This is a genomic window from Flavobacterium sp. W1B (assembly GCF_047344965.1).
In the GTDB taxonomy this organism is placed as follows: Bacteria; Bacteroidota; Bacteroidia; order Flavobacteriales; family Flavobacteriaceae; genus Flavobacterium.
The window spans coordinates 2,595,217-2,652,887 of sequence record NZ_CP178845.1; the positions used below are offsets into that span (position 1 = coordinate 2,595,217).

At 34.8% G+C, this 57,671-nt stretch carries 54 protein-coding genes (2 of these 54 only partly in view); 19 read left to right on the plus strand and 35 right to left on the minus strand.

The window, feature by feature from the left end; all coding sequences use genetic code 11:
- The 3 genes in view from ACMDB5_RS11210 to ACMDB5_RS11220 are tightly spaced (at most 11 nt apart) and all read left to right on the plus strand, a layout consistent with a single transcriptional unit that may run on beyond the window.
- On the plus strand, nucleotides 1-863 hold the 3' portion of the coding sequence (locus ACMDB5_RS11210) for a beta-ketoacyl-[acyl-carrier-protein] synthase family protein (protein ID WP_413998344.1). Its footprint begins 412 nt before the window's first position; 863 of the gene's 1,275 nt are visible here — the last part of the coding sequence; its start codon lies off the left edge, out of view; its stop codon occupies nucleotides 861-863.
- 11 nt (nucleotides 864-874) lie between these two features.
- Nucleotides 875-1,135 carry an acyl carrier protein gene (locus tag ACMDB5_RS11215; protein WP_413998345.1) on the plus strand — a complete coding sequence of 87 codons (261 nt, stop codon included), beginning with the start codon at nucleotides 875-877 and terminating at the stop codon, nucleotides 1,133-1,135.
- A complete protein-coding gene (locus tag ACMDB5_RS11220; protein ID WP_413998346.1) occupies nucleotides 1,125-1,610 on the plus strand; it encodes a 4'-phosphopantetheinyl transferase superfamily protein in 486 nt (161 codons plus the stop codon). Before ACMDB5_RS11215 ends, ACMDB5_RS11220 begins: the two co-directional genes overlap by 11 nt.
- Nucleotides 1,611-1,613: 3 nt before the next feature.
- Here the strand turns inward: ACMDB5_RS11220 and ACMDB5_RS11225 are convergent, their stop codons facing one another.
- Both ACMDB5_RS11225 and ACMDB5_RS11230 read right to left on the minus strand, forming a co-directional pair.
- Nucleotides 1,614-2,210, minus strand: a complete 597-nt coding sequence (locus ACMDB5_RS11225) for a PolC-type DNA polymerase III (RefSeq protein ID WP_413998347.1) — start codon at nucleotides 2,208-2,210, stop codon at nucleotides 1,614-1,616.
- Nucleotides 2,211-2,212: 2 nt separating this feature from the next.
- Nucleotides 2,213-4,129, minus strand: coding sequence for a DUF294 nucleotidyltransferase-like domain-containing protein (locus ACMDB5_RS11230; RefSeq protein ID WP_413998348.1), 1,917 nt, complete (start codon nucleotides 4,127-4,129; stop codon nucleotides 2,213-2,215).
- A 332-nt stretch (nucleotides 4,130-4,461) separates the two neighbouring features.
- Here ACMDB5_RS11230 and ACMDB5_RS11235 point away from each other — a divergent pair, with 332 nt between their 5' ends.
- Nucleotides 4,462-5,673: a multidrug effflux MFS transporter gene (locus ACMDB5_RS11235; RefSeq protein ID WP_413998349.1), complete on the plus strand. Its 1,212-nt coding sequence runs from the start codon at nucleotides 4,462-4,464 to the stop codon at nucleotides 5,671-5,673.
- A gap of 81 nt (nucleotides 5,674-5,754) precedes the next feature.
- Here ACMDB5_RS11235 and ACMDB5_RS11240 read toward each other — a convergent pair whose 3' ends face one another.
- On the minus strand, nucleotides 5,755-7,041 hold the full coding sequence (locus tag ACMDB5_RS11240) for an NAD(P)/FAD-dependent oxidoreductase (protein WP_413998350.1): 1,287 nt from the start codon (nucleotides 7,039-7,041) through the stop codon (nucleotides 5,755-5,757).
- A gap of 204 nt (nucleotides 7,042-7,245) precedes the next feature.
- Here ACMDB5_RS11240 and ACMDB5_RS11245 point away from each other — a divergent pair, with 204 nt between their 5' ends.
- Nucleotides 7,246-8,097 carry an EamA family transporter gene (locus ACMDB5_RS11245; RefSeq protein WP_413998351.1) on the plus strand — a complete coding sequence of 284 codons (852 nt, stop codon included), beginning with the start codon at nucleotides 7,246-7,248 and terminating at the stop codon, nucleotides 8,095-8,097.
- A gap of 31 nt (nucleotides 8,098-8,128) precedes the next feature.
- On the opposite strand, the gene ACMDB5_RS11250 is transcribed toward ACMDB5_RS11245, so the two are convergent.
- From ACMDB5_RS11250 to ACMDB5_RS11300, 11 genes are all read right to left on the minus strand, one after another.
- A complete protein-coding gene (locus ACMDB5_RS11250) occupies nucleotides 8,129-8,698 on the minus strand; it encodes a DUF4256 domain-containing protein (RefSeq protein ID WP_413998352.1) in 570 nt (189 codons plus the stop codon).
- A gap of 96 nt (nucleotides 8,699-8,794) precedes the next feature.
- Nucleotides 8,795-9,211 carry an arsenate reductase ArsC gene (locus tag ACMDB5_RS11255; protein ID WP_413998353.1) on the minus strand — a complete coding sequence of 139 codons (417 nt, stop codon included), beginning with the start codon at nucleotides 9,209-9,211 and terminating at the stop codon, nucleotides 8,795-8,797.
- 2 nt (nucleotides 9,212-9,213) lie between these two features.
- A complete protein-coding gene (gene arsB / locus ACMDB5_RS11260; RefSeq protein WP_413998354.1) occupies nucleotides 9,214-10,245 on the minus strand; it encodes an ACR3 family arsenite efflux transporter in 1,032 nt (343 codons plus the stop codon).
- An 8-nt stretch (nucleotides 10,246-10,253) separates the two neighbouring features.
- The gene (locus ACMDB5_RS11265; protein ID WP_413998355.1) at nucleotides 10,254-10,718 is read right to left on the minus strand and encodes a DUF6428 family protein; all 465 of its coding nucleotides are present in this window, start codon (nucleotides 10,716-10,718) and stop codon (nucleotides 10,254-10,256) included.
- A 57-nt stretch (nucleotides 10,719-10,775) separates the two neighbouring features.
- Nucleotides 10,776-11,102, minus strand: a complete 327-nt coding sequence (locus tag ACMDB5_RS11270) for an ArsR/SmtB family transcription factor (protein WP_413998356.1) — start codon at nucleotides 11,100-11,102, stop codon at nucleotides 10,776-10,778.
- A gap of 131 nt (nucleotides 11,103-11,233) precedes the next feature.
- Complete coding sequence (locus ACMDB5_RS11275) at nucleotides 11,234-11,581, minus strand: heavy-metal-associated domain-containing protein (protein WP_413998357.1); 348 nt, start codon at nucleotides 11,579-11,581, stop codon at nucleotides 11,234-11,236.
- 180 nt (nucleotides 11,582-11,761) lie between these two features.
- Nucleotides 11,762-12,316 (minus strand): porin family protein, encoded by a 555-nt coding sequence (locus ACMDB5_RS11280; protein WP_413998358.1) that lies wholly within the window; start codon nucleotides 12,314-12,316, stop codon nucleotides 11,762-11,764.
- A 337-nt stretch (nucleotides 12,317-12,653) separates the two neighbouring features.
- A complete protein-coding gene (locus ACMDB5_RS11285; RefSeq protein WP_413998359.1) occupies nucleotides 12,654-13,253 on the minus strand; it encodes a hypothetical protein in 600 nt (199 codons plus the stop codon).
- A gap of 191 nt (nucleotides 13,254-13,444) precedes the next feature.
- Nucleotides 13,445-14,782, minus strand: a complete 1,338-nt coding sequence (locus ACMDB5_RS11290) for a DEAD/DEAH box helicase (RefSeq protein WP_413998360.1) — start codon at nucleotides 14,780-14,782, stop codon at nucleotides 13,445-13,447.
- Nucleotides 14,783-14,919: 137 nt separating this feature from the next.
- A complete protein-coding gene (locus ACMDB5_RS11295; protein WP_413998361.1) occupies nucleotides 14,920-16,464 on the minus strand; it encodes a DEAD/DEAH box helicase in 1,545 nt (514 codons plus the stop codon).
- A 102-nt stretch (nucleotides 16,465-16,566) separates the two neighbouring features.
- Complete coding sequence (locus ACMDB5_RS11300) at nucleotides 16,567-17,094, minus strand: DUF6155 family protein (RefSeq protein WP_413998362.1); 528 nt, start codon at nucleotides 17,092-17,094, stop codon at nucleotides 16,567-16,569.
- Between the two features lie 459 nt (nucleotides 17,095-17,553).
- Between ACMDB5_RS11300 and ACMDB5_RS11305 the strand changes: the two genes are divergently transcribed.
- The 12 genes from ACMDB5_RS11305 (at nucleotide 17,554) to ACMDB5_RS11360 (ending at nucleotide 29,668) form a co-directional block, all read left to right on the plus strand.
- A complete protein-coding gene (locus ACMDB5_RS11305) occupies nucleotides 17,554-18,114 on the plus strand; it encodes a gluconate 2-dehydrogenase subunit 3 family protein (protein WP_413998363.1) in 561 nt (186 codons plus the stop codon).
- A gap of 54 nt (nucleotides 18,115-18,168) precedes the next feature.
- Nucleotides 18,169-19,872: a GMC oxidoreductase gene (locus tag ACMDB5_RS11310; protein ID WP_413998364.1), complete on the plus strand. Its 1,704-nt coding sequence runs from the start codon at nucleotides 18,169-18,171 to the stop codon at nucleotides 19,870-19,872.
- A gap of 13 nt (nucleotides 19,873-19,885) precedes the next feature.
- A complete protein-coding gene (locus ACMDB5_RS11315; protein ID WP_413998365.1) occupies nucleotides 19,886-21,040 on the plus strand; it encodes a Gfo/Idh/MocA family protein in 1,155 nt (384 codons plus the stop codon).
- A gap of 7 nt (nucleotides 21,041-21,047) precedes the next feature.
- Complete coding sequence (locus tag ACMDB5_RS11320) at nucleotides 21,048-22,100, plus strand: sugar phosphate isomerase/epimerase family protein (protein ID WP_413998366.1); 1,053 nt, start codon at nucleotides 21,048-21,050, stop codon at nucleotides 22,098-22,100.
- A 12-nt stretch (nucleotides 22,101-22,112) separates the two neighbouring features.
- Nucleotides 22,113-22,478 (plus strand): c-type cytochrome, encoded by a 366-nt coding sequence (locus ACMDB5_RS11325; protein WP_413998367.1) that lies wholly within the window; start codon nucleotides 22,113-22,115, stop codon nucleotides 22,476-22,478.
- Nucleotides 22,479-22,531: 53 nt separating this feature from the next.
- Complete coding sequence (locus ACMDB5_RS11330) at nucleotides 22,532-23,989, plus strand: Gfo/Idh/MocA family protein (protein WP_413998368.1); 1,458 nt, start codon at nucleotides 22,532-22,534, stop codon at nucleotides 23,987-23,989.
- 40 nt (nucleotides 23,990-24,029) lie between these two features.
- Complete coding sequence (locus ACMDB5_RS11335; RefSeq protein ID WP_413998369.1) at nucleotides 24,030-24,752, plus strand: DUF1080 domain-containing protein; 723 nt, start codon at nucleotides 24,030-24,032, stop codon at nucleotides 24,750-24,752.
- A 122-nt stretch (nucleotides 24,753-24,874) separates the two neighbouring features.
- Nucleotides 24,875-26,110, plus strand: coding sequence for a nucleoside permease (locus ACMDB5_RS11340; RefSeq protein ID WP_413998370.1), 1,236 nt, complete (start codon nucleotides 24,875-24,877; stop codon nucleotides 26,108-26,110).
- Between the two features lie 11 nt (nucleotides 26,111-26,121).
- Nucleotides 26,122-27,006, plus strand: coding sequence for a hydroxypyruvate isomerase family protein (locus tag ACMDB5_RS11345; protein ID WP_413998371.1), 885 nt, complete (start codon nucleotides 26,122-26,124; stop codon nucleotides 27,004-27,006).
- 19 nt (nucleotides 27,007-27,025) lie between these two features.
- The gene (locus ACMDB5_RS11350; protein WP_413998372.1) at nucleotides 27,026-27,901 is read left to right on the plus strand and encodes a sugar phosphate isomerase/epimerase family protein; all 876 of its coding nucleotides are present in this window, start codon (nucleotides 27,026-27,028) and stop codon (nucleotides 27,899-27,901) included.
- 233 nt (nucleotides 27,902-28,134) lie between these two features.
- Nucleotides 28,135-28,419, plus strand: coding sequence for a DUF3817 domain-containing protein (locus tag ACMDB5_RS11355; RefSeq protein WP_413998373.1), 285 nt, complete (start codon nucleotides 28,135-28,137; stop codon nucleotides 28,417-28,419).
- On the plus strand, nucleotides 28,412-29,668 hold the full coding sequence (locus tag ACMDB5_RS11360) for a mechanosensitive ion channel family protein (RefSeq protein WP_413998374.1): 1,257 nt from the start codon (nucleotides 28,412-28,414) through the stop codon (nucleotides 29,666-29,668). Before ACMDB5_RS11355 ends, ACMDB5_RS11360 begins: the two co-directional genes overlap by 8 nt.
- A gap of 107 nt (nucleotides 29,669-29,775) precedes the next feature.
- Here the strand turns inward: ACMDB5_RS11360 and ACMDB5_RS11365 are convergent, their stop codons facing one another.
- Nucleotides 29,776-30,159 (minus strand): acyl-CoA thioesterase, encoded by a 384-nt coding sequence (locus tag ACMDB5_RS11365; protein ID WP_413998375.1) that lies wholly within the window; start codon nucleotides 30,157-30,159, stop codon nucleotides 29,776-29,778.
- Nucleotides 30,160-30,225: 66 nt separating this feature from the next.
- Between ACMDB5_RS11365 and ACMDB5_RS11370 the strand changes: the two genes are divergently transcribed.
- Nucleotides 30,226-30,633 carry a glyoxalase gene (locus ACMDB5_RS11370; protein WP_413998376.1) on the plus strand — a complete coding sequence of 136 codons (408 nt, stop codon included), beginning with the start codon at nucleotides 30,226-30,228 and terminating at the stop codon, nucleotides 30,631-30,633.
- A gap of 5 nt (nucleotides 30,634-30,638) precedes the next feature.
- On the opposite strand, the gene ACMDB5_RS11375 is transcribed toward ACMDB5_RS11370, so the two are convergent.
- From ACMDB5_RS11375 to ACMDB5_RS11450, 16 genes are all read right to left on the minus strand, one after another.
- Nucleotides 30,639-31,328: a DUF4240 domain-containing protein gene (locus ACMDB5_RS11375; RefSeq protein WP_413998377.1), complete on the minus strand. Its 690-nt coding sequence runs from the start codon at nucleotides 31,326-31,328 to the stop codon at nucleotides 30,639-30,641.
- 59 nt (nucleotides 31,329-31,387) lie between these two features.
- Nucleotides 31,388-33,043, minus strand: a complete 1,656-nt coding sequence (locus ACMDB5_RS11380) for a M1 family metallopeptidase (RefSeq protein ID WP_413998378.1) — start codon at nucleotides 33,041-33,043, stop codon at nucleotides 31,388-31,390.
- Nucleotides 33,044-33,126: 83 nt separating this feature from the next.
- Nucleotides 33,127-34,557 (minus strand): leucyl aminopeptidase family protein, encoded by a 1,431-nt coding sequence (locus tag ACMDB5_RS11385; RefSeq protein ID WP_413998379.1) that lies wholly within the window; start codon nucleotides 34,555-34,557, stop codon nucleotides 33,127-33,129.
- A 180-nt stretch (nucleotides 34,558-34,737) separates the two neighbouring features.
- Nucleotides 34,738-35,337, minus strand: coding sequence for a bifunctional phosphoribosyl-AMP cyclohydrolase/phosphoribosyl-ATP diphosphatase HisIE (hisIE, locus tag ACMDB5_RS11390; RefSeq protein WP_413998380.1), 600 nt, complete (start codon nucleotides 35,335-35,337; stop codon nucleotides 34,738-34,740).
- Between the two features lie 50 nt (nucleotides 35,338-35,387).
- Nucleotides 35,388-36,143 carry an imidazole glycerol phosphate synthase subunit HisF gene (gene hisF, locus ACMDB5_RS11395; protein WP_413998381.1) on the minus strand — a complete coding sequence of 252 codons (756 nt, stop codon included), beginning with the start codon at nucleotides 36,141-36,143 and terminating at the stop codon, nucleotides 35,388-35,390.
- Between the two features lie 46 nt (nucleotides 36,144-36,189).
- Nucleotides 36,190-36,933, minus strand: a complete 744-nt coding sequence (hisA, locus tag ACMDB5_RS11400; protein WP_413998382.1) for a 1-(5-phosphoribosyl)-5-[(5-phosphoribosylamino)methylideneamino]imidazole-4-carboxamide isomerase — start codon at nucleotides 36,931-36,933, stop codon at nucleotides 36,190-36,192.
- A 13-nt stretch (nucleotides 36,934-36,946) separates the two neighbouring features.
- Nucleotides 36,947-37,528, minus strand: a complete 582-nt coding sequence (gene hisH / locus ACMDB5_RS11405) for an imidazole glycerol phosphate synthase subunit HisH (protein ID WP_413998383.1) — start codon at nucleotides 37,526-37,528, stop codon at nucleotides 36,947-36,949.
- A 31-nt stretch (nucleotides 37,529-37,559) separates the two neighbouring features.
- Complete coding sequence (gene hisB / locus ACMDB5_RS11410; RefSeq protein ID WP_413998384.1) at nucleotides 37,560-38,696, minus strand: bifunctional histidinol-phosphatase/imidazoleglycerol-phosphate dehydratase HisB; 1,137 nt, start codon at nucleotides 38,694-38,696, stop codon at nucleotides 37,560-37,562.
- Between the two features lie 32 nt (nucleotides 38,697-38,728).
- Nucleotides 38,729-39,784: a histidinol-phosphate transaminase gene (gene hisC, locus ACMDB5_RS11415; protein WP_413998385.1), complete on the minus strand. Its 1,056-nt coding sequence runs from the start codon at nucleotides 39,782-39,784 to the stop codon at nucleotides 38,729-38,731.
- Nucleotides 39,774-41,066 (minus strand): histidinol dehydrogenase, encoded by a 1,293-nt coding sequence (gene hisD / locus ACMDB5_RS11420; protein WP_413998386.1) that lies wholly within the window; start codon nucleotides 41,064-41,066, stop codon nucleotides 39,774-39,776. The genes hisC and hisD overlap by 11 nt, the downstream gene beginning before the upstream one ends.
- Nucleotides 41,067-41,175: 109 nt before the next feature.
- Nucleotides 41,176-42,033: an ATP phosphoribosyltransferase gene (gene hisG / locus ACMDB5_RS11425; RefSeq protein ID WP_413998387.1), complete on the minus strand. Its 858-nt coding sequence runs from the start codon at nucleotides 42,031-42,033 to the stop codon at nucleotides 41,176-41,178.
- A 302-nt stretch (nucleotides 42,034-42,335) separates the two neighbouring features.
- A complete protein-coding gene (locus tag ACMDB5_RS11430) occupies nucleotides 42,336-42,830 on the minus strand; it encodes a DUF2231 domain-containing protein (RefSeq protein WP_413998388.1) in 495 nt (164 codons plus the stop codon).
- A 55-nt stretch (nucleotides 42,831-42,885) separates the two neighbouring features.
- Nucleotides 42,886-44,004, minus strand: coding sequence for an efflux RND transporter periplasmic adaptor subunit (locus tag ACMDB5_RS11435; protein WP_413998389.1), 1,119 nt, complete (start codon nucleotides 44,002-44,004; stop codon nucleotides 42,886-42,888).
- A gap of 10 nt (nucleotides 44,005-44,014) precedes the next feature.
- The gene (locus tag ACMDB5_RS11440) at nucleotides 44,015-48,349 is read right to left on the minus strand and encodes a CusA/CzcA family heavy metal efflux RND transporter (RefSeq protein WP_413998390.1); all 4,335 of its coding nucleotides are present in this window, start codon (nucleotides 48,347-48,349) and stop codon (nucleotides 44,015-44,017) included.
- A 77-nt stretch (nucleotides 48,350-48,426) separates the two neighbouring features.
- Nucleotides 48,427-49,806, minus strand: coding sequence for a sensor histidine kinase (locus ACMDB5_RS11445; RefSeq protein ID WP_413998391.1), 1,380 nt, complete (start codon nucleotides 49,804-49,806; stop codon nucleotides 48,427-48,429).
- Between the two features lie 6 nt (nucleotides 49,807-49,812).
- The gene (locus ACMDB5_RS11450; RefSeq protein ID WP_413998392.1) at nucleotides 49,813-50,475 is read right to left on the minus strand and encodes a response regulator transcription factor; all 663 of its coding nucleotides are present in this window, start codon (nucleotides 50,473-50,475) and stop codon (nucleotides 49,813-49,815) included.
- Nucleotides 50,476-50,747: 272 nt separating this feature from the next.
- On the opposite strand from ACMDB5_RS11450, the gene ACMDB5_RS11455 reads away from it, so the two are divergent.
- A complete protein-coding gene (locus ACMDB5_RS11455) occupies nucleotides 50,748-52,847 on the plus strand; it encodes an LTA synthase family protein (RefSeq protein WP_413998393.1) in 2,100 nt (699 codons plus the stop codon).
- Nucleotides 52,848-52,909: 62 nt separating this feature from the next.
- Here the strand turns inward: ACMDB5_RS11455 and ACMDB5_RS11460 are convergent, their stop codons facing one another.
- The 4 genes from ACMDB5_RS11460 to ACMDB5_RS11475 form a co-directional block, all read right to left on the minus strand.
- On the minus strand, nucleotides 52,910-53,911 hold the full coding sequence (locus ACMDB5_RS11460) for a zinc dependent phospholipase C family protein (protein WP_413998394.1): 1,002 nt from the start codon (nucleotides 53,909-53,911) through the stop codon (nucleotides 52,910-52,912).
- A gap of 139 nt (nucleotides 53,912-54,050) precedes the next feature.
- Entirely contained in the window at nucleotides 54,051-54,956 is a 906-nt protein-coding gene (locus tag ACMDB5_RS11465) for a YeiH family protein (protein ID WP_414000382.1), read from the minus strand.
- A 147-nt stretch (nucleotides 54,957-55,103) separates the two neighbouring features.
- A complete protein-coding gene (locus tag ACMDB5_RS11470) occupies nucleotides 55,104-56,000 on the minus strand; it encodes a LysR substrate-binding domain-containing protein (protein ID WP_413998395.1) in 897 nt (298 codons plus the stop codon).
- A 32-nt stretch (nucleotides 56,001-56,032) separates the two neighbouring features.
- Nucleotides 56,033-57,671 carry the 3' portion of a hypothetical protein gene (locus ACMDB5_RS11475; protein WP_413998396.1) on the minus strand. The gene runs 389 nt beyond the window's last position, so only the last 1,639 of its 2,028 coding nucleotides appear in the window; its start codon lies off the right edge, out of view; the stop codon is at nucleotides 56,033-56,035.

The window sequence follows — 57,671 nt, forward strand, 5'->3', positions numbered from 1 at the left end:
CCGTAGCTCAAACGATGAATAGCGGTGTCAGCGCCTATTTGGGAGGGAAATTAGGATTAGGAAATCAGGTTTCCTCTAATTCATCTGCTTGTACTACAGGAACAGAAAGTATTTTAATGGCTTTTGACAGAATAAAATCAGGGCAGACAAAACGGGTTTTGGCAGGAAGTACCAGCGATTCTGGACCTTATATTTGGGCAGGATTTGATGCCATGCGGGTATGTACTTTCAAACACAATGAAACAGCAGAAAAAGGTTCAAGACCTATGAGCGCAACCGCTTCCGGTTTTGTCCCGGGAAGCGGGGCTGGCGCATTGGTTTTGGAAGATTTAGAAACGGCCTTAGCAAGAGGAGCACGTATTTATGCAGAAGTTTTAGGCGGAAATATCAATTCTGGTGGGCAAAGAGGTTTAGGAACGATGACGGCTCCCAATCCAATTGCAGTACAAAAATGCATAAAAGATGCTGTGACAAATGCAGGAATTCATGTGGATGCAATTGACGCCATAAATGGGCATTTAACAGCTACTGCTAAAGATAGTTTAGAGATTGAAAACTGGAGTAAAGCTTTAGCTAAAAGTGGAATTGATTTTCCATATATAAACTCTTTAAAATCGATGGTTGGTCATTGTTTATCGGGCGCAGGAAGTATCGAAAGTGTTGCCTCGGTATTGCAATTGCATCATAAATTTCTTTTTCCAAATATTAATTGTGAGGATTTACATCCCGAAATTACAAGCATCATTGATGCATCCAGAATTCCGACGAAATTGATCGAAAAAGAATTGAATATTATTATTAAAGCAAGTTTTGGTTTTGGCGATGTAAACGGCTGTGTTATTTTTAAGAAATTTAAAGACTAAATTTTCAAGATATGGATAAAAAGGAAATAATCGAACAGTTAAAAATTATTGTAAAACCATACGTTCAAAATCAGGATGCCTTTTCTAATTTGACTGAAGAAACTGATTTCATCAATGATTTAAGGATAAATTCTGCAAATCTGGTAGACGTTATTTTAGATATCGAAGAAAAATTCGACATTATAATCGATAATAAGGAAATGGAGCGAATGATTAATGTGAAAGCAAGCTTGGATGTTATTTCGCTTAAATTATCCGAAAATGATAGGTAATGATATAGTAGATTTGGCTTTAGCAAGAAAAGAAAGCAATTGGAAAAGACCTCGTTTCTTGGATAAGATCTTTACATCCGATGAACAATTACTTATTTTAAAGGCTAAAAATCCCGAGATTATGGTTTGGAATCTCTGGAGTCGTAAGGAAGCTGCTTATAAAATCTACAATCGGGAAACCGGAATTAGGGCTTTTATTCCGATACAATTAGAATGTATTTATAAGAGTGAGGCTTCGGGCTTCGTTATTTGCAATAAGAAGGTTTATTACACCCAAACCTCCATTTTAGAAGACAAAATACATACTATAGCTGTTTACAAAAAGGAGTATTTTAAACAAATTATGTCAATCAGTCCTGAAGCTAATATTCAGAAAATAAATGGAATCCCGTTTCTCGTTGATAATTTAAACAAAGTTTTTAAGCCCATTTCTATTAGCCACCATGGTCGCTTTAGTGCTTGTATAACTATATAAAAATTATTTAATCCCCAATCTAGATTTTAACTTCAAGAATAACAAAGCGGTTTTATAAGCATCCTCAGAGGAAGAATTCCTGTCGCTTATAGGAATTTTATAAATTTGACATAATTCATCTAATGACAATTGCTTATCCGTGATATCATGTAGTTTTCGGTGCATAATATCAATATCCAAAGCTTCATTTTTTAATCGGCCACAATCTAATCTTTCTAAAGCGGCATTGATCATTTCAACATCAAAATTAACATGATGCCCAACCAATACAGCGTTTCCGATGAACTCGATAAAAGATTTTATACCATCTGTTTCGCTCATTTTTTTCAACTTACTATCCACTATAAATTCATTGGAAAGCTGATTATCATGAAGGTATTTGTATTGCAGCAAAACAGTTTCAAAACTATCACCTATAAGAATTCGGTCATTAACAACCGAAAAAGATCCAATTGACAAAATGACATCCTTATGAGGATTTAAACCTGTGGTTTCAGTAGATAAAATAACATAACGATTTGATTTTGAATCAAACTTCGACAGATAACTTTTCCAAAATTCGGGATGTTCTTTATTGATATGTTTTAGCCAGTCTAGCATAATTAAGAAAATTGTGTCAGTTGAAATTTATTTTTTATTAATTCCTCCAATTCCTTCATTGGTGCAAGTGCATTTTTCAGTTTTTCTTTGTCAATTTTAGACAATTCATCCAGATTTATATATTGTCCGGAATTATCATTTTTTAGACCTTCTAATGTTCTAAACTTTGTTAAAGTCAAAAAGGCTTCCGCACAATTGAGATAGATTTCAGCATGCTTTGGATCCGAAATCGCTAATTGCTTAAAGCGAACATAAGTGTTATTAATACCTATCAGATCATTGCTCAAAGCAAATAAACGGGCTCCATCAACAAGAGGCATTAAAGCACGTGTTTTTATATCAAACATATCTTTGAAAGGTCCTTCTTCCTCTACAATAAATTTCTTGAAAAAGCTCAAAGGCGAATGTTTTCTCAAGGCGTCATTTCCTAAAAAGTCAAAAAACAAAGCATTGTTTTTGGCATTTCTGAAAACGACACTGCTAATGGCATCTTCAATTTTTTGTTCGCCAACAACAAGTTCATAATCAAAGAAAATACTGCTTAGTTCATTGCTATTTTCACCTGGAGTATTCATCCAAGCATCATATTGTTTTACCCAATCAGTCAATGACTTACACCAATGCATATTACTTCCCATGTGTCCATTTTGACACAATTCATAGCCTACTTTTTCAAGTGTTTGGGTTGTTTTTTTTCCTAATTTAAGGAAATAATCTTTAACTTCTCTGTACTTTTCGGCAGGGACATCTTCAAAAATTAAAATGCTGTCCTGATCCGTAAGTAACAATTGTTCTTTTCTTCCTTGACTACCAATACTTAACCAGGCAAATCGAGCAGGAGGTGAGCCCAAATCTAAAATTGACAGTTCTACTGCCCGTTTTATTATAGCAAAATTTATTTCGCTGGCTATATTATTAATATGGGTAAGCGGAATGTTTTTAAAGATAGAATTCTGGATTAAATCTGCTAATCGTATGCGAATTTGTTTCAACTCTTTTGAAGTTTTAGAACGCTTGATTTCTTTTATCAAAACCCCTGGATTGTTGGCTTGGGCTATTACCAAATCATGCTCGGAAATAACGCCTTTGATTACAGATTTGTTTGTCCCGTCTAGGGTAACACATAAGTGGGTTACATTATTTTTTAGCATCAACAATTGGGCTTCCGCCAAAGAAACATTTTCAATAACGGCGATGATTGGAGATGACATAATAGTGTCAATAGAAACGGTATTTGGATAGCGACCTGTAGCAATTTTAGAAGACATATCTGTATGGGTAACTATTCCGATAGGCATATTGTTTTCGCATACAATTGCGCTATTTATCAATGTTTCAGCCATTAATTGAGCAACATCCTTAACAATAGCATTTGCGGTTACAATTATTGGAGAACTATTATAAGATAAAGCTTGAAAAAGCTGCATTTCTGTTTTTTGATCCGAATAGAAAACGGTGTCAGAAATAAGATTTTTTCCTAAGTTTTCATTACCTTTTGTATGATGAGTATTGGTTGCAAAATTCTCCAATAAAAAATCTAAAACTGCTTCGTTATTTGCTACAAATGGTCTGAAAACGGCAATTGGAATTGCATAAACAATACTTTCTTCACGTGCCTTTGCAGTCATCATATAATTGTTTTTTGCAAAAAACGGACGCAAACCAAAAATAGCTCCTTCATGACATTTATTCAAAATGTTTTCTTCAGCATCAGCAATGGCATATAAATTTATAAGCCCAGAAGCTACCATATAAAAACAATCATGCAAAGGATCGTTGATTTGGAATAATGATTTATTTTTTTCTAAATTCAATACACGAATATTTAAAGCAATTTCGGACAGTTCTTGAAACGTCAAATGATCGAATGGAGCGTATTCCTTTAAAAAATCTGCAATGTGTTCCGCAATTGAATTCATAGTCATTTATTGATATAGTTGGACAAAATTAAGGAATAAAACATTTATAAAGTAGTCCAATTTATTGTTTAATAGTTAATTTATCAAAAATGTTTTTTTTACAAGTTTATAAAGAGCGCTTATTTAATTTTAATGATGAGTATACTTAAGAATTTGTCGTATTTAATTGAAATAGTAGGATGTTTCGTTATTTTAAAATATTCTATTTTACATAATATAAATTATAGTTCATTTTATAACCTTTAAAATAAAGCTAATTTTATTTAAAATCTGTTAATCTATCCTGTAAGCAATACTTAATATTTACCTTTGCAAAAAAATAAAAAACAATTTTGAACACAAACACAGAGATTACTAAATTAAACTATTTTAAACTAATTCTAATTTTAGGTTCGTTAACAGCACTCGGACCTTTTTCAATCGATATGTATCTTCCTGGTTTTTCAGGAATTGCCGAAGATCTAAATACTACAGTTGCCAAAGTTGCGATGACCTTATCCAGTTATTTCATAGGAATTTCTGCCGGACAATTACTTTACGGACCATTATTGGATCGTTTTGGAAGAAAAAAACCTTTATTCATCGGATTATTGGTCTATATATTGGCCTCATTGGGTTGCGTTTTTGTAAAAGACATTGACACTTTTATTGGACTCAGATTCATACAAGCCGTGGGAAGTTGTGCTGCCACAGTAGCCTCCATATCAATGGTTAGGGATTTATTTCCTGTAAAGGATATTCCAAAAATAATGTCTTATTTGATGCTAGTTGTAGGTCTTTCGCCAATGTTGGCACCCACAGTTGGCGGTTATGTAACAGACGCTTTTGGCTGGCACATTGTTTTTCTGATTTTGATGTGTATCGGTATTCTTATTCTTTTAGCGGCACATTTTGGTTTACCACACACGCACAATCCGGATACTTCAATTTCGCTAAAACCAAAACCTATTATTCTTAATTTTTGGAGCGTTCTCAAAGAACCTCAATTCTATACTTATGCTTTTACCGGAGCGATCGCTTTTTCGGGTTTGTTTACTTATGTAGCGGCCTCCCCTATTTTATTCATGCATGTTTTTGAAGTAGATGCCAAGACTTACGGTTGGATATTTGCTTTTATGTCATTGGGTTTAATATGTGGTAGTCAGGTTAATTCGCTCTTATTGAGGAAATTTAATAGCGAGCAAATGATTTTTGGCGCTTTGGTTAGCCAGTCTATTATAGCGATTATTTTTCTAATATGTGCATCAAATAATTTATTGGGACTGTATCAAACAATTGGTATGCTATTTTTGTTTTTGTTTTGTTTGGGTGTATCTAATCCTAATACTGCAGCGCTTACACTTGCTCCTTTTGCAAGAAATGCGGGAAGTGCTTCGGCATTAATGGGAGCTATTCAGCTCGGATTAGGCGCTTTGGCTTCGTTTGCAGTGGGTGTTTTTGTAAAGGATTCTATGGTGCCAATGGTATTTATTATGACTGTTTCAACAATTCTGGCTTTTATTGTTTTGAACATTGGAAAACGCAATATCAAAATTAAACATTAAATTATTTTAGATAAAATCAGAGAAAAACAAAGGGCGTAATTCATTTTGAACTACGCCCTTTGTTTTTTATTATGGGAAAGATTAACAAGTGGCTTGTTCATCTGTTTTATTTTGCTTCTTGTCTGATCCAATAATCATTCGTAAGGATTGGTCTTTTGAGAAATAGGCAATCGTCCAATTGTATAAGGTTTGCAATCTGTTGCGATACGTTATCAATGAAACCAGATGTACAAATAACCAAATCATCCAAGCCAATAAACCTTTAAAATGCCAATTGGGTTTAGGCAAATCGACAACCGCTTTCTTTTTTCCAATGATGGCCATAGTGCCTTTGTCGTGATATTTAAAAGGAACCAAGGATTTATCTTGATGCATTGCTTTGAAATTTTTAGCCAAATTGATCCCTTGCTGAATCGCTACTTGTGCAACTTGGGGATGTCCTTGCGGAAAATTTTCATCGGCAAGTAGAATACTGGTATCGCCTATGGCGTAGATATTTTCGGTTCCGTTTACCTTATTGAAAGCATCGGTAGCCATTCGCTTTCCGCGACCATAACTTTCGGCGGGAATTCCTTCAAAAGTTTTGGCAGAAACGCCTGCTGCCCAAATTAAATTTTTGGTTTGTATGCTTTCCCCATTTGACATAAATACCGTGTCATCAACATAATCCACTACTCGACTGTTTAATTTTACTACAACGCCAAGTTTGGTAAGTGCTTCGAGCGTATCTTCTTGCGAGGCTTTGCTCATTGGCGACAGTAAGGCTTCTGATCCATCAATCAAATAGATATTACTGGCTGTGGTACTTAGCTCTGGATATTCTTTTCGGAATATGTTTTTTCTCATTTCGGCAAACATACCCGAGACTTCAACGCCTGTGGGACCTCCACCAACAACTACGATAGTTAATAGTTTTCTTCGTTTACGGGTGTTTTTACAAATGGATGCTTTTTCAAAATTTTTCAATAAGGTGTTGCGCATCTCAATGGCATCATTGAGCGTTTTCATCGGAATCGCATTTTTCTGTACGTTTTCCATACCAAAATAACTGGTTTCGGCTCCAGTTGCAAAAACCAATTGATCGTATTCTAATTCCCCATTATTGAGCACAATTTTGTTCTCGGAAGGAATTACCTTTTGCAATTCTCCAAGGCGAAACTGAAGATTTTTTTTACCCGCAAAAAATTTACGGAAAGGATAACTAATACTTGAAGGTTCTAAAAAAGCGGTTGCAACCTGATAAATAAGTGGTGGAAAGAAATTATAATTGTTTTTATCTACCAGAGTTACCTGAATTCCTTCTTGGTTTAACAGCTCCTTAGCAAGGTTAAGCCCCGCAAATCCACCTCCAATTATTACAATATTCATATAATGTTTTTTAATAATTTTAATAAAAAAATAACTGTTATAAACTTACAAAAATTATGAGAGTCACTGGAAAAAGAACTATTAAAAAAGGGTTAAAACTTTCGGGATTGTACTTGCCTTATTATTGTTTTTGTACACTTAGTATTTAAGATATAGCTTTGAATATAAATTTTGTAATTTTGTGCTGTAATATCCAAATTATAAGTGAAGCATAAACTCCTCAACATTCCGCCAATACCTGCTGTTCTTTTAGCAATACTAAGTGTTCAGTCAGGTGCAGCAATTGCAAAAAGTCTTTTTCCTGCTATCGGCGCTATGGCAACCGCCTCCCTGAGAATTGGCATATCAGCAATCATATTATTAGCTGTTTTTAGACCTAACTTGCTTAAGGTCAGCAAAAACCAATGGAAAATTGTAATTCCTTATGGTTTGTCTTTAGGAGCAATGAATTTGATTTTTTATCTGGCAATAGAGAGAATTCCTATTGGATTAGCAGTGACACTCGAATTTATAGGTCCATTATTAGTAGCTGTTTTTGGATCAAAACGTCTCATCGATTATTTATGGATTCTTCTTGCCATGGCAGGAATTGTTTTGATTGCCCCTTGGACAAATAACGGAATAGACCTATTGGGTATTCTATTTGCTTTATTAGCGGGACTTTTTTGGGCTTTTTATATCGTTTTGGGAGGGAAAATTTCAAAAATAATGAAAGGTGGCGAAGCCGTTGCAACTGGAATGCTCTTTGCTTCGCTATTGATTATCCCTTTTGGATTTATAGGAAATGGATTCAATAATCTCACGCCAACATTTGTTTCTTTAGGGATAGCTCTTGCTCTTTTGTCTAGTGCCATTCCTTTTACATTAGAAATGAAAGCACTAGGTCAACTTCCTGCCCGTACATTTAGCATTTTAATGAGTTTAGAACCAGCGGCAGCCTCTATCTGTGCTTTGTTATTTTTACAAGAATACCTGTCTTTTTATGAGGTATTGTCTGTTATTTGCGTAGTAATAGCTTCCATAGGATCGACACTTACTTCTAAATCACATGCTTAGCCCCAAAAATAAAATTAACTGTCTATTAAAATTATACCCTTAGCGATCCCCGAAAAGCCCTTGCGGCATAGTAGGATTCGGCACCATTGTGATACAGAAAAACAGTGTCATAACGGCGATCGCAAAAAAGAGCACCACCAAGTTTTCTGATAGCAGCAGGTGTTTTTATCCAGCTCGACGTTTTTGTATCAAAATTACCAAGTTGCTGCAATTCGCGATATTCTTCCTCTGTCAAAAGTTCAATATCCATCGCTGCGGCCATATCAATGGCATTATTTTCCGGTTTATATTGTTTCCTTGCTTCCAAGGCTTCACGATCGTAACAAAAACTTCTGCGCCCTTTAGGGCTTTCTGCTGAACAATCAAAAAAAATGTATTCGCCCGTTTTTGTATCATGACGCACAACATCCGGTTCGCCACCGGTTTTTTCCATTTCATTGAGTGACCAGACTTTTTGGGAATTAGCTTGTAATCTGACCTTTATTTTATCCCATTCAAGACCGTTATGGCGATTCATGTTTTTCACAAAACGGGCTTTAAGTGTACTGAGTAGTTCTTCACTTTGTTCTGGCGACAACTCTTTTATATTTTTATTTGTCATAAAGTGTTATTTTAATTTGCTTAATGTCTTCTAATTTTCAAAATTACGCTAATCTAGCAAAACGCGAGTTATACGTTTGCATTTCGTGTCAGTATTTTACAGATTTTTATCAATAAATGTTTTGCAATAGTCTTTAATTTGTTGTCTTACTTGTCTAAATTGTTCCGCAATTTCTTCGTCAGTTCCTGTCGCTTTTGCCGGGTCTGGAAAGTTATAATGAAATTTTTGTGCTTTTGTCGGGAAAAATGGGCAACGTTCTTTGGCATTGTCGCAAACGGTAATTACAAAATCGAAGTCAATATTTTTATATTCATCAATGTTGTTAGAAGTTTGGTTTGATATGTCAATTCCATCTTCTTTCATTGTGACAATCGCTTTCGGGTTTACACCATGCGTTTCAATTCCTGCACTATAAATTTCGGTTTTGTCGCCAGCAAAGTGTCTCAAATAAGCTTCTGCGATTTGACTTCTGCAACTGTTTCCTGTGCAAAGCACTAATACTTTTTTTGTCATAATTATAGATAATATTTTTGTTTTAAATATAAACTTGCTCGAACCAACAAAATCAGAACAGGCACTTCTACCAATGGACCAATTACGCCAACAAATGCCTGTGGCGAGTGAATTCCAAATACTGAAATTGAAACAGCTATTGCCAATTCAAAATTATTTCCTGTGGCGGTAAATGCAATGGATGCGTTTTTGTCGTAAGGAACTTTTAATGATTTATTGATAAAAAAGCTGACAAAAAACATCAGCACAAAATAGATAATTAAGGGTATTGCAATTTTTAAAACGTCGAAAGGAAGTTCTAAAATCGTATCGCCTTTCATACTAAACATCAATACAATAGTAAACAATAAAGCATACAAAGTGATAGGCGAAATGGCTGGAATAAATTTTCTATTGAACCATTCGATCCCTTTGGATTTGATTAAAAAATGGCGACTTAAAAATCCTGCCAAAAATGGAATTCCTAAATATATCAATATACTTTGCGTAACTTCTTTTATGGGTACACTAACGTTGAAATTTGCCAATCCCAATTTATTGGGCAATACATTGATGAAGAACCAAACCAAAAAGCCGTAAAATACGATTTGAAAAACACTATTTAATGCCACCAATAATGCAGTATATTCCCGATTTCCTTTTGCTAGATCACTCCAAACAATCACCATTGCAATACATCTTGCCAAACCAATCAAGATAAGTCCAACCATATAATCGGGTTCATTTCGTAGAAAAATAACGGCTAAAATAAACATTAGAAATGTGCCTATAATCCAGTTCAAAAGGAGCGAAATGGTTATCACTTTTTTATCTTTGAAAGCGCTTGGCAAAAGCGAATAATCTACTTTTGCCAATGGTGGATACATCATTAATATTAGGCCAATTGCCAAGGGAATATTGGTTGTTCCGACTGTAACTGAATTGGTAATTGTAGCAATATTTGGAAATAAATACCCCAAGCCTACACCAATTGCCATTGCAAGGAAAATCCAGAGAGTGAGGAAACGGTCGAGAAATTTTAGTTTAGGTTTCATCACTTTTTTTAACAACATCCAGAATTAGGTGTACAACTAGAGTTATTCCTCTCGGCTAAATTCACTTTCTGTTTTTGTACCGGAATTCCGCAAGCATCTTGTGCCAAACAAGCGGTTGTTTTGTTCTTTAATACAAATGTTTTTCCGTTAAAGTCTAAATCGTATTTACCGATCGTTTCACTTTGATATTCCACTTCGATTTCAAAATCTTCGATGCCCAATTTTTCTTCCGAAAGTTTGATAATATTCAATAATTTGTTTGGTTTTAAACGATGTTCAAAATCGTCAGCATTCCACAGTTGAAAGTTTACGACTTTCTCGTTTCGGATTACACCACCACAATCAATAAAATTTTTGGTAATCATTCCCACTTCGGTAACGTGGAAATGTTCAGGAACAAAAGTTCCGTTTTCTAATTGAAATTCAACATTTTCTAATGTTGGCAAGATTTGTTTTACGTCTGATAATTTCATTGTTTTTTTCTTTATAGCTTAAATGCAATATTGCGATATATATGGTTAAAAAAATGCCTAGCAGCATTTTGCTTTTGTAACTGTTTGAATGATTTTTGAAAAATAAGTATTCAAAATGGCAATAGTTTTTTCGTCAATGCAGTAGCAAATTGTGTTTCCTTCGATGCTTCCTTTTATTATTCCTGCATTTTTTAGTTCCTTTAAATGTTGTGAAACGGTTGGCTGAGCAAGCGGAAGTTCGTTTACGATATCGCCACAAATGCATTCATTTACTTTCATTAAATACTCAATAATTGCAATTCTGGCGGGATGTCCCAACGCTTTTGCGATTGTCGCAATTTGGTTTTGTCTGTCGGTAAAATGTTCTGTTTTGGTCGCTCCCATTTTTATAAATTCTATATTGCAATATTACGATAATCATTTAAAAGTCAAAACCAATTTAAACTTTTTTTGGCAAAATAATATTTGATCGTGTTTTTAGGCCTGTTGTCCTGACTTTTAGTAAAGTAGTTGGCTTATGTTTTTTTACAGCAATTATCTAAATTTTCGTAAGCCAAAACATCTGCTTTCACGTTATCAGCATCATAACCCATTTTAGAAATTGCAGTTTTTATAGTTTCTAAATTTGTTTTCTTAACACTGTAAAAAACTGTTATTGTCATCGCTTTTTCGTCAAGCTCGTACATTTTTACGCCTTTAATTTTCAGCATATTTGACTGGAAATTTTTTCCGCAAGTTTCGCAAGCTTTGCAATGATCACAAGAAATGTTCGTTTTTATAATTGCTTTTCCAGGCTTGTTATCCTGAGCGAAAGAAAAAGCCATTGAGAATATTGAAAAAAGTATGGAAATGAAAAGTTTCATAGCTTTGAATTTTATATTATAAAAATAGAAAATATAATTCCTTTTGACGAATATTTTAACTCTTTATACTTCAAAAATATAGGAACGCAAATTTATTTCTAGATTCAGCTAACTTTTCAAAAAAATGCAAAAAACCCAAGTTAATAGACTTGGGTATAAGAGTGCTGAAATTATTAAGTTTTAGAAAAAGAAATAACCAATAGATAATTGAAATACTCCGTTTTTATTTTTATTTGAAGAGTTATCTAAATTATTAATATCGGTTAATCCTAGATTATATCTTGCACCAAAATTAAGTCCGTTGTTAAGTTTATAACCTAAGCCAAAATTAACACCAAAATCAACTGTACTAAACGAATCTTTTATATCTGTCTTATCATTTTTAGCAGACATTAAAAACCCAATTTGCGGTCCAGCTTCAAGACTAAATCCTTTTGTTAAATAGTATTTTCCCATTAAAGGAATGTTTAAATAATTTAAAGCAATTGTATCATCATTGAAACTATATCCTTGGCCAGAATACATTAGTTCAGGTTGAAAAGAAAATTTTTCAGAAATAGGTATTTCTGCTAAAACACCAAAATTAAAAGCCGTTACAAGATCAACATTTTCTGTATTGTCTCCGCTAATAGATGCAAAGTTTAAACCTCCTTTAATACCAAATTTAATTTCTTGAGCATTAACATTTGCTAATCCTAAAACTGTGATAACAGCTACTAATAAAATTTTTTTCATATATTTAAATAATTAAGTTATTTAAGACAAATCAAAGACTTTTTTTTTATTAAAAAATTAGTTTAACGCTATTTAACTTACATTTAAATAAATTTAACATATCGATTTAATTCTATCAGAATAAAGACATTTTAGCTGTTTGTTTTAGCTTCTATTGATAAATGTTAGATTTTCCGACGCTGCGGTAAAATTACTGCCAAGGTTCTGGTTCTTGCCGTGGTTTGGGATTAAAGAAGCGAGTTTTTTTCATTAAGCATAAATTTTGCAAGTAGAAAACCAGCTATAAATTTAGCCTAAAATCCCATCTTACCAAAAAGCTGTTAACCGTTCGTTTTTTTTAGATTTTGACTTGGCTCCAATTTTCGCCTGATTTTATTCTTCTGATTTGCATTTCGCTTACGCCAAATTGTTTCGCAATCATTTTTAATCTTGTTGTTTGTTCGGGTTTTGCCAATATTTTTTTTATAAGCATCACTTTTGTGACGGTAAGTTTTCTTCCATTCGAGTTTAAGTTATGCTCAATTAAATTTATTTTGGCTTGTTTTACAAATGGACTATTTCTTCTATGTTCAGCCATTTCTTCTTTAGTTGCCCATTTCAAATTTCTGTAGTCATCATTATCACGTTTTCTGTCTAAATGTAAAACGTAAGTTTGTAAATCAGAAGTTTTTGGGAGGAAATATTTTACTACAAGTTTAGAAACAAAAAGATGTTTGTTTTTAATTTTTCCATCAGTGTAAATTTTATATTTGAACATTTTGTAACCGTCAGTCATTCCACCTTTTAATTCCCTTCCGAATTTTATGTTATCAACAAAGCTAATTAATCTTCCTTTGTTGGAAATTGCGTAACGTAATTTTAGTTTATCCTCAATTATTATTTCTTTAAATTCTTCATTTGGATAAAGTCTAATTAGTTTCATTTTTTCAAGTTTCATATGAAAAAAATGTATTAAAGATTTAACTTGTAGTGGTTTTCTGCATTACGCCAAACGGAAGGCTAATTTTTAAATAATATCTAATATAAAGAATTTTTCTCTTAATCATAAACAATATTATTAAAAACAAAAAACCATTGCGCATCTTCTTCAAGTTCTTACAATGGTTTATTATTTTGAGGTAAAAACTACTATTTCTTTTTTTGTCTTTTTTCTGGTTTTTCGGCTGCTTCGTTTTTGTTTTGCAACAAATAATTGGCCAACAGTTTTTCGATCAATTCGTCCTTGGTTAGGTGATGAAAAACGGTTTTTATCTTGTTCTTAAATTCCGCATCCACTTCATGGTTGGGTTTGGTTTTGAAGATTTGTTTCGCCCACAAAAGGGTATTATTTTCCTCGATGCTTAGCGCACTAGGTTTTTTGAATTCGCTGAATTTGATTCCCAGTTCTTTTTCAAAATCGGCAATTTCTACTACTTCTTCCGGTTGCAGTACCGTCAACGAAAGTCCCTTTGCTCCTGCTCTTGCCGTTCTTCCGCTACGGTGAACATAAGCTTCATAAACATCAGGTAAATGGTAATTGACTACATAGGATATTTCCTTTACGTCTATTCCTCTCGCCGCCAAATCGGTCGCCACCAATATATTAATATGGCCTTCGCGAAATTGCTCCATGATACGATCTCGGATTCCTTGTGATAAACTTCCGTGCAAGGCTCCCGATGAAAAACGGTTGATTGCCAGATTTTTGGCTAGTTTATTCACCGCGGCTTTGGTTTTGCAAAATATGATTCCACGCTCGCCTTCTCTAGAATTCAAGAAATGCATCAAAACGTCGAGTTTTTCGATAGGATCCACGACAATATATTCATGATCAATTCCTTGATTTCCTACGGTTTCCATGCTTGCGCTGACCTGAACCACATTTTTATGCAAATAATTCTGAATCAGTTGTTTTATGGTTCCCGGCATGGTTGCCGAAAACAATAATGTTTTGTGTTCCTTAGGCAATTCGGCAACAATTTCATCCAGGCTTTCTTTAAGGATTGTCACCATTTCGTCGGCTTCGTCGAGCACAAGGAATTTGGTTTCTTTCAGGTTTATTGCTTTGCGCTGGATTAAATCAATCAAACGTCCAGGAGTTGCCACCAAAACATGGGTTGGCGCTGTTAATCGCTCGATTTGTGGTTTTATTGGGATTCCGCCACAAGTAGCCGCAATAGAAACTTCGGGCAAGTATTTTGCAAAATCTTCCAAATTTCTAAAAATCTGATGTCCCAGCTCGCGTGTAGGAACCAAGATAACGGCTTGAACCGCAGTTGATTTTGTGTCTATTAATTGTAAAATGGGTAATCCAAAAGCTGCCGTTTTTCCTGTACCTGTTTTGGCAAGTCCCACTAAATCAGTCTTGTTTTCCAAAAGTAACGGAATTGCCTTTTGTTGGATTTCTGTAGGCACAACAATTTTCAATTCGGTAATCGCTTTTAGTACGGCTGCCGAAATTCCTAAATCAGTGAATTGTTTTGACATGTTTTTGGATTTATTATTTTATAAAAAATAGTTGTTTTGTATTCTGGTTTTAGCCCCGATGGAAACGGCATCCTGTTGTGGCGAGTTTTGCCACAACAGATACAGTGTACAGCGGGATTAGCTCCTTATATAAATTCTTATTCATCATCGGGTTCGTTCATGATTTTCTCACGATACTTTTTCCCAATCAATAAGGTCATTTTTAGTTTGTAATCGTCAATAAGCCATTCGCGGTAGTTTTTACTGCATTGGCTCAAACATTTTGAATAGCGTTTGATGCGGCAATCGATATCATTGTCTAATTCCTTGGATAAAGATTTCGCTTCCTGCAAGGTTTCGGTATTGTCTACGCACATGGCGGCATGCTGCTCTAGGGATTTATCCAAAACTACTTTGGAACGCAAATTTTGTTTGATGATGAGTTTGTGTTCTTCATCGACATCAAAAGTTACATCGGCAGTTTTACTGAATTTGGCTCTCAATTCCGGCGGCATACTGTATTTGAAAAACATTTCAATCTCAGTATCATCTCGCAGGTTTTCTAGATAAAACTCAGGCGATTTGAAGATGTGTTGCCAGTTTACAGGCTCACTCCATAGACCGAAACGAGCGGCATTATTTCCTAAATCGATAACGGTAAAGTTGTCTTTATTAGGTAATTTTCTGGAACCACGACCAATCATTTGGTAATATAATGTCAACGATTTTGTGGCTCGGTTCAAAATAATGGTTTCTACCGTAGGTTCATCAAAACCGGTGGTCAAAATCCCCACAGAGGTTAATATGGCATCGGGAGTGTATTTGAACCAATGCAAAATATCTTTCCGTTCCTCGTTACTGCTGGTGTTGTCTAGATGACGAATAGGATAACCCGCTTCTCTAAAAGTTTCATAAACATATAAAGAGGTATTGATCCCGTTATTGAAAATCAATGTTTTTTTGCCCAATGATTTCTCGGTATAAGCATGCAATAATTTCTCTTGCATGGCCATATTGGTGTACAAATCATCCGAAGATTTAACGGTATAATCTCCGTTAATCCCTACTTTTAGCGAAGTCAAACCTACATCATAACTATAAGTAGTTGCTTTTGCCAAAAAGCCATTATCAATCAAAGAACTGATCGTGTCCCCTACTATTAGTTCGTTGTAGCTTTCGTTCATAGGCAACTTGATGTTTGAACTCAAAGGAGTTGCCGTAACACCTAGAATAAAAGAGTTGGAGAAAGAGGTCAATAATTTTCGGAATGAGTTGTAATGTGCCTCATCGATAATTACTAATCCAACGTTATCCAGTTGCAGTTTATCATCATTGATACGGTTTTTTAAAGTTTCGACCATCGCCACAAAACAAGAATATTCGTTTTGATCTGGAAAATCTTTAACCTTACTGTTGATGATTTTATTTTTTACGCCAAAACCTTTCAACATTTTAGAGGTTTGCTTGCATAACTCAATTCGATGGGTCAAAACAACCACTTTCTTATCGTGTTGTGACAAATAGCGACGTACAATTTCTGAGAATATCACCGTTTTTCCCCCACCAGTAGGCAATTGATATAACAAATGATGATTTTGTTGAGCATTATCTATACGTTCAAATATAGCATCAATATCTCCTTGTTGATAAGCATAAAGTTCTTTTCTGTCTTCTTTTTCTATTTCTATAGTATTTTCAAACATTGTTTTTTCTTGGATTTTTGCAAAAATACGTCTAAAAAAGAGTTATTCCGTTGTTTTTAATTTAAAAAATAGGGAGTGATTAAATAAAATTAAATTATGGGGTCAATATTCCAATCGTTCAATTATCATTTTAAACTCGGATTTGTTTTTCCATTTTTGCTCAAAAGCTTCATTCTGAATCGATTTTATCCTTGATTTAAAATCAGCCAGAATCCCGTTGCTAATTAAATATTGAACCGCCTGTTCAAAGGAATTGAGCATGCTTTTGAAAAATAATTCCTGTTTTATCGTATGTCCGGCAGAGAAAGTTTGTGCAATTTCGATATTATAAAGCATCACATCGGCAATAAGAAAGGTATCCACACCCAAAACCATAAAGTGCTTGATGTATTTTTGCGCCACAGAACGACGCATTTTCGGCTTTTTGCGACTTCCACCACTTTTTATTGGAAAATACTCATTAGAAATTTTGATTTTACATTCCTGCAAAAGAATATTCTCTTTGGGATTGAAAACAAAGTCATAATAGACTTTTACGGGGCTGAATTTTTCATACAATTCGATAATTTGCTCTTCGAGCTGCTCTTTATTGAGTTCCTTGATGTATTTTTTTAAATCCCGTTTACTCATAATCAAAGTTTAAGAATACAAAAGTAAATTACTTTTAGATTCAATACCGCAAAAATCAACGCTAATACTTTATAGTTATCAATTCATTTGATAAAAATCAGAAATCTTAAATTACGAATTGTGTTTTTTAAGATTGGGTTTTTCTAAATAATTTGCTTTTGAAGCGTATTAAGACGAATAAATTTTACTAAAACGTTTTTTTGTGATAAAATACTGATATAAAATTAGGGATTTTGTTTAAGGAAGCTTCCTTAAATTGCATTTTATTCTTTTTTGATCGACGATTGACATAGCGAATTGAAATTTTGAGATGTTTTCTTTATAATAACTAATAATTATTTAATTAACATCTAATTTTAATAGTAAAAAAGAGAATATGTCAGTTTTTTATTTATTATTGTAATATTTTAATAATTATTAAATATCATAATATTAAACAGAATTACTAATAAATCAGCAATGGACAGACGTAAAGCACTAAAAAATGTGGCCTTTTTATTGGGAACGGCGATCTCCTCAAGTACAATGGGGGTTTTGTTTGAAAATTTTGGAGTCTATGAAAGTGAAAAAAATCAAGTCTCTTTTTCTGCCACCGATGAAGAAATTTTAGCCGAATTCGCAGATATTATCATTCCAACAACTAAATCTTCCCTTGGAGCAAAAGCAGCCGGAGTTGGCAATTTTATTCCCATGATGGTCAGGGATTGTTATCCTGCTAATTTGCAACAGCTTTTTGCTTCCGGCATGAAAGAAATGCTGGCAAAATGTCAAAAAGATTTCAACAAGGATTTTATTTCGCTGAATGCCGCAGAACGCCATAAGTTAATGACTGATTTAACTGCCGAGGCAATTGCCAACGGGAAGAAACCTTCTTTCTTTATGATAACTAGAGATTTGACTTTGTTGGGTTATTTTTCATCTGAAATTGGTTGTACCCAAGCCCGAGAATACCTTCCAGTTCCCGGAAGATATGACGGCAACGCAGATTATAAACCAGGACAAAAAGCTTGGGCAACCTAGAATATTGTCTATTGGACTGCTGATTTTTATTATAAATATTTAAATGAAGTAAAAGTGAATATAAATTCCAATTTAAAAAAGCAAAATACCTACGATGCTATTGTCGTAGGCTCAGGAATTAGTGGAGGTTGGGCCGCAAAAGAACTAACCGAAAAAGGATTAAAAGTTTTAATGCTCGAACGAGGGATGAACATCGAGCACATCAAAGATTATGATTCGGCAATGAAAGCTCCTTGGGAGATTGAACATGCAGGACGGCTTACACAAGAACAAAAAAGAACCCATCCTGTACAAAGTAGGGATTATCCTTATAATGAGGCTACAGAAAAATGGTGGGTAAATGATTTAGAATGTCCTTATACCGAAGACAAACGCTTTGACTGGTACAGAGGCTTTCATGTGGGCGGAAAATCCTTGATGTGGGGACGTCAAAGTTACCGTTTCAGCGAACATAATTTTGAAGATAATGTAAAGGACGGACATGGAAATGATTGGCCTATTCGTTACAAAGATATAGCACCTTGGTATGATTATGTGGAGCAGTTTGCCGGTATTAGCGGGCAAGCCGAGAACTGGCCTCTTTTACCAGATGGTAAATTCTTACCTCCAATGGACATGAATTGCGTTGAAAAATCTGTAAAAGAAAGATTAGAAAAGCATTACAATAATACCCGATTAATGACCATTGGTCGTACCGCAAACTTAACAGTTCCTCACAAAGGTCGAGGAAGTTGCCAATACAGAAGTTTATGCAGTCGTGGTTGTCCGTTTGGTGCATATTTCAGCACACAGTCTTCTACTTTGCCGGCGGCGGTTGCCACCAAAAGATTAACGGTAAGACCCTACTCTATTGTCAACCACATTATTTACGATAAAGACACCAAAAAAGCAAAAGGCGTCATGGTGATTGATGCCGAAACCAATGAAACGATGGAGTTTTACGCAAAGATCGTTTTCGTGAACGCATCAACTTTAGGTTCTACTTTTTTATTGTTGAATTCTACCTCCGAAGCGCATCCTAATGGTTTGGGAAATGCCAGCGGACAGCTAGGACATAACTTAATGGATCACCATTTCCGTTGTGGTGCCGAAGGAACAGCCGAAGGTTTTGAAGATAAATACACCTACGGAAGAAGGGCAAACGGAATTTATATTCCAAGATACCAAAACGTTGGAAATGACAAAAGAGATTATCTCAGAGGTTTTGGTTATCAGGGTGGAGCCAGCAGAGGAGCTTGGCATAAAGAAGTTGCCGAATTGGCTTTTGGGGGTGATTTTAAAGAAACCATGTCGCTTCCCGGCAATAGCTGGAGCATGGGATTAGGTGGATTTGGTGAAATGTTGCCTTATTATGAAAACAGGGTTTACATCGATCATTCTAAAAAAGACAAATGGGGACAGCCTATTTTAGCCATTGACTGCGAATTCAAAGAAAATGAGGCAAAAATGCGCGAAGATATGATGAATGATGCCGCAGAAATGCTCGAAGCATCAGGAATCAAGAACGTGAGAACCTATGACAATGATTGTTATCCGGGTATGGCAATTCACGAAATGGGAACAGCAAGGATGGGGAATGATCCCAAAGATTCTGTTTTGAATAAATGGAACCAGATGCATGAAGTGAAAAATGTATTTGTTACCGATGGTTCTTGCATGCCTTCGATTGCGTGCCAAAATCCGTCTTTGACCTTTATGGCATTAACCGCAAGAGCCTGTGATTATGCGGTAAAAGAATTAAAAAAAGGTAATCTTTAGTGAGCCAAATGCTATGAGAAAATTAAAAATGGGCATGATTGGTGGCGGAAAAAATGCTTTTATTGGGGCAATCCATCGTATTGCCGCCAACATGGATGGTTTGGTCGAATTACATTGCGGAGCATTTAGTTCAAATCCCGAAATTTCGAGGGAATCGGGAAAGGAATTATTCCTGCCCGAAGAAAAATGCTACGCAACTTACCAAGAAATGATTGTAAAGGAAAGCGGTCTTACGGCTGGGCAACGCATGGATTTTGTGACTATCGTCACCCCTAATTTCGCACATTTTGCCCCAGCTATGATGGCTTTGGATCACGGTTTTCATGTTTTAATCGATAAGCCGATGACCTTAAGTTTAGATGAGGCCAAGCAATTGCAGCAAAAAGTTAACGAAACCGGACTCATTTTGTGCCTGACACACACCTACTCGGGCTATCCGATGGTGAAACAAGCGCGAAAAATGGTAGCCGACAATGAATTGGGAAAAATCAGAAAAGTAATGGTCGAATATACCCAAGGCTGGCTGAGTTCTTTATTTGAAAATGAAGGAAACAAGCAGGCAATTTGGCGAACAGATCCCGCCAAAAGCGGTATCAGCGGTTGCATGGGAGACATCGGTACTCATGCAGCTCAACTTGCAGAATATATTTCGGGTACAAAAATTATTCAGATGTGTGCCGATATCAACATTGTCGTTGAAGGCAGGAAATTGGATGACGACGGAAATGTACTGCTGAAATTTGATAACGGCGCCAACGGCATATTGGTTGCCACACAAATTGCAACCGGAGAAGAAAACGGACTGAAAATAAAAATTTATGGCGAAAAAGGAGGCCTAGAATGGCATCAGATGGAACCGAATTCTTTGATAATTAAATGGCCTGACGTACCAACACAGATTTACAGAACCGGAAATAGTTATTTATCAAATAATGCTATGGCTAATACCCGAACGCCGAGCGGTCATCCCGAAGGTTATCTCGAGGCTTTTGCCAATTTATACAAAAATTTTGCTTTGACTTTATCTTCTATCTTGGAAGGGAAAACACCAAGCGCGGAAATGCTCGACTTCCCATCTGTTGATGATGGAGTTCGAGGGATGGCTTTTATAGAAAATGTAATCGCTTCGGGCAAATCAGAACAAAAGTGGTTTGATTTTAAAATTTAAAATAAAAATGACAACAATAAAAGGACCAGCCGTTTTTTTAGCACAGTTTATCGGTGATAAAGCTCCATTTAATTCTTTGGACGGAATTTGTAAATGGGCTTCTGATTTAGGTTTCAAAGGCATTCAAATGCCGACTTTGGATACTCGATTCATCGATTTGCAAAAGGCCGCAGAAAGTAAAACCTATGCGGATGAATTGGCTGGAAAAATCGCTTCTTACGGATTAGAAATAACCGAATTATCAACGCATTTGCAAGGGCAATTAGTAGCGGTTCATCCCGCATATGACGATTTTTTTGATGCTTTTGCTCCAAAAGAAGTCCACGGAAAACCAAAGGCAAGACAGGAATGGGCCGTACAACAATTGAAATATGCCGCAAAAGCTTCCCAAAATTTGGGTTTGAATGCCCATGCGACTTTCAGCGGTTCTTTGCTTTGGCAATATTTTCATCCTTGGCCTCAAAGGCCTCCGGGTTTGGTGGAAGATGGTTTTGCCGAATTGGCCAAACGTTGGTTGCCAATCTTAAATGAGTTTGACCAAAATGGTGTTGATCTTTGTTACGAAATTCATCCCGGCGAAGATTTATTTGACGGAGAAACATATGAAATGTTTTTGAAAGCAGTAAAAAATCATTCCAGAGCCTGTCTTCTGTATGATCCCTCGCATTTTGTTTTACAGCAATTGGATTACATCCAGTATATCGATTTTTATCACGAACGAATCAAAGCCTTCCATGTTAAGGATGCCGAATTTAACCCTACGGGAAAACAAGGAACTTTCGGAGGATACCAAAACTGGATAAACCGTGCAGGGCGCTATCGTTCTCCCGGTGACGGACAAATAGATTTTAAAACCATATTTAGCAAATTGGCGCAATATGATTATAAAGGCTGGGCCGTGATGGAATGGGAATGTTGCCTGAAAAACCAGGAAGATGGCGCACGAGAAGGTGCCGAGTTTATTAAAAATCATATTATAAAAGTGACCGATAAAGCGTTTGATGACTTTGCAGCTGTTGAAGTCAATCAGGCTTTTAACAAAAAAAATTTAGGATTATAAAAACACAAATACATGAAATTTAATTATTTGCTTTTAGGTATTACCATTATTACTTTAAGCTCATTTTCGAAAGAAAATGCAGAAGAAAAATACACACGTAAAGTTGACATTGTTCTACAATCTTCAGATGGCGAAAAATTAATAGCTAAGTCAGATTGTATTGGCTGCCATAAAATGGACAAGAAACTGATTGGTCCCTCCTATTTGGAAATTGCCAATAAATATGCTGCCAATGAGAAAAACATTTCTTATCTGTCCAATAAAATCATCAAAGGTGGCTCAGGCGTTTGGGGAAGCATTCCTATGGGAGCGCATGCATCTATGAAAAAGGACGAGGCAAAGACAATAGCGAAATACATTTTATCGTTGAAAAAATAATCTATTTGTTCCAATACATTTATTAACTAACCAACCAAACTTTTAAAATATAAATGGAAAAAGACGAAAAAGGAAATAAAATCGCGAATAACCGCCGTGATTTTATAAAAACAACAGCTATTGCAGCTGCGGCATTTATGATTGTTCCCCGTCATGTTTTGGGAAGAGGTTTTGTGGCACCGAGTGATCGCTTGCTGATCGCTGGTATTGGTGTTGGAGGAAAAGGTCAGTCTGATATTGCTATGTTTGCCAAAAGCGGGAAAGCCGATATTGCTTTTTTATGTGATGTTGATAGCCGAAGAGCTGTAAAAAGTGTAAATGCATTTCCAAAAGCCAAGTTTTACAAGGATTGGCGTGAAATGTTAGACAAAGAACATAAAAATTTTGATGCCGTTTCGGTTTCAACACCGGATCATAACCATGCCATTCAAACCTTAGCAGCCATGCAATTAGGCAAGCATGTTTATGTGCAGAAACCACTTACGCACGATATTTATGAAGCTCGTATTCTGACTGAAGCAGCCAAAAAATACAAAGTGGTAACCCAAATGGGAAATCAAGGTTCGTCAAATGACGGTACTCGAATCATGAAAGAATGGTACGAAGCAGGCTTAATAGGTGATATTCATACTGTTAAAGCCTGGACAGATCGTCCGGTTTGGCCACAAGGGATTCCTTGGCCTACAAAAGCAGCAGAAATTCCTAAAGAATTAGACTGGGATTTATGGTTAGGAACTGCTCCTCAAAAGAATTATGTAGATAAATTGGTCCCGTTCAACTGGCGCGGATGGTGGGATTATGGCACTGGTGCTCTTGGAGACATGGGCTGTCATTTGATCGAAACCCCATTTAGCATATTAAATTTGAAGTATGCAAAGGATGTTCAATGTAGTGTGGGATCAGTATATGTTGATGAATTTAAAAGAGGCTATTTCCCGGATAGCTGTCCTCCTTCTAGTCACGTTACTTTGACTTTTCCAAAGACGGATAAAACCAAAGGCGACGTAACATTACATTGGATGGATGGCGGAATCCAGCCTGAAAGACCATCAGAATTAGAGCCAAATGAGATTTTTGGCGACGGTGGTAATGGAACTTTATTCATTGGTACCAAAGGAAAAATGATGTGTGACACCTACGGATTGAATCCTCGTTTGCTTCCTATAAGTCGGAATGAGAACATCAAAGTAGCCCAAAAATACTCCCGAGTAAAAGGCGGTGCTGATGGACATTATAGTCAATGGGTTGAAGCATCTATTGCAGGTTATGGAAAGCAGGAAGTAAGCTCGCCTTTTGAGATTGCCGGTCCTTTAACCGAAGCGCTTTTAATGGCAAATTTAGCTATTAGAGGATATGATATCCACAAAGAAATACTGGGTGAAGATGTTTACCCTGGTCGATCGGCAAAATTGTTATGGGACAACAAGAATATGAAAATCACCAATTTTGATGATGTAAACCAGTTTGTAAAACGTGACTATCGCGAAGGATGGTCGAATTTAACTTTATAAACGAGAATTAACTATTGTTTAAACATTAAAACCGATACTTATGATTAAAAATATTTGCACACTACTAATGTTAATGGCTTTGATTCAAACAACACACGCTCAAAAAGGATTCAAACCAATATTTGATGGAAAAACCACCACAGGATGGCACAATTACGGAAAAACCACTGTGGGATCTGCTTGGAAAGTAGAAAATGGAACTTTGCATTTTGATCCTACTGCCGCAAAAAATGGTCAAGGTGGAGATCTTGTCACCGATCAAGAATACACAAATTTCCATTTAAAATTAGAATGGAAAGTTGCTGCCAAAGCCAATAGCGGTATTATTTTTTATGTAAATGAAGATTTAGAAAAATACTCAAACACCTATTCTACTGGCTTAGAAATGCAGGTTTTGGACGATGACGGACATCCTGACGGAAAAATAACCAAACATGCAGCGGGTGATTTATATGATTTAATAAAAAGTTCTAAAGCGGCTGCGAAACCTGTAGGAGAATGGAATACTGCCGAAATAGTTTGCAAATTCGGGAAGCTAACTTTGGTTTTAAACGGCGTCTTTGTAGTTGAAACGGTGCTTTGGGACGATAATTTTAAATCTTTGGTTGCTGGAAGCAAGTTTGCTACTTGGAAAGATTTTGGAACTTTCAAAACCGGAAAAATTGCTTTGCAAGACCATGGCGATCATGTTTGGTACAGAAATATCATGATCAAAGAATGGAATACCATGGATATAACTACGGGTTGCGAAAATGGAATGTAAAAACTGTCCTTAATATACTAAACCAACAAAAGTAAATTTTAAAATTTTACCACATAGTCTCGATTTCTATTGGTAAAAAAATGTTTGCCCTATTAACTACCAAAAAAAATAACCAAAAAATAATGAATACTACTACCCGATTCAAATTATCATTGATGATGTTCCTCGAATTCTTTATTTGGGGCGCATGGTTTGTAACACTTGGCACCTTCTTGGGGAACAATTTACAAGCTTCCGGATCAGAAATAGCTTCTGTTTTTTCAACCCAATCTTGGGGTGCCATCATAGCTCCTTTTATTATAGGTTTAATTGCTGATCGTTATTTTAATGCGGAGAAAATCTTGGGAATTCTTCATCTTATTGGCGCTTTTTTGATGTATCAAATGTATCAGTCGGATGAAGTAGGCATCTTTTACACTTACGTTTTGAGTTACATGATTTTATACATGCCAACTTTGGCTTTAGTAAATTCAGTTGCCTTTAATCAAATGAAAGACCCAGAAAAAGAGTTTGCAAATATCAGGGTTTGGGGAACAATTGGCTGGATTTTAGCCGGATTATCGATTAGCTTTTTGTTTCATTGGGATTCTGCCGAAGCTATTTCTCAAGGATTACTCAAAAACACCTTTCTTTTATCAGGAATTGCAGCTTTTATGCTAGGAATTTTCAGCTTTACTTTACCTAAAACGCCTCCAAAAGTTGCTTCCACAGAAAAAATAAAAATCGGTGACTTGCTCGGTTTTGACGCCTTAAAATTATTAAAAGATAAAAATTTTGCAATATTTTTTGTTTCGTCCATTCTGATCTGTATTCCTTTGGCTTTTTATTACCAAAATGCGCATCCGTTTTTGACTGATGCTGGAATCGAAAATCCTACAGGAAAAATGGCTATCGGGCAAATATCCGAAGCCCTATTTTTATTGTTAATTCCAATGTTTTTTGTTCGTTTTGGATTTAAAAAGACCATTCTTGTTGGCATGTTGGCTTGGGCACTTCGTTATGTTCTCTTTGCTTACGGCAATGGTGCCGATTTGAGTTTTATGCTCATTATTGGAATAGCTTTACATGGTATTTGTTACGATTTCTTTTTCGTCTCAGGTCAAATTTATACTAATTCAAAAGCCGGCGAAAAATACAAAAGTGCTGCCCAAGGCTTAATAACACTTGCAACTTATGGTCTGGGAATGTTGATTGGCTTTGGAGTTGCAGGATGGATTACCGATAATTACAAAACCCTTGATGGGGCAATCGATTGGGAAATGGTATGGGTAATTCCTGCCGGTATTTCCTTAGTGGTATTTTTACTTTTTGCCCTTTTATTTAAAAATGATAATAAAACTGAAATTCCAACAATCTAAATTATATTAAAATGAGTTCTAATTTAAGCAGAAGGTCTGTCATAAAAAATATTGTGGCGGGAGCGGTAGCATTAAACATTCCATTAGGATTTTCTGCTATGGCAAATTCTAATGAAGAAAATATGGAAATTTTAAAAGGAAATATTAATCACTCCGTTTGCAGATGGTGTTTTAGCAGTATTGATCTTGAAACACTATGTATCGAAGCCAAAAAAATAGGGATTTCGGCTATCGATTTAGTTGGACCAAATGATTGGCCTATTTTGAAAAAACATGGACTTATGTCTGCGATGTGTAGCGGGGCAGAAATCAATTTAGTTGACGGTTTCAATGATCCACAATTTCATGAAACCTTGATAAAAAACTATACCGAAATGATTCCACTGGTTGCCAAAGCCGGATACAAGAATTTGATTTGCTTTAGCGGAAATAAAAGAGGAAAAACTGATGAAGAAGGCTGGAATAACTGTGTAAAAGGATTGCAAGCATTGATTCCTTTGGCTCAAAAGCATAATGTAGTCTTGGTTATGGAATTATTAAACAGTAAAATAGACCATAAAGATTACCAATGTGACACTACAAAATGGGGAGTTGAGCTGGCCAAACGCCTTAATTCGGAACATTTCAAGTTGCTTTATGATATCTATCACATGCAAATTGATGAAGGAGATGTAATACGAACAATCAGGGAAAATCATAAGTATATAGCACATTATCACACCGCTGGTGTTCCCGGTAGAAACGAAATTGACGAAAACCAAGAATTAAACTACCCAGCCATCATGAAGGCAATCGTACAAACAGGGTTTACAGGCTATGTAGCACAAGAATTTATTCCTAAGAATCCAAACAAGATAGATTCTTTAAGAAAAGCGATTGCGATTTGCAATATTTAAAAACAAACAATTACGATCAATGATAAAAAGAAGAACTTTTTTAATAAACAGCGGATTGGCTCTGGGCGCAATAGCATTGGCACCTTCATTGGCTTTCAGCAGCAAAAATAAAAACATAGGATTACAATTGTATACTTTGCGTGAGAGCTTTCCTTCTAATGTAAAAATGGTTTTGGAACAAGTTGCCAAAGCGGGTTTTAAAGAAGTGGAAACCTATGGTTTTTCAGCCAAAAACGGCTTTTTTGGTACTCCTGTAAAAGAGTTTAAAACCATTTTGTCCGATAATGGTTTAAAATCTCCGAGTGGTCATTATGATTTTGGTTCATTTTTTAAAGACGGAAACGCTGATCTTTTGAAAAAAACGATTGAAGCCGCTAATATATTAGGAAGCCAATACATAACAATTCCTTGGCTAGAGGAATCTCTCAGAAAAAGTGCCGATGATTATAAAAAAATTGCCGCCAAAATAAATGAAGCAGCGGTTTTATGCAAAAAATCTGGACTAAAACTGGGGTATCATAACCATGCTTTTGAGTTTATGCAGTATGATAATACAACTGGTTATCAAATTTTGTTGAATGAAACCGACAAAAAATTGGTCGATTTTGAACTGGATTTGTATTGGGTTGTACGATCCGGAAATGATCCTTTGCAACTATTTAAGGAAAATCCGGGGCGTTTTACGATGTGGCACGTAAAAGATATGGACACAAAAAACCCGGATTGGAATACCGAAATTGGTAACGGAAAAATAGATTTTAAGTCCATTTTTGCCGAAGCAAACCTTTCTGGAGTAAAACATTTTTTTGTCGAACAGGAAACTAATTATGTTCCCAACCCAATAGAATCTGTAAAAACAAGTTGTCAATATGTTAGTAAGCATTTGCTTTCTTAAAAATCAAAATTTATAAATAACATAAAAACCAACTTAATACTTGGTTTTTATGTTTTAATTCGACTTTTAATTATTCTATAACATACTCTTTAATTTGATGTGACTGCATCTTTTTAAAATTCAGATTATCAGCGATCAAAATTTAACTTTTAAAGTAAATTAGTTTTAGATTCAATGCTTCTAAAATCAATGTTATTGTCTAATTTTGTCGATTATTACTAAAAATAAATTAAATGCTTAAGATTTTCAAGATTACCGCGATTCTAGAAGGAATATCCTATTTGGTTTTATTTGCTAATATGCTTTTAATCAAGCCTACACACATTGATTTATACAAAATGTTGCTGTATCCTATAGGAATGGGTCACGGCGTACTTTTTATAGGATATGTTTTGTTGGCTGTTTTATTAAAAAACGTTCAAAATTGGGATTTTAAAAACTTAGGTATTATTTTATTAGCTTCTCTTGTACCTTTTGGCACTTTTTATATCGATAAGAAATATTTAAAGAATGTATAAATTCATAGAGCAAATTTTCACTTTCCTTTACCCCATTTTTAGAAAATGGGGATTGGGATATAATTTTGCCTCTTATTTAAGTTTATTTATAAACATTACCCTGCTGTGTTTTTTGGCTTACGGTATCTATGTGGTTTTCCGACTCGTCTTGGTTACCATAATTGTATTTGTAGCAAAAAAAACCAAAACCAATTTTGATGATTTATTGGTATCCAATAAAACTGCAAAATACATTGCACACCTTATCCCGTTATTATTTATTTACAAATCTGTACCGATAATTCTGGATAAATACGAATATTGGGAAGATGTTTTCGGGAAATTAGTAGGTATCTATATTGTATTTCTGATTTTATGGATCATACGAACCGTCTTTAATGCATTGAGGGATTATTTAAAAGTAAAACCTCGATATAGCGATAAACCTATTGATAGCTTTATTCAGGTAATCATGATCGTGCTTTGGGTGGTGGGAATTATATTGATCGTTTCAAAAATATTTGATATTGATCGTAGAGAACTCTTGACTACTTTTGGAGCTGTTTCGGCTTTGATTATTTTGATTTTCAGAGACATTATTTTAGGATTTGTAGCCAGCGTTCAGGTTTCTATAAATGATATGGTTCGAATTGGTGATTGGATTACAATGGAAAAATTTGGTGCTGACGGTGATGTAATCGAAATTAATTTAACCACGGTTAAAGTTCGAAATTTTGACAATACCACTACTACGATTCCAACCTATAGCTTGAGTTCGGATTCTTTTCGCAACTGGCGAGGTATGTTTAAATCTAATGGAAGACGAATTAAAAGGCACATTCTTATAAAAACAAGTAGTATTCGTTTTTTGGATGATGCAGAATTGGATAATTTGAAGAAAATTCAACTTATCAGTACTTATATTGACACCAGAAAAAAAGAAATAGACCGGTTTAATAATATCAATTCTATTGATAAATCAATTCCAATCAATGGTCGAAATATTACTAATTTAGGTTTGTTTCGAAAATATGTAATTGAATATCTACGCCATCATCCAGCTCTAAACCAAGAGATGCTGATGCTTTGTCGCCAATTGCAATCAGACTCTCATGGAGTTCCTTTAGAAATTTATGCATTTACAAGTGACAAAAAATGGGAAAGCTATGAATACATTATGGCCGACATTTTTGATCATGTTATTGCAGCCGTAGGTTATTTCGACTTAAAAATTTATGAATTGCCTTCTGAAAAAGAGTATCTTAATTAAACAATAAATAAGCCTTCACTTTTTTAAAAATAGTGAAGGCTTATTTTTAATATCATTCTGTTAAAATTCAGATTAGTTTTTTTTTAAAAGATCGCGTTTAAGATTTATTAAAGGCGATTTTTAACATACTCAATTTCTGTTTTACCATGTGCTTTTGGCTTTCCATCGGCTCCCAGATTGACCATCGTGGTATTATCTATGGTAATAATTGTTTCGCGTGTCATCATGTTGCGAACTTCACATTTTAAGGTGAGTGAGGTATTTCCAAATTTTACGACATCAATTCCAATCTCAATAATATCGCCTTGTTTTGCCGAACTTCTAAAATTTATCTCAGACATGTGTTTGGTAACAACTTTGGGATTCTCTAGCTGAATAATCGTGTATAAGGCCAGCTCTTCATCGATCCAAGCTAACAATTTTCCGCCAAATAAAGTCCCATTTGGATTCAAATCTTCGGGTTTTACCCATTTTCTGGTATGAAATCTCATAGTTTTTATTTTATAATGCTAAAATAACGTTTCTACACTTATTTTTTTTTATTTTTAAAGAAAAATATGAACCAAAGAGATGTTTTTTTAAAGGAACTCCGTGGAGAAACTATTGGAAGTGTAAGCGCTCAATCTTCATCGGATGAAATGTTTCAAAATCAGGTACTTCGACCAATACTGAAATTGCAAAACGAACTGTTTATTGCTTCTTTTAATAATTATATATCCAAGTACAAAGGGGATTTTTATTCCCAATCGGTGGAGAAAAAATTGGCCACAATTGAAAATGCAATACAAAAAGACATTAAATTTCGAAATGCGTTGAAAGGGATGATCATTGGTTTATTCACTACAGATGAGTACCTCCTGTATATAAAAAACTCATCAAGCCTAAATAAAAGGATGATGAGTATGCTTATCGAAAGATTAAAAAGCCAAATACAATTATTTGAAAATAACTTTAATACAGACTGAATTGTTTATTTCCAAAGATTTTTAAATAATACAGGACAAATGAGCTCCATGGTCTTTGGTTCCTCAACGTTCCAAGTAAAATCTAACAAAGGATAATTTTCGTCATTCGTCAAGAATTGCTCATAATCAATATAAGGATATAATTCTTGACCGGTACTATTTTTAAATGCTGAAACGGCCACAAACCAGAAACCTTCAAATTGATAGGATTCCTTATTGGCAATGACTTCATTAATCAAATAGTCAGGATTTGTCTTTGCTTTATAAAAAACATCCTTGCCTCTAGAAATTATCCAGCATCTAAAATAATCAAAATCTCCATCAGAAACTCCGCCATTCATAATAAAGGCGGCGCACCACAATTCTTGGTTATAGGTGTCAAATAGAAGTTTATCTGTCCTTAAACGAAATCCTATTATTTCTTTTGGAGTCAATTTTTCTATTTCAGAAACTAAAAAAAGTTCTTGATCTTCTTGGTCCGTATATTCTTTTAGTGATTTTTCAATTATGCTCCAATATTGCTCCTCATCAAGCATCTCATTTGTTTTTGACAATAATACGCTATCCTGAGCGATACTCGTACTGTCAATAATAGGAATCGCATTCGGTTTTACACTGGGAATACTTTTTTCTTGACCAGAAACAGTAATTCCCAAAAATATAAAGCAGAACAAGATGGCATTTGAGTTTTTCATAAAAGTGATAGAATAAGTCCGTTCGTCTGTTTTATATTCTGGGATAAAATTAATAAATATTATTCTGTGATATTAAATTGAGCGATATAAAAATTGGCATCAATTTTCAGTTTTTGATTTTCGGCTTCAATTGTTTCTTGTTTCCAATCAGTCTTCGGTTGAAGCCATTTTTCGGTCCCATTTATAGTTACTTTAATTGGCATATTAAAATCAGCTACACAATTTGCCCAACGAAATCCTAAGGTATTCCCTTTAAAATAATATTCTAATGTAGGTATTCTGGTGTCCCTTAAATACTGGTTAAAGAAAGTTGATAAATCTACGCCAACTGCGGTGCTTAAATAGTCCTCAATTTGTTTTGTAGTAACCGTTTGATGGTAAAAAGTACTGTTTAATCCTCTCAAAATGCTTCTCCATTTCTCATCATCATTCACAATCTGGCGTAAAGTATGTAGCATATTCGCTCCTTTATAATACATATCGCCCGAACCTTCGCTGTTTACATCATAGCGCCCAATAATTGGTTTGTCGTTTTGAATACTTTTTCTAACACCTTTTACGTAATCAAAACCGGCTTGTTTACCATAATAATATTCCACAAAAAGACTTTCGGAGTAGTTGGTAAAACTCTCATGAATCCACATATCAGCGATATCTTTGTAAGTGATGTTATTTGCAAACCATTCATGTCCTGATTCATGGATGATAATAAAATCAAATTTTAGTCCCCAGCCTGTTCCGCTTAAATCTCTTCCACGATATCCATTTTCAAAATTATTGCCATAGGTCACAGAACTTTGATGTTCCATTCCTAAATAGGGCGCTTCTACCAGTTTGTAACTGTCTTCATAAAAAGGGTAAGGCCCAAACCAATGCTCGAAAGCTTTAAGCATTCGCGGAACGTCCTTGAATTGAATTTTTGCTTTGGCTAAATCATCTCTTAGAACATAGTAACTACAATCTAAATCTCCTTTTTCACCTTTATATTTTTCGGAAAAAGAAACATAATCTCCAACATTTATATTCACCCCATAATTATTGATTGGATTTGATACGTACCAATTGAAGGTTTTTGTGCCGTCTTTTAATTTTTTTACACTTTGCAAACGACCATTGGAAACATCCATTAAATTACCGGGAACATTAACGCTAATCAACATATTCTCTACCTCGTCATACATATGATCCTTATTAGGCCACCATACGCTGGCGCCCAATCCTTGACAGGAAGAGGCAATAAATGGGTTACCATTATTGTCTTTTTTCCAAGTTATTCCTCCATCCCATGGTGGGTTTACGGCCACTTTAGGTTTTCCGCCATAAAAGACAGTCAATTCTTTTACGGCTCCTTTTATTTGCGGAGCAAGCAATTCAATGAAAAAAGCATTTCCTTCTCGTTGGAATTTCAATTCTTTGCCATCCTGAATTACTTTATCAATTCTCATAGGATTTTGCAAATCAATTTGCATACGATTGTAAGCATCCAATACTTTGTATCTAATCAAGTTAGATCCTGTAATTGTGCTGTCTGCAGGATTTACTTTTACGTTAAGATGGTAGTATTTTACATCCCACCAAGCTCTTTCCTTGGTTATGCTTCCTCTTAAGGAATCTTGTCTGGTGAAAACTTCATTCGATTTTTGCAGTAAGCCTTGAGCGCTTGCTGAGTTAGAAATAAAAAATGCAATAAAAACAACGCTGAAATATTTTTTCATGAATATGAAACTTTTAAAATAAAACGATAAATGTAGGTAATTTTAATCTTTTTGTTAAAGAAGAATTCTCTTTTAAAATGGTTTTACAACTCTTCTATAAATTGGGTTAATAACTGGACACCGTAAGCAGTTGCATGCTTACTTTTGGCAAATTCATCATCTCCAAAAGCCACCCCGGCAATATCCAGATGTGCCCAAGCGGGATGGTCTTGTGTGAAATACTCCAAAAATTTAGCTGCACTGATAGCACCGGCAAGGGGTTTACCACTATAATTTTTAACATCAGCAATATCGCTTTCAATATCTTGTTTATAAACATCCCATAATGGTAATGGCCATAAACGCTCGCCAATAGCATCCCCTACTTTTTGTAGTTTTTTTGAAATGGCTTCATTGTTGGTAAATAAAGCGGCACATTCATGACCAAATGTTCCCATGCTACTTCCTGTCAATGTGGCAATGTCAATGATATATTCGGGTTCAAAGTTTTTAATCAAATAAGATAATCCATCGGCTAAAATCAATCGTCCTTCAGCGTCTGTATCAATGATTTCAATTGAATTTCCGCTATAACTATGAATCACATCACTAGGCAAAAGGGACTTATTGTCTACCGAATTTTCGGCACAAGGAACAATTGCTGTTATTTTAACTGGCAATTGCAAATCGGCGATGAGTTGCATTGCTCCAAATACAGCCGCTCCTCCAGCCATGTCGCATTTCATTTCTAGCATTCCTGCTGTTTTGATGTTTAAACCACCGGTATCAAATGTGATTCCTTTTCCTAGCAATCCAATATGTTTTAAAGATTTTTCATTTTCTTTAGGAACATATTTCATGATTATAAATTGAGGCTCGTGTTGGCTAGCTTTTCCTACTGCTAAAAAAGCGCCTAAACCTTGTATTTCACAAGCTTCTAAGCCCAAAACTTCAACTTCAAAACCATATTTAGCCCCTTTGTCCATCGCCCAATTCGCCAGATATTTAGGCGAAACTTTATTAGGAGGTAAATCTACCAATCGCAATGTTTCGAGTTGGGCTCTGGCAATCTTTATAGCTTTATTTATAATTACCGAATGATCATTTGTAGATAAAATTTCTAATTCGAAATGATCATCTAAAAAAGGATGCTTTCCTTTAATTTTATAATGCCCCAGATTGTAAGTACCCAAAAGCAATCCTGAAACGCTAGCTTCAACTAATGCATCGTTAAATTGTTCAGGGATAAATAATGCCACGCATTTCGGGAAACTTTCTATTTCTTTTGAGGAAATTCTTCTAAAAATCGTTTTTATAGATCTATAATCGATTTCTTTTCCTAAACCAATAAATAAGTAAATATTGTTATTCTTTTCGGCCAAATAATGAGTGTCTTTTTTTCCATAAAAAACTTTTGAAGAAATCTCTATATCATCAAATTTTATTGGAATAATACTCTTGGAGCTAGTTTCAAAAACCGGTATTAAAATAGTACCCGAAAAATTCTCTAGATTCGATATTTTTTTAGTTTTCATAATATACGATTATGCTATTATTTACTGGGGAATTACTCTCTATTATAGAGTTCTTGTCCCATTTGAAGTAGCTTTTAAATTTAGAGTAAATATAATCTATTGCTGTTTCAAAAAAAAGAAAACCCAATAGTAAATGAATATACCATTGGGTTTTGATTTTATTTTGCAAAGAACAGATTGCTATTTTTGACGGCTTTTTAAGACATTAACCACATCATCTATTTCAAATCCTTTGGCTTGCAATAAAATGAGATAGTGAAATAATAAATCAGCACTTTCACTCAAGAACAAATCATCATTATTGTCTTTAGCTTCAATAACCACTTCTACCGCTTCCTCTCCCACTTTTTGGGCTATTTTATTCATTCCTGATTTAAATAGGGAAGCAACATAGCTTTTTTCAGAATCGGCGTTTTCTTTTCTCTGTTTTATTGTTTGTTCCAAAGAGGAAATAAAACCATAATTCGGCTTGTTTTCTGTTGACCAGCAGCTGTCAGTACCTTTGTGGCAAGTTGGACCTTCGGGTTTTACCTGAATCAAAAGCGTATCGTTGTCGCAATCATTTTTTACATCAATTAGGTGTAAAAAATTGCCGCTTTCCTCCCCTTTTGTCCAAAGTCTTTTCTTGGTTCTACTGTAAAAAGTCACTTTACGGGTATCGATTGTCATATCATAGGCTTCGGCATTCATGTAACCCAGCATCAGGACATTTTTGGTTTCGCTGTCTTGAATTATTGCCGGAATTAGGCCGTCTGTATTTTTTGAAAAATCTATGTTCATTTCAATTTAGGATTTAGTCCCGATAGACATCGGGATTCGATTCTAGGATTTTAAAGCCTAACCTCGATATCGTTGTTTTTTAATTCTCTTTTCAATGTTTTTATCTCGATTTCTTTAAAATGAAATACGCTTGCCGCCAAGGCTGCATCTGCTTTCCCGATCTTAAAGCAGTCTACGAAGTGTTGTATGTTTCCAGCTCCACCAGAAGCAATTATCGGAATATTTACCAGTTCCGAAAGTCTCGCCAGGGCTTCGTTTGCAAAACCATTTTTGGTTCCGTCGTTATCCATCGAGGTAAACAGGATTTCGCCCGCACCACGATGCTCCACTTCCTTTGCCCAATCAAATAAGTTCAACTCGGTAGGCACTTTCCCGCCAACCAAATGAACAATCCATTTACCGTCAATCTGTTTGGCATCAATAGCAACAACCACGCATTGGCTTCCGAATTTCTGCGCCAAATCATTAATCAGCTGCGGATTTTTTACCGCCGAAGAATTGATAGAAACCTTATCGGCTCCGTTTTGCAACAATATTTCAACATCGGAAACCGAAGAAATTCCGCCGCCAACCGTAAACGGAATGTTTATCGTTGAAGCCACTTTTCGAACCAAATCAACCAAGGTTTTTCTCCTTTCCTCTGTTGCTGAAATATCCAAAAAAACCAGTTCATCGGCACCTTTATCCGAATAGATTTTGGCCAATTCTACCGGATCTCCTGCATCCCGTAAATCTACGAAATTAACGCCTTTTACCGTTCTTCCATTTTTTATGTCAAGACAGGGTATTATTCTTTTTGTTAGCATTTTTTTTGTATTGTTTCATATCGTAGAGACGCACTGCAATGCTTCTCTACAGTGATATTATATATTGTTCTAATTGTTTCAACGAAATTCTCCCTTCATAAATTGCCTTTCCGATAATCGTTCCTTCGCAACCCAATTCGGCTAATTTTGGCAATTCATTAAAGGTGGAAATCCCTCCCGAAGCAATCAATTTAATCGCTGATCCTCCCGATTTGACATTGCATTGCTCCAAAATTTTAGCGTACAAATCAAAACTTGGTCCTTCGAGCATGCCGTCTTTGGCGATATCAGTGCAAATTACATACTGAATCCCTTTCTCTTGATAGTCCTGAATAAACGGAATCAAATCTTCGTTTGAATCTTCAAGCCAGCCCGAAACGGCTACTTTTTCGTTGTTGGCGTCTGCTCCAAGTATGATTTTATCTGCGCCATATTCGGCTATCCATTTTTCGAATATCGTCCTGTTTTTAACGGCAATACTTCCTCCAGTGATTTGGTTTGCGCCGCTTTCGAAAGCTATTTTCAAGTCGGAATCCGATTTCAATCCGCCACCAAAATCAATCTTCAATTTGGTTTTTGTCGCTATTTGTTCCAATATTTTATAATTGACAATTTGACTCGATTTGGCTCCGTCCAGATCCACCAAATGCAAATATTCAATGCCGTGCGCCTCAAATTCTTTGGCTACTTCAAGCGGGTTTTCATTGTAAATAATCTTAGTATTGTAATCACCTTTCGATAAACGAACGCATTTTCCGTCGATGATATCTATTGCTGGTATTATTCTCATTGGATTTTTTAATTTAAAGATTTAGGAAATTTCCCAAAATTTGTTCTCCTGCATCGCCGCTTTTTTCGGGATGAAATTGGGTTCCATAAAAATTATTCTTTTGCAAGGCCGAGGCGTATTCCACTTCGTAATCCGTCGTGGCGATGGTTTCAGGACAATTTGGGGCATAGAAACTGTGCACCAAATACATGTATTCCTTCTCCTTTATTCCTTCGAATAAAGACGATTTCAGATTGTAAATCTGATTCCAACCCATTTGCGGCACTTTTACTTTTGAAGTGAATTTTATCACATCGATGTCAAAAATTCCCAATCCTTTGGTATTTCCTTCTTCGGATGTTTTGCACATCAATTGCATTCCCAAACAAATTCCCAAAACTGGCTGTTTTAAAGTGGGGATCAACGCATCCAAACCGCTTTTTCGAAGCATTTCCATCGCGGAACTGGCTTCGCCTACTCCTGGAAAAATTACTTTGTCGGCCCCTTTTATTTCCTCGGGATTATCGCTCAGAACGGCTTTAAAACCCAATCTTTCGATAGCAAACATGATGCTCTGAATATTTCCCGCTCCGTAATTTATAATGACAATTTTCATTGATAATTTATAATTCAAAATTTATAATTTCCTAAAGCATTCCTTTCGTACTCGGCAAAATCATCTTTTCGGTATCGCGCTTTACGGCCACTTTTATTGCTTTGGCAAAAGCCTTAAAGATAGCCTCAATTTTGTGATGCTCGTTCGTTCCTTCGGCTTTTATGTTGATGTTTGCTTTGGCACCATCCGAAAATGATTTGAAGAAATGATAAAACATCTCCGTCGGCATTTTCCCAACCATTTCACGTTTGAATTCGGTCTCCCAAACCAACCAGTTTCTTCCCCCAAAATCAATAACAACCTGCGCCAAACAATCGTCCATCGGCAAACAAAAACCGTAACGCTCGATGCCTAATTTATTGCCTAATGCTTTGGCAAAAACTTCCCCGAGTGCAATTGCTGTATCTTCAATCGTATGATGCTCATCGACTTCCAGATCTCCTTTTACAGTAATTTCCAAATCCATTTGTCCGTGGCGGGCAATCTGGTCCAACATATGATCAAAAAAAGCAATTCCGGTTTCAATTTTACTTTTTCCGGTTCCATCCAGATTTAAATTAATAAAAATATCCGTTTCATTTGTTTTTCTTTCAATCGAAGCGGAACGAGCTTCTAATTTTAAGAATTCATAAATTACTTTCCAATCTGTTGTTTCTAATGTAATAACCGAATCAAGTTCTTCCCTTTTTGAAGTAATTTCCGCGCTTCCTAATCCTTCTTCTTTATTGATAAAAATTGCTTTTGCGCCTAAATTTTTAGCTAATTCCACATCGGTTAAGCGATCACCTAAAACAAAGGAGTTTTCCAAATCATAGGCAGGATTATCAATGTATTTCGTCAGCATTCCGGTTCTAGGCTTACGGGTTGGAGCGTTCTCTTCCGGAAAAGAACGATCTACAAAAATATCATCAAAAAGAACGCCTTCGTTTTCAAAAGCTCTCAGAATGAAATTTTGCGTAGGCCAAAAGGTATCTTCTGGAAAACTTTCCGTTCCTAGGCCATCTTGGTTCGTAACCATAACCAATTCATATTCTAGTTCTTTGGCAATTTTGGATAAATACTGAAATGCCTTCGGATAAAATTCGAGTTTGTCTAAACTATCTAGTTGATAATTTTTTGGTTCCAAAACCATCGTTCCATCACGATCTATAAAAAGTACTTTTTTCATTCTAAATTTTATTAATTATACCTGAATAGGTTTTATAATTCACTGCTTTGTAAAGCTTCTATTAGTTTTTTATTTTCTGCTTCTGTTCCAATTGTCAGTCGCAAGCAATTCTCGCATAATGGCTGCGTAGTTCTGTTTCGGATGACGATTCCTTTATTGATTAAATCATCGTATCTTTTATTGGCATCATCCACTTTTATTAAAATAAAATTGGCTTCGGTAGGATAGATTTTTTTTACAAAATTAATATCAAGTAAAACTTTAAGTAATTCTTCTCTTTGCTTTACTATAGAGTCAATTTCTGATTTTATTTTTTCCTTATTTTCTAATCTATCCAAAGCTCTTTTCTGTGTCAATTCATTGACATTGTAAGGTGGTTTTATCTTATTTAAAACCGAAATCACTGCTGTTGATGCATAACAAATTCCCAATCGGATTCCTGCCAAACCGTAGGCTTTAGAAAGCGTTTGGGTGATTATTAAATTTGGATATTCATCCAATTTACTAATCCAACTTTCTTTTTCAGAAAAGTCAATATAGGCTTCATCAATAACCACCAAACCTTTAAAGCTTTCTAATAAAGTAACAACACTTTCATCAGAAAAGGAATTTCCGGTTGGATTATTTGGAGAACAGAGGAATATCATTTTCGTGTTTTCATCGACTTTAGCCAGAATTTTTTCAACTTGTGGCTGAAAATCTTCCGAAAGCAGCACTTCCCTGTTTTCTACCGCATTGATGTTGGCCAAAACACCGTACATCCCATAGGTTGGCGGCAAAGTGATTACGTTATCCTCTTTTGGTTCGCAAAAAGCCCTGAAGAGTAAATCCAACACTTCATCGCTGCCGTTTCCTAGTAATATTTGGTTCGAATTAACGTTTTTTTGTTGTGCCAAAACCGTTTTTACATTATTTTGCTGCGGATCAGGATAGCGATTCACTCCATTTTCGAAAGGGTTTTCATTGGCATCCAAAAAAATCATATCGGCTGTATCAAAATCCTCAAATTCATCTCTGGCAGAAGAATAGGGTTTCAATTGTTTTACGTTTTCCCTAACTAAATTATTTATATCAAAATTATTTTTCATCTTCAATTGCTTTTAATCGTAAGGAAACTGCGTTTTTGTGTGCCTGCAAACCTTCGGCTTCCGCCATGAGTTCGATGGCTTTTCCAATGTTTTGAATTCCTTTTTTGGATATTTTTTGGAAAGTCATCGATTTGGTAAAACTATCCAAATTGACACCGCTGTAATTCTTTGCATATCCGTTTGTAGGCAAGGTATGATTGGTTCCCGAGGCATAATCTCCGGCACTTTCGGGAGTATAATTTCCTATGAAAACAGAACCGGCGTTGTAAATTCCATCTGTGTAATAATCCTCCGAATCGGTACAAATGATGAAGTGTTCCGGCCCGTATTCATTGATTAATTCCAAAGCGATTTTGTCATTTTCGACAAAAATCAATTTAGAATTAGCAATAGCTTTTTCGGCGATGACTTTTCTCGGCAAAACCTCCATTTGGATTTGGATTTCTTTTTCAACGTCCTCAATGAGTTTTTTTGAGGTCGAAACCAAGATCACCTGACTGTCGGTTCCGTGCTCTGCCTGCGATAACAAATCGGATGCTACAAAAGCGGGAACAGCGGTATCGTCAGCGACAATCAACAACTCAGACGGACCAGCCGGCATGTCAATAGCCACGCCAAATTGTGTCGCCAATTGTTTGGCTACGGTTACAAATTGATTTCCGGGACCGAATATTTTGTATACTTTTGGGATTGATTCCGTTCCCAAAGTCATTCCTGCAATCGCCTGAATTCCGCCCACTTTCAGTATTTTGGTCACTCCGCACAAATTCGCAGCATATAAAATCGCAGGATTTATATTGCCGTTTTTATCCGGTGGCGAACATAAAAAAATTTCGTTGCAAGCCGCAATTTTAGCAGGAACTGCCAACATCAAAACCGTTGAAAACAAAGGAGCCGTTCCTCCGGGAATGTACAAACCTATTTTTTGAATTGGTCGTTTTTCCTGCCAGCAATTTACGCCTTCAATGGTTTCAACTTCAACTCTTGTTGTTTTTTGAGCGGTATGAAATTTTTCGATATTTGCTTTAGCCAATTGAATAGCCTCTTTTAATTCATCAGAAATCGATTCTATTGCCTGATTTATTTCAGTTTTCGAAACCTCATAATTTTGCAGAGAAACACCATCAAATAAAGAAGTATATTTTGCGACAGCGCTATCTCCTTTTTTCTGAATTTCTTTGAAAATTTCCTTCACTGTAGCTTCAATATCATCTACAGTTTTTGTTGGTCGTTCTAAAATTGTAGACCAAGTTTCCGGTTTTGGATTGTATATTTTATTCATTTTTTTGTGATTTAACCGCGAATTATGCAAAGGTTTTTGCAAAATCCGCAAAAGTATTTATTGGCTGAGTTTTTTAAAACTCACAATTCATGACTTATAATTCGAAACTCTAAAGAACCATTTTCTCAATTGGACAAACTAAAATACCTTCGGCTCCGGCTTCTTTCAACTGATCGATTACATCCCAGAAAGTGTCTTTGTCAATAACTGAATGCACACTGCTCCAGCCTTCCTGAGCTAATGGTAATACGGTTAAACTTCTTAAAACGGGCAATATTTTCCCGATAGCATCAATTTTGTCATTTGGGACGTTCATCAATATGTATTTTGATTTACGCGCTCTTAAAACAGATTCTATTCTGAATTTCAAAGTGTCAATTAATTTCTGAACATCCGGAGTCACTTTTGGCGAAACAGCCAAAACGGCTTCGCTTTTCAAAATCACTTCGACTTCTTTTAAATTATTTTTAAACAAGGTACTTCCGCTGGAAACAATATCAACAATGGCATCAGCAAGACCAATATTAGGCGCAATTTCTACTGATCCTGAAATCTGGTGAATGTCAACCTTTACTCCAAAGGAGTTAAAATATTCGATTACCGTATTGGGATAAGAAGTTGCTATTCGTAATCCTTCTAAATCCTTAATCGACTTGTATTCGAATGTTTTAGGGACTGCAACTGAAACCTTGCATTTTGAAAAACCTAGTTTCTGTACTACTTGAATTTCTTTTGCCTTTTCTACTAATAAATTATCGCCAACAATGGCAATATCTACAACACCATCTATTAAATATTGAGGAATGTCTGAATTTCTCAAATATAAAACTTCAAGCGGGAAATTAGAAGCTTCCGCTTTTAGCTGGTCAATTCCGTTGTTGATTGAGATTCCGCAATCTTTAAGGATTTGAATGCTGTCTTCGTTTAAACGACCTGATTTTTGGATTGCAATTTTTAAAGTACTCATTTTTGACTTTTTTCTTGTTGTTGTTTTAATTTTTTTTGATTGAGTACAAATATTGGGTAATAAAAAACCCGTTTGATGTACTCAAACGGGTTTTTAGAATATGATGATTTACACACATACCATTAACACATCGCTTGAGAGCAATAATGAAAATGATGATGATGTAATTGAAGTGAAAACATTTTGTTTCGTTTTATAAATTTTATTTCTGTTGCAAATATAAAATATATTTTAATTGAATTTCTATTTTTAATTTAACTTAATGAAACTAAATTGTTAAATATGATTTTTAATACTCTTTCTTACTGACTTGAAACTGATCCAGAAGTATCGGTTGCAGCCTTAGAAACAGTACTATTTTCTCTAATTTCGGTATGCCGAATTTCACCTCCGGAGGTTCCTACTTTTTGACTTAAAAAAATCGCAACAAGAGCTAAACCAAGCACAAAAAAGGAAACTAATTTGGCTTTTGAATGGTTTTTAAGGTTCAAATAGAATCCTAAAATTGAAACAGCACCTAAGAAATACAGAACTAAGGCCAACTTTTCGGCAATTTCATGGTGTTTGTGAATGAGCTTTTCTCCAATATTAGGCATATCTTCAACTAATTTTTCGGCTCCTTCACCAGTTACCACACTCAATGCAGCAAAAATAGCTGCCACAACAAATAAAACATAAGCGGTGTTTTTTACCGCATTGTTTTTTAAAAACATTCCGCCAATTAAAATTCCAAAACCAAAAATTGTCCCAATAATAGGGAAATGATTTACAATCAAGTGCAAATGAGCATCATTCATAATAGTTGTTTTTTAATAGGTTATCATGTAATTAATTCTTAGTCATCCTATTCTTTTAATCAGTAACGTCAAAAACTCCTTTTATTAAAATTTTTGAAGTCACATTGATTTGATTATCAGGAATAATTTCTACAAATCCTTCTGTACGTTCCCCAACTTTTACTCCAACTTTTTTGAATAGATGGCTATTATCTTTATCTTCCTTCAATAAAAGTACGTAATTTTTGTTGTTTTCGGTGATTAATGCATCCGCGGGAATTGCTAAAGCTTTTTTGGAATCAGTTACAATTGCGGCTTCGACAAACATGCCTGTCATTAATTTTTGTTTTATATTTTCATCCAAATGACCATGAACATTAATGGTACGGTTATTTCCTTCAATAGATTTCCCTACTAAATGAACTTCGGCTTTAAATACTTCTTTCGAAGCCTCGGGAACCGTAAATTTTATTTTTTGCCCTTCTTTCACTTTTAAAATGTCTTTTTCAAAAACAGACAATTCCAAATGCAAATGATCGGTATCAACGATTTCCAAAATAACATCCGAAGGCGCGATATACATGCCAACATTGGCATTCATAATCACTATATCTCCCGTAATTGGTGATGAAATAGTGATGGTTGATGTCAATTTTCCTTTCTCCACATTTAGCGGATTGATATTCAAAAGCACTAATTTGGCTCTTAAACTTTGGTGTAAGGCTTTGGCTCTCTTGAATTCACTTTCGGCTTTGAGGTAATTTTTTTGCGAGGTTATTTTTTCCTCATACAAAGTCTTTTGCCTTTCGTATTCGGATTTCAAATAATTAATTTGCTCCGCAACTTCAAGGTAATCTTTTTGAATGTCAAGAAATTCAGTGTTTTGCAAAGTCAACAAAGCCTGTCCTTTTCTTACTTTATCTCCCACCAACAATGTGGTCGATTTTACGTAACCGCCAATAAATGTGGTTATTTGCGCTCTATTTTGAGGCGGAACATCTATTTTTCCGGATGTTTTAACCGTTACATCAAAATCTTCCTCTGTTGGCGTGGCAATTGTCATTGCTCCCGACTTAAATTGTGTTGCTGTAACAGTAATTAGATTATCATCTTTAACTGCTACTTCTTCCGTTTTTGCTTCTTTACAAGAAAAAATGGCAATCGAAAGGACAAGTATATATAGTGTTTTTTTCATTTTAAACATTTTAGTAATTAAGATATTGAATATCAAGTTGTGTTTTGTTAAATTGAAGGACATTATCCAAATATTCAACTTGAATGGTTGAGGCGTTTTCTAAACTTTGTATGTATTGAAAGAAATCAATCTCTCCATGCTTGTAACTTCCGTTTGCTACTTTTATAATCTCGTCTGCCAATTTTTCACCATATTGGTTGTAATAATTGATTGCTTCTTGGTATTTAGATAATTCATTCTTTTTTTGAATAACAAAATGATTTCTCTTTTGCTCTTCATTTTGTTTTTGTTGTTCCCAACTTTGTAATTCTAACTGCGCTACTTTCGTTTTAGAAACGTTGCCAGAAAATAAAATAGGAAGTGCAATTCCAACCTGAAATCCATTTAATGATTGAGACAAACCTTTATTGGATCCTCTAAAATATTCCAAATTAATATCGGGTAACCAATGCTGTTTTTGTAATTTAATTTGGTTTTCGTAATTTTCACTAATACTTTGTAAATAAGAATTTTGAATTGACTCACTTCTATCGTTTGTTAAAATATCAATTGGTTTGATCGTATTTGCAGAAATGACGCTATTTTCATCCGATTGTATTAAGGAATGTAAAACAGAATATTGTGCTTTTTTCTCAGATTCTATTTGGTTCAACTTCGTTTTTATTTGTCTGAATTTTGCTTGAGCTGTTATTTTTTCTAAATAATTAGTTTCGCCTAAATCAAAACGTCTGTCGCTAGCTTTGGAAAAATTTTGATACAAACTGTCCAAATAACTGTATAATTTTTCCTGATGTTGCAAATACACAATCTGCTCATAAAGCTTTGAAATTTCTAATGACAATTTATTTTTTTGGATTTCAAAACTGGCTTTCTCTTTTTCATATTCTGAGGAATATACTTTCTTTTGCGCTCCATAAACTGTTGGGAAAGCAAAGCGTTGTTGGACTCCAATAACATTTAAAGGAACATTATTAAAAGCTAAATTATTTTGATCATGATTGTAATAGAGGCTCGTTTTGTCAAATGTGTAAGCACTTTTTATATTGGCCTCGTATTTATTTACTTGCAATTGATGTGCTTTTATCCCTTTATTATTCCTCATTCCGATAGCTATCAAGCTATCTAACGAAGTATTTGCTTTTTGCGAAAAGGCAAAGGAAGAACTCAATAACAACAAAAGGATAAATGTTGCACCTTGATTTGGTTTGAATTTTGGTTTACTAAATGTTTTGGTTTCGAATATTTTATACAAAATAGGCAACACAATCATCGTTAGAACCGTAGCGGAAAACAATCCACCAATAACTACCGTCGCCAAAGGTCGTTGCACCTCTGCCCCAGCCGATGATGAAATAGCCATTGGTAAAAATCCTAAGGCTGCTGCTGCTGCAGTTAATAATACGGGGCGCAAACGATCCGTAGTTCCTTTTAAAATAAGTTCATCAATATTCTTCATTCCCTGATGTTTTAGTTCCTTAAAATGTTCTACCAATACAATTCCGTTCAAAACGGCAATTCCAAATAAAGCGATAAATCCAACACCGGCGGAAATACTGAAAGGTAAATCTCTTATCCATAAAAATAAAATTCCTCCCACAGCCGAAAGCGGTATCGCCGAATAAACCATCAAGGCTTCTTTAATGGAGCCAAAGGCAAAATACAATAGTATAAAAATCAATAATAATGCAATGGGAACGGCAATAATCAGCCTTGCTTTGGCACTTTGCAAGTTTTCGAACTGTCCGCCATATTGAACATAATAGCCTGCGGGTAACTTGATTTGGGTATCTACAATTTTTTGAATATCGGTCACCACACTTTGTAAATCTCTGTTACGAACATTGATCCCAACAACAACCCTACGGTTGGTATTATCCCTTGATATCTTGGCTGGGCCTTCTGTATAATCAATGGCTGCCAATTCTTCGAGTGGAATTTGTTCCCCAGATGGCGCTGAGATATACAGCTTTTTTAAGTCATCAATATCTGTTCGGTTTGAAAGATCTAATCGAATTACCACATCAAAACGCTTTTCTCCTTCAAATACATTTCCAACGGTTTTACCTGCAAAACCAAGGGCAATCATTTCATTTAAATCCGAAATATTCAATCCGTAACGGGCAATTTTAGAACGATCGTATTTTACGGTCATTTGTGGCAATCCTTCCGTTTTTTCGATAATAATATCCGATGCTCCTTCCACTTTTGCAATTGCTTTTTTGATTTCATGCGCTTTTTGAGCCAAAACATTCAAATCTTCACCAAAAACCTTAACCGCCACATCAGATCGCGTACCCGAGATCAATTCATTGAAACGCATTTCTATCGGTTGGGTAAATTCAATTTCCATATTTGGAATTTGATTTTCAATAGCCGCTTTTATTTTATCAGCCAACTCATCTTTATTGGATGCCGACACCCATTCAGACTTAGGTTTAAGCTTTACAATTACATCGCTTTCCTCCATACTCATTGGATCTGTGGGTACTTCGGCAGCTCCAATTCTGCTGACGACCTGATCTACTTCTGGGAAATTATCCAGAATGATTTTTTCCATTTTTGTGGTGATGGCAATCGTTTTGGTCAATGTCGTTCCCGTTTTAAGAACGGGTTGAATTACAAAATCACCCTCATCAAGAGTGGGTATAAATTCTCCTCCCATTGTTGTAAACAAAACCACAGCCATGACTAATAATCCCAAAGCCCCATACAATACTTTTTTAGTATTGACCAAAGCCCATGTTATGATTGGCAAATACCATGAATTTAGCTTTCGGATTAATTTACTGGACAAAGAATTTGGATTCTCTACCGTTGGTTTTAAAAATAAAGAAGAAGCAACGGGTACATAGGTAAAACAAAAGAGCATCGCTCCAACCAATGCAAAACTGAAAGTCATTGCCATAGGTTTAAACATTTTTCCTTCGATTCCCGAAAGAGAAAGGATTGGAATAAAGACAATCAGAATGATCAGCTGGCCAAAAATGGCTGAATTCATCATTTTGGAAGCACTTTTATGGGTAATTTTATCGATTTCTATTTGTTGGTCTTTCTTGGAAAGCGGCCCTAATTTGGCAGATTTACTGGCGATTTGAAATGCAATAAATTCGACTATAATTACGGCTCCATCGATTATAATCCCGAAATCAATCGCGCCTAAACTCATCAAATTAGCGTCGATCCCAAATAAATTCATTAAGGATATTGCAAAAAGCAAACATAACGGAATAACCGAGGCTACGACGAGTCCGGAACGCCAATTTCCCAATAATAATACGACGACAAAAATAACAATCAAGCAGCCTAAAACGAGGTTTTCGGCTACCGTAAAAGTTGTTTTTCCTACCAATTCGCTACGTTCTAAAAATCCATTAATATAGACTCCTTCCGGTAAGCTTTTTTGGATTAAGGCAATTCTATCCTTCACATCGTTAATAACTTGTTTCGAATTAGCTCCTTTAAGCATCATAACTTGCCCGAGAACCTTCTCGCCTTCCCCATTTCCTGTGATTGCGCCAAAACGATTGGCATGGCCAAAACTAACTTCGGCCACGTTTTTGATATAAATAGGTAATCCGTTGGTGTTTTTAACCACTATGTTTTCTATGTCCTGCAGAGAATTTACTTTTCCTTCGGCACGAATAAAATAACTTTGATTTGCTTTTTCGATATAAGCACCGCCGGCAATACCATTGTTTTTTTCAAGAGCGGTAAAAACATCCGATGTACTGATATTCATTGCTTTTAATTGCGATGGCTTTATGGCAATTTCATATTGTTTTAAATAACCACCCCAAGTATTAATTTCCACAACACCTTTTATTCCGGAAAGTTGTCTTTTGACAATCCAGTCTTGAATCGTTCGTAGATCGCTAATCGAATATTCATTTTTTAATTCGGGTTTTACCTCAATTGTGTATTGGTAAATTTCGCCAAGTCCCGTTGTTATTGGTCCCATTTCCGGGGTGCCAAAACCGGGAGGTATTTTCTCGGAAGCGGATTTTATTTTTTCGGCGATTAATTGTCTCGGAAGATAGGTTCCTAAATTTTCTTCAAAAACGATGGTTACTACAGATAAACCGAATTTTGAAATGGAACGAATTTCCGTTACTCCGGGCAAGTTTGCCATTTCTATCTCGACAGGATAGGTAATATATTGTTCTATATCTTGGGTCGAAAGGTTACGTGAAGTGGTAATAACCTGAACTTGATTATTAGTTACATCCGGTACCGCCCCAATCGAAATTTTGAAAATAGAATAAATTCCAAATCCAGAAATTCCTAGAGTAAACAACAAAATAATAAGTTTGTTTTTTAAACTAAAAGTTATAATTTTTTCTAACATTTATATTTTTTTCCCAAAAGTAAAATATAATGATAGGAATTAACTTAAGATTGCCTTAAGTAATACTTAAAGATCGCTTAATGAAAGTGCAATACTGCCTGAGTTCCTATATGTTCTTGGCTATTAAGGCTAATAGTAATATTCAATAATTTGCACAGTTTGTTTACAATAGACAAGCCTAAACCGGTTCCCTTAATTTCCGGATGATCCGTAGGTTTAGAACGAAAGAAAGGATTGAATATTTTCTTTAAATCCTCTTTTGCTATTCCAATCCCTGAATCAGAAATATGACATTGTACTTCGCCATTCGATTCCGTTAGAGAAATGATTAATGGAGCATTATCATTAGAATACTTAATTGCATTAGAAACCAGATTATTAATGATAATTGAAGCCAAATAACGGTCGCTTTTTACATAAAAATCATCAGGGAATTGTGTAATTATCTGAATATTTTTGGACTGAATTGAAGTTGAAAACCTAGAAATCACATCCAGTATTACTGCGTTTAAGCATATGCTTTCTATTTTAATGGATTGTTTTTGATTTTCATAGCGTGCCAATAAAAGTAATTGATCAACTAAGTTATTCAGCCGATTTACCTCTGCAATGCAATAATTTATTTTATCTTGATATTCTTCCTGGTTTCGGGGTTTTCGTATCAAAACTTCCAAAGTTCCTTTAATAACGGTCAGCGGCGTTCTTAATTCATGCGAAGCATCCGAGGTAAATTGCCTTTCTCTTTCAACGGCAGTTTCAATTCGATCCAAAAGATTATTTATTGTCTCGGATAAAACATATAATTCATCTTGTTTTTGTGGCAATAATATTCTAGATTTTAGGTTGTCTTTAGTAATAATGTTAGACGTTTCAATTATGCTGCTAATTGGTTTTATGCTTCTTCCGGCGATAAATCGAGCAATAAGAAATAGAATAATAAGGATTAATGGATAGGCAATAATTAATATTTCGAATAAATTTTGAAGTACCATCGAGGCGCCTTCCAGCGACATGGCGATCATCAAATAGCCAATAATTTCAGTATCTTGATAAATTGGAACCTGAATTTGACGAATTTTATTATTCAATATCTTTGTGTCAAACAACACATTATCGGCAATTTTTTTATTGAAATATAAAACTTCATTTTTTAAGTTTGGCGATTTTTCAAAAACCTCTCCTTTTTGGTTCAAAAACTGAATAAAAACGGGGTTCACTTCAAGGGTATTGTGCTCTCGTTCCTCCCATTCTTTCATATGGATTAGAAAAAAAGTATTGCCCTTAATTTCAATTTCACTTAAATGGTTTTCGACTTCTTTTGAAATATCGGTGTTAAGATGATTGTAAACACTGAATTTTACAATGGAATAGATCACAAAAAAAACCGCAAAAATCAAAAGCGCAGTTGTGATGATATAATTAGAGGCAATTCTATTTTTAAACGAAAGTTCTTTCATAATAATTTAATCATTCGCTATATAGCCTACACCACGAACCGTTTTGATGTAGTCTTCTTCAATTTTTAAATTCAGCTTTTTTCTAATGGCATTGATAAAAACATCGATCACACCGGTATCATATTCAAAATGAATGTCCCATACATCTTCTATGATTTGATTTCGAGTGCAAACTTTTCCTTTGTTTTTAACAAGATAACACAACAATTCAAATTCTCTTTGTGTCAAAGAAACTTCCTCTTCGTTTACTAAAACAATATGTTTTTCCAGATTAATTTTTATCGTACCTAAGGTCAGAATCTCCTCTTTGTTTTGATTTCTGAAGTGAATCTTAATTCGCTCAACCAATTCCTCAAAACTAAAAGGCTTTTTTATGTAATCATTTGCTCCCGCTTGTAAGCCTTCAATAGTTTCCTGTATGGTGTCTTTGGCCGTCAAAAAAATAATGGGAGTCGTTTTATCTTTTAATCTTATCGCTTTGCACACTTCTAAACCAGACTTATTAGGCAACATCCAATCCAATAAAATCAAATCAAAATTTTCTTTTTGGGTCAATTCATAACCTATGCTTCCATCTGATGCAGTGGTGATTTGATAGCCCTCTTCCTCCAAACCTTGTTGGAGAAATTGAACGATACCCAATTCATCTTCGATAATTAAAATATGCATTTAACCGTTTTTTCTATTCAAATTTAAAACCAAATCTACTCTCTTTAAGCTAATCTTTAAAAATAGACTTTTCTTTACTTTTAAAAATTGTTTCTATTAAAAAATACAACTTCCTTAATATACAAGCTAGTAGTGAACAAATTTAGCCTAAAATAGATCAAAATATTGATGTTTTATATGCATATTAAGCAAAAATTAAGACAACAAATAGTACAAAAACTTAACAGCTTTGTAAGAAGAAATTACTTATTTTTACCAAAAAAATCATTATTATGTTGTTTTATAAAAAATTATCACCTTTTTACAATCTTATTGTATTCTATATTATAGTAAGTTTTATTTTAAGGATTGTTTTACTCTTCCATCCAATTACGCAGACATCTTTTATTTTGACTGATGCCATTAAGATTTTCTCTTTTGGTTTAGTCTCAGATTTTTTTGTTTTTATTCTCGCAAGTGGATTTTTATGGTTGTATCTTATTTTTATTTCAAATACAAAATATATAAAACCATACGGTTACATAATTTTAGGAATATTAATCGCTTTGCTAATCTACATTATTTCGGGAAAATCTATCCTTACGGAATATGGTGGAGCATTGCCTGAAATAGGTTTGGTGTTTATTGGTATTAAAACCATTTTATTTGGCTTATTACTTTTTTTACCAAAATACCGAAGCAAAATAAGATATTGGCTTTTTAGTTTTGTCATGTTCTTATTTGTTCTTTTGATATTGCAAAATGCCATTAGCGAATACTTTTTCTGGAATGAATTTGGGGTTAAATACAATTTTATAGCCGTTAATTATCTTGTTTACACCAATGAAGTTATAGGGAATATTATGGAGTCCTATCCTGTAATTCCTCTGTTTACGGGTCTATTTATTATTGCTGGTATTGCGACTTATTACATTGTAAAAGGATCAAGAAGCTATATTGACAGTATCCCAACTTTTGTGGAAAAAATTAAAATTTCGGGGATTTATCTTGTTTTATTTGCGCTCTCCCTTTTTGCTATTCCGTTTTTAGCCTCTAAAGAAAATTCTCAAAATATTTTTTCAAACGAACTACAGGCCAATGGAATTTATAAGTTTTATTTGGCTTTCATGAATAGCGAACTGGATTATTTTAAATTCTACAAAACACTACCCGAAAAAGAAGCCTATGCTTTATTGGGTCAACAAATTCCCTCTCTTACAGGAGAATCAACTTTGAGAGAAATAAAAAGTGCCGCTGCCGAAAACCATAAAAATGTGGTTTTGATTACCATAGAAAGTTTTAGTGCCGATTTTATGAAAATGTATGGAAATGATCGAGGAATCACTCCATTTTTAGACAGTTTGGCAACTCAAAGTTTACTGTTTACTAATTTTTATGCTTCAGGAAACAGAACGGTTCGCGGTTTAGAAGCCGTTACTTTGTCTTTACCTCCTACTGCAGGAGAAAGCGTGGTGAAAAGAAAAGACAATAAAGATAAATTTACTACAGGGAGTATTTTTAAACAAAAAGGCTACAATGTAAAATACCTTTATGGAGGAGATGCTTTTTTTGACAATATGGAAGATTTCTTTTCCGGAAATGGATATGATATTGTAGACAAGAAAACATTAAAACCACAAGAAATTAGCTTTTCTAATGTTTGGGGCGTTTGTGATGAAGATATGGCAAACAAAGCTATTAAAGTTATGAATGCTGAAGCAAAAACAGGAAAACCATTTTTCAACCATTGGATGACGGTAAGCAACCACAGACCATTTACTTATCCTAATAATAAAATTGATATTCCAGGAGATGCTAAATCGCGCGAAGGTGGTGTAAAATATACGGATTATGCCTTAAATAAATTCTTTACTATGGCCAAAAAAAAGCCTTGGTTTGCTAATACTGTTTTTGTTATCGTATCAGATCATTGTGCTTCTAGTGCAGGTAAAACAGAACTTCCGGTAGATAAATACCGAATTCCGGCTATGATATACAGTCCTGGTTTTATTGAGCCACAGCGCTACACCAACCTAATGTCGCAAATAGACATTATGCCAACATTAATGGGGCTTTTAAATTTTAATTACCAAAGTAAATTTTTTGGGCAAGACGTCTTAAAAGCAGATTATAAACCAAGAGCTTTGATTGCAACTTATCAGGATTTAGGGATGATAAAAGACAATGTATTGACTATTATTTCGCCAAAACAACAAGTAAAACAATTTCAATTGAGTTTATTACCAAAAGAAGGTGTTGAGAATGATTTTCAAATTTATTATGACCAGAAACCAATCTCAAAAGAAAGAACGGATTTAGTAAATGAAACGATTTCTTTCTATCAAACCGCTTCTGATATGCTGAAGAAAAAGGAATACCAGAAAATAAAGTAAACAAAAAAACGGCTGAGATTTGTATCTCAGCCGTTTTTTTATATAATTGTAAGGATTAAAATTTAAAATTCCTTCTCACTTTCTAAACCAAAAAGCTTTCCTTTTTCCCATAGCTTCGAATCTCTTTTCAAAGCTTTCTTATTGTAGTTTGTCAATTCTTTTGCATCAAGATTACTTAAATCCGGTTTTCCAGCATTTACCCAAGCAGTGTACCAAAAACTAGAAGTTGCCACAATAGCTTTCTTCATTTGACTTTCGACCATTCCGTTTAAAGCAGTATGATATTTAGATGCATATTCATCCGAATATATCATTCCATTGTATTTGTTTTTTGCAATGTTTCCAGCAGCATCCATAACAAATATTTTGTTTTCTGGAGTTGAAGTTCTCAAACCTTTATCAATTGCTAATAAAGGATCAACCAAACTATGAGTATCAAACATAATATCCCAAGTTGCTTTCTCTACATCCTCAATATAAACAGCAGGAGTCGTGTTGAATTTGTAATTTTTGGCGAATAATTCCGGTAATCTGCTTTCCCATAAAGAATGAATTCCTTTTTGGTTGGTGTTTTGTCCATCATGATTGTCCGAAGTATGCAATGGCATATGTGCATCGGCAATATAATGACCAAGATCTGATGCTAAAAATAAGATTTCTGTTTTTCTTTTCTCTTTGAAAGCTTTTGTCAATTTGGTCATCATGTCTTGGATATACCAAGGCAATATTCCGTTTTTGTCCAAGAACTTCGCATCGTATTTTTGTTTGGCTTCTTCAAGAGTTTTTGGAAAACTATCTTTGCTACCAAAATTTTCCATATCAAAATAATGACGTGGACCTTCTGCTTTGTCATTCACGGCATATTTTCTTACATCAGGAACCGTCGATTCTGTAGTGATGAAATCAATATGGTTGTAAAAGAAAATCTGAAGTGGTTTTGGCAATGCCATTACAGCTGCATTATTTATTCTTTCATGTCCGATAATTCCCCAAGACAAAGTTAGAAAACCAATAGCTATTGCACTTAACAATACAATTGTAGGTTTAAATTTGAAATTTCTCATTCGATTTATTTTTTTTATGATACAAATGTATTTGTTTTAAATGCAATTCGAAAAAAATACGTTTAAGATTATGTTAATTTAGAAAATACTGCCAAAATAGAATTGCTTGTATTCAAAAAGGAGAAAATTGCTCTTTTTCCTAACTAAAATAAATTATAGAAAATAATGCCGCCAAAGCGATAAAAGCCCAGAGTAAAACACCTTGTAACAGCGGTTTCAAACCAACGGCTTTCAGCACATTGAAGTTCAATCCCGCTCCAATTAAAAATAAGGTAATTGTCAACCCAATTTTAGCAATTGAAACCAAATAAGGAGCTACAATAGCGGTTTGAGGAATATAAGTATTCATCAACATAGCCAAAATAAACAGTCCAATAAAATAAGGTATTTTTACATTACTTGACTTGTTTTTAAATAACAGCGCTGTAATTAGAGCAACGGGAATAATCCATAAGGCTCTGGCTAGTTTTACTGTTGTTGCAATTTGTAAGGCTTCGGGACCGTATTTATTGGCAGCACCAACCACAGAACTCGTGTCATGGATAGCAATAGCGCACCACAAACCAAATTCTTGTTGAGAGAGATCCAACCAGTGTCCTATTGCAGGAAATAAAAACAAAGCAATAGAATTCAAAATAAAAATAACTCCCAAAGCCACCGAAGTTTGCTTCTCTTCCGACTTTATTACCGGGGCAATTGCCGCAATGGCGCTTCCGCCACAAATGGCAGTTCCACAAGAAATTAAATGGGAAGTTTTCTTTTCAATACGCAACCATTTTCCAAGAAAAAAACCTAAAACTAAAGTGCAAAATATAGAAGCTACTGTAAATATAAAACCTTCTTTTCCGGCGGTTAATGCACTGTTAACATTCATTCCGAAGCCAAGTCCGATAACCGAAATTTGCAACAAAATATTGGTTGCTTTATTATTGAATTCTAAAAAAGGATGCCCTGAAAGATTGGCTATAATTAAACCCAACAATAAAGCAATTGGCGGGGAAATAAAACCTGAAAGACAAAGAAGGGTTAATAAGCCAAATATAATTTTTTGTAATGTAGGGTTTAGTTTAAGAAAAGTAGAGCTGTTTTTTTTGATTATTATGGGCTGATTTTTCAAAGTAAAATTATTTAATTATTACTCTACAAAGGTCAGCCGTATAAATGATTTTCGCCAATCATAAAAAACAATCTATTATAACTCTAGGTTATAGTAACTGGAAATATTTTTTAAAAATAAATCCGAAAGAGCTTCTTTACTTCCTTGAAGACTAATAATATAAAAATAGCGTTCCATACTTAAGTTTTTCACATCAAGTATCGTCAATTCGTTATTTTTCAATTCTTTTTCTATCGCATGAATCGATACAAAAGCAACACAATTAGAGTTCATTAAATACGATTTGATGCTTTCGGTGCTTCCCAATTCCATTTCAACGGTCAACTGCGAAAGTCTAATTTCCAGAGATTTTAGAGCATGCTCTATAACTTCTAATGTTCCCGAACCCTGTTCTCTAACTAAAAATTTCATATCCAAAAGATCCCCTTTTGAAATTTCTTTTTTCGCTATCAATGGATTCTTGCTATTGCACACCAATACTAATTCATCCTTCAAAAAAGGAATGTATTTAATCAGCTGGTTTTTAGATTGGCCTTCGACAATTCCAATCTCAATTTCTTTATTCAAAAGAGCGTTCTCAATTTGCTCTGAATTTCCATTACGCAAATTGACTTTTATGTCCTCCATTTTTTGATGAAAACGGGCCAAAATCGGCGGAATTATATATTGTGAAATTGTTGTACTGGCTCCTAATCTCAGCATTCCTCTTTGCTGATTGATCAGCGTGCTCATATCAAAATCAATTTCGCGATAGATTTCAAAAATGCTTTTTGCATGCTCTAAAAGTACTTTTCCGCCATGGGTTAGCGAAATTTTAGAACCATTTCGATCAAAAAGTTTGACCTTATATTCTTCCTCTAGTTCTTGAATGTGTTTAGAAACTGCGGGTTGGGTGATAAATAATTCAGTGGCGGCTTTTGTAAAACTCAATCGGTTTGCAACAGCGTAGAATACTTTTAGCCTAAAGTCCATAATTGTATTTTATTTGTTAAATCAAACCCGAATTACAACAAACCATTGTATTTTCTAACAAACCATTCTGTTGAAAGCAAACCGGCAATTAAAACCAAGAGCCATACCCAGTCAATTAATGGCGATCTGGTAACATTATTTTTTTGAATCGTTTTATAACTCTCGTCTTCCAAAAGAGATTTTACCAATTGGTTCATCTGACCAGGAAAATAGGTTTTTCCTTGAGTTAAATTAGCTAATTGGTTTAATTTTTCCAAATCAGGATTTATAAATTGCTTTTCGATATCAAAATCCAAAATCTCAAAATGACTAGAATAAGAAGTTTTAGAATTTAATTCTTTTACAATAAAGTCGTAATTTCCGGCAGTCAAACCGTCTAAATTGACTTTATAGGAATTATTACTTTTTAGCAAATCGTAATTTTTGGTCTGCTTATTTTTTGTATTAATCACGCTGATTGTCAAGCGTGCTTTCTCGTCGAACTCATAGTTTTTATTGAAATATTGAGCGGTAATTTCGATAGCTTCCCCTGAATTGTAAAAGCTTTCATGGTTGACAACCAATGCTTTTTTTGAATTATTGGAAGCCAAAAACTGGATTGTTTTATCAATGAAAACGTCAAATTTGTCAAAAGATTGATTGTCGACATGACTTTGCAAGCGCCATTTCCATAAATTTTCGCCTAAAAGAAAAGCCGTTCTTTTGCCTTGATTTTCGGCAAAAGCCAATAAAGGCGAATTTGTTTCTATATTCCTGATTTTTGAGGCAAGCAAAACCGAAACATTTCCGTTGGCGGTCACGGTTCCGAAAGGATTCTGCAAAGGCGGGAAATTTTCGAATCCAATATCATCGATTGCGAATAAATTGAATTGCGAATTAAAAGTGGCCAAATATTCTTCTTTTTGTCCGCTCATCTTAAACTGCAAATTGTGTTGTTGTTGATTCAAAAACGAAAAATCAGCATGGGTTCCGGTAATAATAAAAGTGTTTATTTCCGCCGATTTATTCATTTCAAAAAGAGATTTGAATTCGCTTGTTGGCTGGTAATAAATCAGAATCCCGTAATCCTGTAATAAATTAATAGTCTTCGGATTAACAACGGTTACTTTGCGTTGCGCATTAGATTCTATCGCGCGTTTTAAAGCACTAATATCAGGATGATTTATAGCAGAAATCAGCGCTATATTGGTCTTCTGATCCATCACTTCAACTGCAAAGTTCTTCGTATTATTATAAGTGTTCTTTTCTTTTTCTTTGGAGGTTATGGTTGCCTTAAAAATTTGGGAGCCTACCTTTTCTGCGGGTAAAAGCACATTGACAACTGCCGTTTTTTTAGAGGCCGAAAAGGAAATATTTTGTTTGCTCAAAATAGAATTCCCTTGGGAGATACTAAAATCAGCAACAATGTTTTTATCTCCTGAGTATTGCAAAAATACTTCAACCGGAAACTTGTTTTTATAGAAAGCGTATTTATTGATATTCAGCTGGTTTATTTTTAAATCCAACTGCTTTATAGTGTCGCCCAAAACGATGGGAAAAACTTTATTATTCGAGTCAAAAGCATATACATAATCATTACCTGAAGTTTGATTTCCATCAGTAATAATAACGGTGGGGAAAATAATATTTTTGTTGATGTTTTTTAAATCCTTTGCAATTGCATCTAAATTA

Coding starts and splice junctions, on each gene's coding strand:
- ACMDB5_RS11215 (WP_413998345.1), top strand. CDS start 875: ATGGATAAAAAGGAAATAATCGAACAGTTAAAAATTATTGTAAAACCA.
- ACMDB5_RS11220 (WP_413998346.1), top strand. CDS start 1,125: ATGATAGGTAATGATATAGTAGATTTGGCTTTAGCAAGAAAAGAAAGC.
- ACMDB5_RS11225 (WP_413998347.1), bottom strand. CDS start 2,210: ATGCTAGACTGGCTAAAACATATCAATAAAGAACATCCCGAATTTTGG.
- ACMDB5_RS11230 (WP_413998348.1), bottom strand. CDS start 4,129: ATGAATTCAATTGCGGAACACATTGCAGATTTTTTAAAGGAATACGCT.
- ACMDB5_RS11240 (WP_413998350.1), bottom strand. CDS start 7,041: ATGAATATTGTAATAATTGGAGGTGGATTTGCGGGGCTTAACCTTGCT.
- ACMDB5_RS11250 (WP_413998352.1), bottom strand. CDS start 8,698: ATGACAAATAAAAATATAAAAGAGTTGTCGCCAGAACAAAGTGAAGAA.
- ACMDB5_RS11255 (WP_413998353.1), bottom strand. CDS start 9,211: ATGACAAAAAAAGTATTAGTGCTTTGCACAGGAAACAGTTGCAGAAGT.
- arsB (WP_413998354.1), bottom strand. CDS start 10,245: ATGAAACCTAAACTAAAATTTCTCGACCGTTTCCTCACTCTCTGGATT.
- ACMDB5_RS11265 (WP_413998355.1), bottom strand. CDS start 10,718: ATGAAATTATCAGACGTAAAACAAATCTTGCCAACATTAGAAAATGTT.
- ACMDB5_RS11270 (WP_413998356.1), bottom strand. CDS start 11,102: ATGGGAGCGACCAAAACAGAACATTTTACCGACAGACAAAACCAAATT.
- ACMDB5_RS11275 (WP_413998357.1), bottom strand. CDS start 11,581: ATGAAACTTTTCATTTCCATACTTTTTTCAATATTCTCAATGGCTTTT.
- ACMDB5_RS11280 (WP_413998358.1), bottom strand. CDS start 12,316: ATGAAAAAAATTTTATTAGTAGCTGTTATCACAGTTTTAGGATTAGCA.
- ACMDB5_RS11285 (WP_413998359.1), bottom strand. CDS start 13,253: ATGAAACTTGAAAAAATGAAACTAATTAGACTTTATCCAAATGAAGAA.
- ACMDB5_RS11290 (WP_413998360.1), bottom strand. CDS start 14,782: ATGTCAAAACAATTCACTGATTTAGGAATTTCGGCAGCCGTACTAAAA.
- ACMDB5_RS11295 (WP_413998361.1), bottom strand. CDS start 16,464: ATGTTTGAAAATACTATAGAAATAGAAAAAGAAGACAGAAAAGAACTT.
- ACMDB5_RS11300 (WP_413998362.1), bottom strand. CDS start 17,094: ATGAGTAAACGGGATTTAAAAAAATACATCAAGGAACTCAATAAAGAG.
- ACMDB5_RS11305 (WP_413998363.1), top strand. CDS start 17,554: ATGGACAGACGTAAAGCACTAAAAAATGTGGCCTTTTTATTGGGAACG.
- ACMDB5_RS11315 (WP_413998365.1), top strand. CDS start 19,886: ATGAGAAAATTAAAAATGGGCATGATTGGTGGCGGAAAAAATGCTTTT.
- ACMDB5_RS11320 (WP_413998366.1), top strand. CDS start 21,048: ATGACAACAATAAAAGGACCAGCCGTTTTTTTAGCACAGTTTATCGGT.
- ACMDB5_RS11325 (WP_413998367.1), top strand. CDS start 22,113: ATGAAATTTAATTATTTGCTTTTAGGTATTACCATTATTACTTTAAGC.
- ACMDB5_RS11330 (WP_413998368.1), top strand. CDS start 22,532: ATGGAAAAAGACGAAAAAGGAAATAAAATCGCGAATAACCGCCGTGAT.
- ACMDB5_RS11335 (WP_413998369.1), top strand. CDS start 24,030: ATGATTAAAAATATTTGCACACTACTAATGTTAATGGCTTTGATTCAA.
- ACMDB5_RS11340 (WP_413998370.1), top strand. CDS start 24,875: ATGAATACTACTACCCGATTCAAATTATCATTGATGATGTTCCTCGAA.
- ACMDB5_RS11345 (WP_413998371.1), top strand. CDS start 26,122: ATGAGTTCTAATTTAAGCAGAAGGTCTGTCATAAAAAATATTGTGGCG.
- ACMDB5_RS11350 (WP_413998372.1), top strand. CDS start 27,026: ATGATAAAAAGAAGAACTTTTTTAATAAACAGCGGATTGGCTCTGGGC.
- ACMDB5_RS11355 (WP_413998373.1), top strand. CDS start 28,135: ATGCTTAAGATTTTCAAGATTACCGCGATTCTAGAAGGAATATCCTAT.
- ACMDB5_RS11360 (WP_413998374.1), top strand. CDS start 28,412: ATGTATAAATTCATAGAGCAAATTTTCACTTTCCTTTACCCCATTTTT.
- ACMDB5_RS11365 (WP_413998375.1), bottom strand. CDS start 30,159: ATGAGATTTCATACCAGAAAATGGGTAAAACCCGAAGATTTGAATCCA.
- ACMDB5_RS11370 (WP_413998376.1), top strand. CDS start 30,226: ATGAACCAAAGAGATGTTTTTTTAAAGGAACTCCGTGGAGAAACTATT.
- ACMDB5_RS11375 (WP_413998377.1), bottom strand. CDS start 31,328: ATGAAAAACTCAAATGCCATCTTGTTCTGCTTTATATTTTTGGGAATT.
- ACMDB5_RS11380 (WP_413998378.1), bottom strand. CDS start 33,043: ATGAAAAAATATTTCAGCGTTGTTTTTATTGCATTTTTTATTTCTAAC.
- ACMDB5_RS11385 (WP_413998379.1), bottom strand. CDS start 34,557: ATGAAAACTAAAAAAATATCGAATCTAGAGAATTTTTCGGGTACTATT.
- hisIE (WP_413998380.1), bottom strand. CDS start 35,337: ATGAACATAGATTTTTCAAAAAATACAGACGGCCTAATTCCGGCAATA.
- hisF (WP_413998381.1), bottom strand. CDS start 36,143: ATGCTAACAAAAAGAATAATACCCTGTCTTGACATAAAAAATGGAAGA.
- hisA (WP_413998382.1), bottom strand. CDS start 36,933: ATGAGAATAATACCAGCAATAGATATCATCGACGGAAAATGCGTTCGT.
- hisH (WP_413998383.1), bottom strand. CDS start 37,528: ATGAAAATTGTCATTATAAATTACGGAGCGGGAAATATTCAGAGCATC.
- hisB (WP_413998384.1), bottom strand. CDS start 38,696: ATGAAAAAAGTACTTTTTATAGATCGTGATGGAACGATGGTTTTGGAA.
- hisC (WP_413998385.1), bottom strand. CDS start 39,784: ATGAAAAATAATTTTGATATAAATAATTTAGTTAGGGAAAACGTAAAA.
- hisD (WP_413998386.1), bottom strand. CDS start 41,066: ATGAATAAAATATACAATCCAAAACCGGAAACTTGGTCTACAATTTTA.
- hisG (WP_413998387.1), bottom strand. CDS start 42,033: ATGAGTACTTTAAAAATTGCAATCCAAAAATCAGGTCGTTTAAACGAA.
- ACMDB5_RS11430 (WP_413998388.1), bottom strand. CDS start 42,830: ATGAATGATGCTCATTTGCACTTGATTGTAAATCATTTCCCTATTATT.
- ACMDB5_RS11435 (WP_413998389.1), bottom strand. CDS start 44,004: ATGAAAAAAACACTATATATACTTGTCCTTTCGATTGCCATTTTTTCT.
- ACMDB5_RS11440 (WP_413998390.1), bottom strand. CDS start 48,349: ATGTTAGAAAAAATTATAACTTTTAGTTTAAAAAACAAACTTATTATT.
- ACMDB5_RS11445 (WP_413998391.1), bottom strand. CDS start 49,806: ATGAAAGAACTTTCGTTTAAAAATAGAATTGCCTCTAATTATATCATC.
- ACMDB5_RS11450 (WP_413998392.1), bottom strand. CDS start 50,475: ATGCATATTTTAATTATCGAAGATGAATTGGGTATCGTTCAATTTCTC.
- ACMDB5_RS11455 (WP_413998393.1), top strand. CDS start 50,748: ATGTTGTTTTATAAAAAATTATCACCTTTTTACAATCTTATTGTATTC.
- ACMDB5_RS11460 (WP_413998394.1), bottom strand. CDS start 53,911: ATGAGAAATTTCAAATTTAAACCTACAATTGTATTGTTAAGTGCAATA.
- ACMDB5_RS11470 (WP_413998395.1), bottom strand. CDS start 56,000: ATGGACTTTAGGCTAAAAGTATTCTACGCTGTTGCAAACCGATTGAGT.